General features: G+C 61.2%; 50 protein-coding genes (2 of these 50 cut by a window edge). 31 read left to right on the top strand and 19 right to left on the bottom strand.

The features are described 5' to 3' along the window. The 4 genes in view from ACE3SE_RS04980 to ACE3SE_RS04965 are tightly spaced (at most 11 nt apart) and all read left to right on the top strand, a layout consistent with a single transcriptional unit that may run on beyond the window. On the top strand, positions 1-357 hold the final stretch of the coding sequence (locus tag ACE3SE_RS04980; protein WP_374554119.1) for a PilW family protein. It extends 609 nt beyond the left edge of the window; 357 of the gene's 966 nt are visible here — the last part of the coding sequence; its start codon lies off the left edge, out of view; its stop codon occupies positions 355-357. Next, a complete protein-coding gene (locus ACE3SE_RS04975) occupies positions 339-878 on the top strand; it encodes a pilus assembly PilX family protein (protein WP_374554118.1) in 540 nt (179 codons plus the stop codon). Before ACE3SE_RS04980 ends, ACE3SE_RS04975 begins: the two co-directional genes overlap by 19 nt. An 11-nt stretch (positions 879-889) precedes the next feature. Next, a complete protein-coding gene (locus ACE3SE_RS04970; RefSeq protein ID WP_374554117.1) occupies positions 890-3,904 on the top strand; it encodes a pilus assembly protein in 3,015 nt (1,004 codons plus the stop codon). A gap of 7 nt (positions 3,905-3,911) precedes the next feature. Continuing rightward, entirely contained in the window at positions 3,912-4,310 is a 399-nt protein-coding gene (locus tag ACE3SE_RS04965) for a type IV pilin protein (protein ID WP_374554116.1), read from the top strand. 122 nt (positions 4,311-4,432) lie between these two features. On the opposite strand, the gene yiaY is transcribed toward ACE3SE_RS04965, so the two are convergent. After that, the gene (gene yiaY / locus ACE3SE_RS04960; protein WP_374554115.1) at positions 4,433-5,584 is read right to left on the bottom strand and encodes an L-threonine dehydrogenase; all 1,152 of its coding nucleotides are present in this window, start codon (positions 5,582-5,584) and stop codon (positions 4,433-4,435) included. A 641-nt stretch (positions 5,585-6,225) separates the two neighbouring features. On the opposite strand from yiaY, the gene gabT reads away from it, so the two are divergent. The 3 genes from gabT (at position 6,226) to ACE3SE_RS04945 (ending at position 10,158) form a co-directional block, all read left to right on the top strand. Next, complete coding sequence (gene gabT / locus ACE3SE_RS04955) at positions 6,226-7,491, top strand: 4-aminobutyrate--2-oxoglutarate transaminase (RefSeq protein ID WP_374554114.1); 1,266 nt, start codon at positions 6,226-6,228, stop codon at positions 7,489-7,491. Between the two features lie 211 nt (positions 7,492-7,702). Continuing rightward, on the top strand, positions 7,703-9,103 hold the full coding sequence (gene gabP, locus ACE3SE_RS04950; RefSeq protein WP_045847475.1) for a GABA permease: 1,401 nt from the start codon (positions 7,703-7,705) through the stop codon (positions 9,101-9,103). Positions 9,104-9,492: 389 nt separating this feature from the next. After that, the gene (locus ACE3SE_RS04945) at positions 9,493-10,158 is read left to right on the top strand and encodes an OmpA family protein (RefSeq protein ID WP_178972460.1); all 666 of its coding nucleotides are present in this window, start codon (positions 9,493-9,495) and stop codon (positions 10,156-10,158) included. Positions 10,159-10,237: 79 nt separating this feature from the next. Here ACE3SE_RS04945 and ACE3SE_RS04940 read toward each other — a convergent pair whose 3' ends face one another. Next, the gene (locus tag ACE3SE_RS04940; RefSeq protein ID WP_062787629.1) at positions 10,238-11,158 is read right to left on the bottom strand and encodes a LysR family transcriptional regulator; all 921 of its coding nucleotides are present in this window, start codon (positions 11,156-11,158) and stop codon (positions 10,238-10,240) included. A 3-nt stretch (positions 11,159-11,161) separates the two neighbouring features. Between ACE3SE_RS04940 and ACE3SE_RS04935 the strand changes: the two genes are divergently transcribed. Genes ACE3SE_RS04935 through ACE3SE_RS04920 form a run of 4 tightly spaced genes read left to right on the top strand, consistent with a single transcriptional unit; the run spans position 11,162 to position 14,797 of the window. Beyond that, a complete protein-coding gene (locus ACE3SE_RS04935; RefSeq protein WP_153013237.1) occupies positions 11,162-11,407 on the top strand; it encodes a hypothetical protein in 246 nt (81 codons plus the stop codon). 58 nt (positions 11,408-11,465) lie between these two features. Then, positions 11,466-12,869, top strand: coding sequence for an NAD(P)/FAD-dependent oxidoreductase (locus ACE3SE_RS04930; protein WP_374554113.1), 1,404 nt, complete (start codon positions 11,466-11,468; stop codon positions 12,867-12,869). A 38-nt stretch (positions 12,870-12,907) separates the two neighbouring features. Further along, positions 12,908-13,261 carry a cupin domain-containing protein gene (locus ACE3SE_RS04925; RefSeq protein WP_374554112.1) on the top strand — a complete coding sequence of 118 codons (354 nt, stop codon included), beginning with the start codon at positions 12,908-12,910 and terminating at the stop codon, positions 13,259-13,261. Positions 13,262-13,309: 48 nt separating this feature from the next. Beyond that, positions 13,310-14,797, top strand: coding sequence for an aldehyde dehydrogenase family protein (locus ACE3SE_RS04920; protein WP_374554111.1), 1,488 nt, complete (start codon positions 13,310-13,312; stop codon positions 14,795-14,797). A 60-nt stretch (positions 14,798-14,857) separates the two neighbouring features. Here the strand turns inward: ACE3SE_RS04920 and ACE3SE_RS04915 are convergent, their stop codons facing one another. Together ACE3SE_RS04915 and ACE3SE_RS04910 are read right to left on the bottom strand one after the other, a co-directional pair. Then, entirely contained in the window at positions 14,858-17,953 is a 3,096-nt protein-coding gene (locus ACE3SE_RS04915) for a hybrid sensor histidine kinase/response regulator (RefSeq protein WP_374554110.1), read from the bottom strand. 16 nt (positions 17,954-17,969) lie between these two features. Beyond that, positions 17,970-19,124, bottom strand: a complete 1,155-nt coding sequence (locus ACE3SE_RS04910) for an FIST signal transduction protein (RefSeq protein ID WP_374554109.1) — start codon at positions 19,122-19,124, stop codon at positions 17,970-17,972. 380 nt (positions 19,125-19,504) lie between these two features. Between ACE3SE_RS04910 and nikR the strand changes: the two genes are divergently transcribed. Then, positions 19,505-19,951, top strand: a complete 447-nt coding sequence (gene nikR / locus ACE3SE_RS04905; protein WP_045847464.1) for a nickel-responsive transcriptional regulator NikR — start codon at positions 19,505-19,507, stop codon at positions 19,949-19,951. Between the two features lie 16 nt (positions 19,952-19,967). Here nikR and ACE3SE_RS04900 read toward each other — a convergent pair whose 3' ends face one another. The 5 genes from ACE3SE_RS04900 to ACE3SE_RS04880 form a co-directional block, all read right to left on the bottom strand. After that, the gene (locus tag ACE3SE_RS04900; RefSeq protein ID WP_374554108.1) at positions 19,968-20,822 is read right to left on the bottom strand and encodes an energy-coupling factor ABC transporter ATP-binding protein; all 855 of its coding nucleotides are present in this window, start codon (positions 20,820-20,822) and stop codon (positions 19,968-19,970) included. Beyond that, on the bottom strand, positions 20,819-21,670 hold the full coding sequence (cbiQ, locus tag ACE3SE_RS04895) for a cobalt ECF transporter T component CbiQ (protein ID WP_374554107.1): 852 nt from the start codon (positions 21,668-21,670) through the stop codon (positions 20,819-20,821). The genes ACE3SE_RS04900 and cbiQ overlap by 4 nt, the downstream gene beginning before the upstream one ends. Further along, entirely contained in the window at positions 21,667-22,725 is a 1,059-nt protein-coding gene (cbiM, locus tag ACE3SE_RS04890) for a cobalt transporter CbiM (protein ID WP_374554106.1), read from the bottom strand. The genes cbiQ and cbiM overlap by 4 nt, the downstream gene beginning before the upstream one ends. A 266-nt stretch (positions 22,726-22,991) precedes the next feature. Then, entirely contained in the window at positions 22,992-23,993 is a 1,002-nt protein-coding gene (locus tag ACE3SE_RS04885) for a chorismate transformation enzyme, FkbO/Hyg5 family (RefSeq protein WP_374554105.1), read from the bottom strand. A 39-nt stretch (positions 23,994-24,032) separates the two neighbouring features. Further along, complete coding sequence (locus tag ACE3SE_RS04880; RefSeq protein WP_374554104.1) at positions 24,033-24,722, bottom strand: phosphatase PAP2 family protein; 690 nt, start codon at positions 24,720-24,722, stop codon at positions 24,033-24,035. A 243-nt stretch (positions 24,723-24,965) separates the two neighbouring features. Between ACE3SE_RS04880 and ACE3SE_RS04875 the strand changes: the two genes are divergently transcribed. The 13 genes from ACE3SE_RS04875 to fabG are packed head-to-tail and all read left to right on the top strand — an operon-like array spanning position 24,966 to position 36,122. After that, positions 24,966-25,256 (top strand): phosphopantetheine-binding protein, encoded by a 291-nt coding sequence (locus ACE3SE_RS04875; protein ID WP_045847462.1) that lies wholly within the window; start codon positions 24,966-24,968, stop codon positions 25,254-25,256. Further along, positions 25,253-25,909: a hypothetical protein gene (locus tag ACE3SE_RS04870; protein WP_374554103.1), complete on the top strand. Its 657-nt coding sequence runs from the start codon at positions 25,253-25,255 to the stop codon at positions 25,907-25,909. Before ACE3SE_RS04875 ends, ACE3SE_RS04870 begins: the two co-directional genes overlap by 4 nt. A 32-nt stretch (positions 25,910-25,941) precedes the next feature. Continuing rightward, entirely contained in the window at positions 25,942-27,288 is a 1,347-nt protein-coding gene (locus ACE3SE_RS04865; RefSeq protein WP_374554102.1) for an AMP-binding protein, read from the top strand. A 2-nt stretch (positions 27,289-27,290) separates the two neighbouring features. Beyond that, positions 27,291-27,590 (top strand): 3-hydroxyacyl-ACP dehydratase FabZ family protein, encoded by a 300-nt coding sequence (locus ACE3SE_RS04860; protein ID WP_374554101.1) that lies wholly within the window; start codon positions 27,291-27,293, stop codon positions 27,588-27,590. Then, positions 27,587-28,504, top strand: coding sequence for an LpxL/LpxP family acyltransferase (locus ACE3SE_RS04855; RefSeq protein WP_374554100.1), 918 nt, complete (start codon positions 27,587-27,589; stop codon positions 28,502-28,504). The genes ACE3SE_RS04860 and ACE3SE_RS04855 overlap by 4 nt, the downstream gene beginning before the upstream one ends. Further along, positions 28,494-29,099, top strand: a complete 606-nt coding sequence (locus ACE3SE_RS04850; protein ID WP_153013338.1) for a LolA-related protein — start codon at positions 28,494-28,496, stop codon at positions 29,097-29,099. Before ACE3SE_RS04855 ends, ACE3SE_RS04850 begins: the two co-directional genes overlap by 11 nt. Further along, the gene (locus tag ACE3SE_RS04845; protein ID WP_374554099.1) at positions 29,096-31,435 is read left to right on the top strand and encodes an MMPL family transporter; all 2,340 of its coding nucleotides are present in this window, start codon (positions 29,096-29,098) and stop codon (positions 31,433-31,435) included. The genes ACE3SE_RS04850 and ACE3SE_RS04845 overlap by 4 nt, the downstream gene beginning before the upstream one ends. Beyond that, a complete protein-coding gene (locus ACE3SE_RS04840) occupies positions 31,419-32,096 on the top strand; it encodes an alpha/beta fold hydrolase (protein ID WP_374554098.1) in 678 nt (225 codons plus the stop codon). Before ACE3SE_RS04845 ends, ACE3SE_RS04840 begins: the two co-directional genes overlap by 17 nt. Then, a complete protein-coding gene (locus ACE3SE_RS04835) occupies positions 32,093-32,920 on the top strand; it encodes a polysaccharide deacetylase family protein (protein WP_374554097.1) in 828 nt (275 codons plus the stop codon). Before ACE3SE_RS04840 ends, ACE3SE_RS04835 begins: the two co-directional genes overlap by 4 nt. 37 nt (positions 32,921-32,957) lie before the next feature. After that, on the top strand, positions 32,958-34,151 hold the full coding sequence (locus tag ACE3SE_RS04830; protein ID WP_374554096.1) for a beta-ketoacyl-[acyl-carrier-protein] synthase family protein: 1,194 nt from the start codon (positions 32,958-32,960) through the stop codon (positions 34,149-34,151). Further along, positions 34,148-34,942, top strand: coding sequence for a beta-ketoacyl synthase chain length factor (locus ACE3SE_RS04825; protein ID WP_374554095.1), 795 nt, complete (start codon positions 34,148-34,150; stop codon positions 34,940-34,942). Before ACE3SE_RS04830 ends, ACE3SE_RS04825 begins: the two co-directional genes overlap by 4 nt. Further along, on the top strand, positions 34,939-35,406 hold the full coding sequence (locus ACE3SE_RS04820) for a 3-hydroxylacyl-ACP dehydratase (protein WP_045847452.1): 468 nt from the start codon (positions 34,939-34,941) through the stop codon (positions 35,404-35,406). Before ACE3SE_RS04825 ends, ACE3SE_RS04820 begins: the two co-directional genes overlap by 4 nt. Continuing rightward, positions 35,403-36,122 carry a 3-oxoacyl-ACP reductase FabG gene (fabG, locus tag ACE3SE_RS04815; RefSeq protein WP_062789644.1) on the top strand — a complete coding sequence of 240 codons (720 nt, stop codon included), beginning with the start codon at positions 35,403-35,405 and terminating at the stop codon, positions 36,120-36,122. The genes ACE3SE_RS04820 and fabG overlap by 4 nt, the downstream gene beginning before the upstream one ends. A 25-nt stretch (positions 36,123-36,147) precedes the next feature. On the opposite strand, the gene ACE3SE_RS04810 is transcribed toward fabG, so the two are convergent. From ACE3SE_RS04810 to ACE3SE_RS04800, 3 genes are read right to left on the bottom strand one after another with little or no spacing between them, the layout of a single operon-like run. After that, entirely contained in the window at positions 36,148-36,651 is a 504-nt protein-coding gene (locus ACE3SE_RS04810) for a 3-hydroxyacyl-ACP dehydratase FabZ family protein (RefSeq protein WP_374554094.1), read from the bottom strand. After that, positions 36,648-37,904 (bottom strand): beta-ketoacyl-[acyl-carrier-protein] synthase family protein, encoded by a 1,257-nt coding sequence (locus ACE3SE_RS04805; protein ID WP_374554093.1) that lies wholly within the window; start codon positions 37,902-37,904, stop codon positions 36,648-36,650. Before ACE3SE_RS04805 ends, ACE3SE_RS04810 begins: the two co-directional genes overlap by 4 nt. Then, positions 37,905-38,183 carry an acyl carrier protein gene (locus ACE3SE_RS04800; RefSeq protein ID WP_062789648.1) on the bottom strand — a complete coding sequence of 93 codons (279 nt, stop codon included), beginning with the start codon at positions 38,181-38,183 and terminating at the stop codon, positions 37,905-37,907. Positions 38,184-38,444: 261 nt separating this feature from the next. Between ACE3SE_RS04800 and ACE3SE_RS04795 the strand changes: the two genes are divergently transcribed. The 3 genes from ACE3SE_RS04795 (at position 38,445) to ACE3SE_RS04785 (ending at position 41,002) form a co-directional block, all read left to right on the top strand. Continuing rightward, positions 38,445-39,200: a lysophospholipid acyltransferase family protein gene (locus ACE3SE_RS04795; RefSeq protein ID WP_374554092.1), complete on the top strand. Its 756-nt coding sequence runs from the start codon at positions 38,445-38,447 to the stop codon at positions 39,198-39,200. Between the two features lie 113 nt (positions 39,201-39,313). Beyond that, positions 39,314-40,078 (top strand): glycosyltransferase family 2 protein, encoded by a 765-nt coding sequence (locus ACE3SE_RS04790; RefSeq protein WP_374554091.1) that lies wholly within the window; start codon positions 39,314-39,316, stop codon positions 40,076-40,078. 33 nt (positions 40,079-40,111) lie between these two features. After that, positions 40,112-41,002, top strand: coding sequence for a class I SAM-dependent methyltransferase (locus ACE3SE_RS04785; protein WP_374554090.1), 891 nt, complete (start codon positions 40,112-40,114; stop codon positions 41,000-41,002). On the opposite strand, the gene ACE3SE_RS04780 is transcribed toward ACE3SE_RS04785, so the two are convergent. From ACE3SE_RS04780 to ACE3SE_RS04770, 3 genes are all read right to left on the bottom strand, one after another. Continuing rightward, complete coding sequence (locus ACE3SE_RS04780) at positions 40,989-41,642, bottom strand: oxygen-insensitive NAD(P)H-dependent nitroreductase NfsB (protein ID WP_045847445.1); 654 nt, start codon at positions 41,640-41,642, stop codon at positions 40,989-40,991. The genes ACE3SE_RS04785 and ACE3SE_RS04780 overlap by 14 nt on opposite strands. 156 nt (positions 41,643-41,798) lie before the next feature. Further along, positions 41,799-43,295 (bottom strand): sensor domain-containing phosphodiesterase, encoded by a 1,497-nt coding sequence (locus tag ACE3SE_RS04775; RefSeq protein WP_374554089.1) that lies wholly within the window; start codon positions 43,293-43,295, stop codon positions 41,799-41,801. Further along, complete coding sequence (locus ACE3SE_RS04770; protein ID WP_374554088.1) at positions 43,226-45,112, bottom strand: diguanylate cyclase domain-containing protein; 1,887 nt, start codon at positions 45,110-45,112, stop codon at positions 43,226-43,228. Before ACE3SE_RS04770 ends, ACE3SE_RS04775 begins: the two co-directional genes overlap by 70 nt. A gap of 275 nt (positions 45,113-45,387) precedes the next feature. Here ACE3SE_RS04770 and ACE3SE_RS04765 point away from each other — a divergent pair, with 275 nt between their 5' ends. Further along, positions 45,388-46,410, top strand: a complete 1,023-nt coding sequence (locus tag ACE3SE_RS04765) for an adenosine deaminase (RefSeq protein ID WP_062789675.1) — start codon at positions 45,388-45,390, stop codon at positions 46,408-46,410. Between the two features lie 82 nt (positions 46,411-46,492). On the opposite strand, the gene ACE3SE_RS04760 is transcribed toward ACE3SE_RS04765, so the two are convergent. Further along, positions 46,493-47,530, bottom strand: a complete 1,038-nt coding sequence (locus ACE3SE_RS04760) for an NAD(P)H-dependent flavin oxidoreductase (protein ID WP_374554087.1) — start codon at positions 47,528-47,530, stop codon at positions 46,493-46,495. A 222-nt stretch (positions 47,531-47,752) separates the two neighbouring features. On the opposite strand from ACE3SE_RS04760, the gene ACE3SE_RS04755 reads away from it, so the two are divergent. Beyond that, on the top strand, positions 47,753-50,893 hold the full coding sequence (locus ACE3SE_RS04755) for a putative bifunctional diguanylate cyclase/phosphodiesterase (RefSeq protein WP_374554086.1): 3,141 nt from the start codon (positions 47,753-47,755) through the stop codon (positions 50,891-50,893). Positions 50,894-50,908: 15 nt separating this feature from the next. On the opposite strand, the gene ACE3SE_RS04750 is transcribed toward ACE3SE_RS04755, so the two are convergent. From ACE3SE_RS04750 to ACE3SE_RS04740, 3 genes are all read right to left on the bottom strand, one after another. After that, positions 50,909-54,106 (bottom strand): bifunctional diguanylate cyclase/phosphodiesterase, encoded by a 3,198-nt coding sequence (locus tag ACE3SE_RS04750; protein WP_374554085.1) that lies wholly within the window; start codon positions 54,104-54,106, stop codon positions 50,909-50,911. A 163-nt stretch (positions 54,107-54,269) separates the two neighbouring features. Then, complete coding sequence (locus ACE3SE_RS04745; RefSeq protein ID WP_374554084.1) at positions 54,270-55,472, bottom strand: ammonium transporter; 1,203 nt, start codon at positions 55,470-55,472, stop codon at positions 54,270-54,272. 247 nt (positions 55,473-55,719) lie between these two features. Then, the gene (locus ACE3SE_RS04740) at positions 55,720-57,030 is read right to left on the bottom strand and encodes an NAD(P)/FAD-dependent oxidoreductase (protein WP_374554083.1); all 1,311 of its coding nucleotides are present in this window, start codon (positions 57,028-57,030) and stop codon (positions 55,720-55,722) included. A 194-nt stretch (positions 57,031-57,224) separates the two neighbouring features. On the opposite strand from ACE3SE_RS04740, the gene gcvA reads away from it, so the two are divergent. Then, positions 57,225-57,671: the beginning of a transcriptional regulator GcvA gene (gene gcvA / locus ACE3SE_RS04735; RefSeq protein ID WP_131358505.1), read on the top strand. 468 nt of this gene lie beyond the right edge of the window; the window shows 447 of its 915 coding nt (coding positions 1-447); the start codon lies at positions 57,225-57,227; its stop codon lies off the right edge, out of view.

Here is a 57,671-nt window from a genome sequence, read left to right as displayed (position 1 = left end):
GGTGCCGACATCATGGACCTGGTATCCCGTGCCTATTTCGTCAACAGCAGCGGGGCGCTGGTGATGACCGAGCTGGGGCAGGGCGGTACCTTGCTAGGGCCGAACGAACTGATCAGCAATGTCACCAACCTGCAATACGAATACGGCGAAATTACCGATAGCACCAATTGCCTGGTGACTTACCGCAGCCGCGCGTCGGTGGGCAACTGGCGCAATGTGTCATCGGTACGTATCACCATGACGGTACGCAGCCAGAACCAGGTACCGCTGGCCAGCGGCAACAGCTTTGGCTACCTGACCCAGACTTACCAGACCACTGCCGCCATCCGGGGGAAGCAATGCTATCGCGCCAGCTGAATTCCCGGCTGCCCCATGTCCAGCGCGGGGCCAGCCTGATCGTGTCGCTCATCCTGCTGGCAGTGATTGCCCTGCTGGTGGTGTATGGAGCACACCCCCTGCTGACCGAACAGAAGATTGCCAGCAACCAGAACGACCGCACGCTGGCATTCCAGCTGGCCGAACTGGGGCTGAAAGCTGGTGAGAGCTATGTGGCCACCAACAAGCCGGCAGCCAATTCCTTTGTGGCAGCCTGCACGGGCGGTCTTTGCCTGCCCAGCCAGTCGGCTGGTGGGACCAATGCCTGGGAGCGCAGCAATGTGTTTACTGGCACCTATGGCAACTCGTTGCAGTGCAGCACCTGCACCATTACCGGCGAGACCCTGCAAAAGCCGCGCTATACCATTGAATTGCTGGACAGCAATTACACCGATGCGGTGACCGGTACTTCGGGTGCATCGCTATATCGCATTACTTCTCGTGCCTGGGGCCGCAATCCCAATACCCAGGTTACCTTGCAAAGCTATTACGTCGTTTCCTGAGGCAGTTGCCCATGTCCCGTTCTGTTACTGTTTGCACGGCAGCTGTGCTTGCACTGTTTTCTGCCACGGTTTTTGCTGCAAATCCGTATCCGGCTGTGCCGCTCTATCTGAATCAGAAAACCGTACGGCCCAATATTGCACTGATGGTGGATGATTCGGGGAGTATGAATGATGCTCCCAATGGTAGTTCCGTCACCACTTCCAACCCATCCAAGATTACCATTGCCCGTAAAGTATTGACCAATTTGTTGAATAATAATTGGGATATGGCTTATTGGGGCTTGTTTCATTTTAATTATGGGCCATATGATTATTATTATAATGGCCGTTGGTATCTGGGTTATGTGCCCTTGCGAACCAGCCTGAAAATAAATGGATGGAGCGATCCCACGCTATCTACGTCCAGTTCTCAGCTTACTGATTTTGTGAATAATATCAATGGTAGTGGTTTGACTGATTATCTGGGTACGCCAAGTGCTGGGGCATTTTATAATATCATGCGCTCATTTGCCGGGCGGCCTGGTTGGAATGGCATGCCCAGCTATCAAACGCCACAGGACTATACCAATGCTTCGCCCATCAAATATGTTTGCCAAAAAAATTTTGTTATTTTTATATCGGACGGCTATCCCAATGATGAGGTAGTCAATGCTACCGAAAAGAATAAATCCGGAACATCCGTAGCGTTGAATAGTTATACCCCGGTCGGTGTTACGATGCCGACAGTATCTGCCAGTGTAGATCCGACCCTTATCCGTTATGCTGGCTTTTATTATCAGAACGGTATTGTGCCCAATGGCGTGACAAAGGATACCGAAGGGAATACCTATAGTGCAGCTACTGCACAACCGGTGGTGACTTACACTATTGGTTTTGGTTTGCCTGCGACGGATGATGGTCAAAAGGTATTGGCGGCCACCGCTACGGCAGGTGGTGGGCAAAGCTTCAATGCCAGTGATGAAGCCTCGCTGACCAACTCGCTAAAATCGGTGTTGAACAGTATTTCGTCTACTACAGCCACCAACGTGCCGGTGGTGGCCAGCAAGCCTACCAACCCCTCCGAAGCGATTCAGGCAACGTTTTATTCGGGTGACTGGTCTGGCCAGTTGCATGCCTACAGTGTCAGTAGCACGACGGGGCTTGCCAATCTGACTTCACCCATTCCGGTGCTGTTCAATTCTTCCAGTGCAACACGACTGGCCAATATTTTTACCAGCACCGGGGCCAGTGCCAGTGGTGCGCTGTACACCAGCGTTTCCAGTGACAGCAACCTGAACAGCTATCTTTCCGGTGGCTCGCCGTCTGGCTGGCGTAGCCGTAGCGGTGACAAGTCCACCCCGTCTACCCTGGGTGACATCATCGACTCCACGCCTACCCCATTCGGCACTACTGCAACTGCCGGTTTCGCGGTGGGAGCCAATGACGGCATGCTGCATGTGTTTGGCCGCACCACCAGCAATTACACCGAAGTTTTTTCCTATATTCCGCGTGCCGTTACGGCGGCCAATCTGGCCTTGCTCGGTTCCACGACCTATGGCGGTGCCCAACCCCACCTGTATTTTGTCAATGGCAACCTGACCTTCAACAATGTCAGTGGCGGGGATAACCAGTTTTCTACCTCGACCACCTCGGTGCTGACCGGCGGCATGGCGCAGGGCGGCCAGGGGCTGTTTGCGCTGGATATCAGCAATACCGTGGCCAATCCTTCGCTATTGACTGGTGGCAGTGTATTCGGTGCCGGCAATGTGTTGTGGGACCATGTACCGACAGATTCCGGCTTTACCAATCTGGGTTATACCTTTGCCAAGCCGGTGATTGCCCAAGTCTATTATGGCGGGAAAAAGAAATGGGCGATGATTACCGGCAATGGCTATGACTCCACCAATAAAGCCACCACCCTGATGGTGATTGACCTGAAAACCGGTGCCATGCTGTACGAGATTAATACCGGTACCGCCAGCAATGGCCTGTCATCCCCTGCGGTACTGGATGTGGATGGCGACAAGGTGGCGGATTATGTTTATGCGGGTGATCAGTCCGGTAATGTCTGGCGTTTCAAATTGCAAACCAGCAGTGATCAGACGACGTCGGTCAGCAATTTCTTTACCGCTCAGGCCAATCAGCCCATCGTGGCAGCGCCGGCCATTTATGCCATTCCGGGGGGGGGCTACATGGTATACGTCGGTACCGGCCGCATGATGTACGAAAACACCAGCTATAACGACCGCACCACGGTGTATCCGCAATCGCTGTACGGCATTTACGACGACCAGACCAAGACCAATCTGACTTACAGCAGCTCCACTTTTATTACCGATGGTGAAGTGGCTACCCTGAGTGGCACCGCCTCCATTGACGGTTCCACAACCTCCACTGCTTCCGGCAAGGTAGGTAGCAGTGTGGTGTTTCGCGAAACCACCACCATTAGCGATGCCGCCACTACCGGTGGTTTGTCAGTGGGGCCAAGTGGTAATCGCGCTGGCTGGGTGTTCAATATGAACAGCACAAATGGCGAGCGCATGATCTACCAGCCGGTGGTGGCATTGGGCAAGCTGTACTTCACCACCCAGGTGCTGAAAGGCAGCGCCCTGGTGTGCAGTAATGTGAACCAGCAAAGCGGTTGGGTGATGGCGCTGGACTTGATGACCGGCGGTGCGCCGTCGACACCTGCTTTCGACCTGAATGGCGATGGCAAGATCAATACCAGCACCACTTCGCCTGATGGTGATACGGTGAGTTTTACTGATAAAAAAACCAATATTCCGTCCGGCATCAATTACAACATCGGCATTCCATCGGCGCTGTCCATCGCCTTTACCGTTACCACGGTGAATCTGGGGGACTACACTTCAACCGATGGCGGCCAGCTGGGTAGCTATCCTTATCCGTCCTCCACCAATACCAATGAAGTACTCACTTTCTACGTGGGCGGGACGGGGGGCAGCAACGGCAATGTGGCGGCGGGCAAGCTGATTCCCAAAGCCACGTCGGTGGGACGGCGTATTGGCTGGCGTGAAATTTTCTGAGGTGGCTATGAACAAACAGCAGGGTTTTACCTTGATCGAACTGGTTATCGTGGTGGCGATTGTCGGCATACTGGCTGCCATTGCCTATCCGTCCTACACCCAGCATGTCATCAAGGGTAACCAGGCGGCCGCCAAGGCCAATCTGGTGGAGAATGCCCATTACATGTCGCGCTGGTATGCGGAGAAGGGTACTTACGCCTCGGCCACCCTGCCTTTGACCACCGCGCCCAGCAACGGCACCACGCTCTACAATATTGCCGCCAGCGGTACCACGGCGGATACCTTCTCACTGGTGGCCACGCCAGTGAACGGCATGTCGCAGGCCGGCACGGAAACCATTTCGGTCGATCAGGACGGCAATATCCTGTATTGCAGCCAGACCAACACCGGTAGCTGTCATCAGTAAACAGCCTTGTTATTGGCGCTATCAGCAGACGCCGCGTGCTACAAAGCAAAACCGCCAGTCCGTAAAGATTGGCGGTTTTTTATATGGCCGGGAGTGTTTACCCCGGCCAGCCCGGCAGGGGCTTACATCGCCCCTTCGAAAATGCTCTCGATTTCTGCCTGGCTTGCCTGACGCGGATTGGTCAGGCCGCAGGCATCTTTGAGGGCGTTACGTGCCAGCAGCGGAATGTCCTCCCGCTTGACCCCCAGTTCACTCAGCGAGGCCGGGATGCCGATGTCAGCGGCCAGCTTGCGGATGGCCACCAGGCAGGCCTTGGCGCCGGCTTCTGCCGTGAGTCCATTGGTGTTGACACCCATGGCGGCTGCGACGTCAGACAGACGGGCGGCCGATGTCTGCACATTGAACGCCTCCACATGCGGCAGCAGCAGGGCATTGCAGACGCCATGCGGCAGGTCGTACACCCCACCCAGCTGGTGTGCCATGGCATGGACATAGCCCAAGGACGCATTGTTGAACGCCATGCCGGCCAGAAACTCGGCATAGGCCATCTGTTCACGCGCTTCCAGGTTCTTGCCGTTTTCCACTGCGGTGCGCAGGTACTGGGAGATCAGCGATACCGCCTTGAGCGCGCAGGCATCGGTGATGGGTGTGGCGGCGGTGGAAACATAAGCCTCGATGGCGTGGGTGAGGGCATCCATGCCGGTGGCTGCGGTCAGGCCTTTGGGTTTGGCAATCATCAGGTCCGGGTCATTGACTGACAGGATGGGGGTGACGTTGCGGTCGACAATGGCCATTTTCACGTGGCGTGCTTCGTCGGTGATGATGCAAAAACGGGTCATCTCGCTGGCCGTACCTGCGGTGGTATTGATGGCCACCAGAGGCAGCTGCGGTTTATTCGAGCGGTCCACCCCTTCGTAATCGGCAATCTTGCCGCCATTGGTGGCCACCAGCGCAATGCCCTTGGCGCAGTCATGCGGCGAGCCGCCGCCCAGCGAGATGACAAAGTCACATTTCTTTTCCTGCAGCACGGCAAGGCCGGCTTCGACATTGCCAATGGTCGGGTTGGGCTTGGCCCCGGCAAAAATGGTGGCCTGGATATCCCGCTCGGCCAGCAAATCCCTGATACGGCCTGCGACGCCGATTTCATCCAGCACCTTGTCGGTGACGATCAGCGCATGGCGAAAGCCATAAGCCTGGATGGATTGAATGGCGTCTTTCAGGCAACCGGCACCCATGACGTTGACAGCAGGAATAAAGAAAGTCGTGGTGGTCACTGTGTTATCTCCTTGATTGACAGGCAGGTCTCTTGGCTGGACCGGCCCTGACTGCAGGCAAAAACAACGTGCATTGCATGACCGCTAGGTCACGGCTGCAGCCTATAGCGCGTTGGCCTGACTTCCCATTCGACTTTAGTTGCACGTCTTTCTACGCATTGTCAGCACCTTGATTTTGCGTTTTGACAGCATTTGTTCCGGCTGACTGGCAGGGCTGCTTCCTGTGCGCATGTCTGTTATGCCTCCTGCTGTGGATGGGTGAATTCATGCTGTGACTCAGCTTGCTATTGGCATTTAACTTCAGATAGAGACAGTTTCCAGAAAGAGCCTGCCAATGCCTGTATCTGGCTGAAATTGATGTTTTTTTGTCAAAAACAACGCATTTTTTTCATCACTCTCAATCAGAAATTTCATTTTTTATTCAATGGCTTGCCCTGTCATCACCGGTGACTGCCTGCCACTTTTGCGTGTTTAAAATAATATTCATTGTGGCGTTTTGTTAAACGCGTGATTAGAATTGGTGCGCCGAGATGCAATGGAAAATCCAGTTGATACAAGGATTTGACAGCTTTGGATACTGTAGACAGGTATCGACTGTTTAAAAAATTGCCACTCGTTTTGTCAATGACAGGAGAAACAGCATGAGCAACAAGGACCTGATGCAGCGCAAGGCGGATGCAACACCGCGTGGCGTGGGCGTCATGTGTACGTTCTTTGCCGACAAGGCCAAGAACGCCGAAGTATGGGATGTGGAAGGCAACCGTTATATCGACTTCGCCGGTGGTATCGGCGTACTGAATACCGGCCATCTGCATGCCAGGGTGCAGGCCGCCGTGGCCGAGCAACTGAACCGCTTCAGCCATACCTCGTATTCCATCATTCCCTACGAATCCTATGTCAGCGTGGCTGAAAAGCTGAACCAGCTGACACCGGGCAATTTCGCCAAGAAAACCGCCTTCTTCAGCACCGGCGCAGAAGCAGTCGAGAACGCCATCAAGGTGGCCCGCGCTGCCACTGGCCGTCCGGGTGTGATTGCCTTTGGCGGTGCCTTCCACGGCCGCACCATGCTGGGCATGGCGCTGACCGGCAAGGTGGCCCCGTACAAGATCGGTTTTGGCCCGTTCGTAGGCGAGATCTACCACGCCGCTTATCCGAATGCCATGCACGGTGTGTCGGTTGAGGATTCGCTGGCCAGCATCGAAAAGCTGTTCAAGTTCGATATCGAAGCCAAGCGCGTAGCCGCCATCATCTTCGAGCCGGTACAGGGCGAGGGTGGTTTCAATATCGCACCGACAGAGTGGGTGGTGGCACTGCGCCAGCTGTGTGATACCCACGGCATCGTGCTGATTGCCGACGAAGTGCAGGCCGGCTTTGCCCGTACCGGCAAGCTGTTTGCCATGGAGCACTACCCGGTTGCCCCTGACCTCACCACCATGGCCAAGTCGCTGGCCGGTGGCTTCCCGCTGTCCGCGCTGGTGGGCAAGGCCGAGCTGATGGATGTGTCGGCTCCCGGCGCGCTGGGCGGCACCTATGCCGGCAGCCCGCTGGGCCTGGCTGCGGCCAGTGCGGTGATTGATGTCATCCGCGAAGAAAACCTGCTGGAGCGTTCCAACAAGCTGGGCGATTTGCTGAAGGAAAAGCTGCACAGCCTGAAAAAGGACATTCCGCAGATTGCCGACGTGCGTGGCCTTGGTGCCATGGTGGCTGTTGAATTCAACCAGCCGGGCACGCACCAGCCAGATGCCGAATTCACCAAAAAGGTACAGACCAAGGCGCTGGAATCCGGCCTGATCCTGCTGACCTGCGGGGTGTACGGCAATGTGCTGCGTTTCCTGTTCCCGCTCACCATCGAAGACGAAATCTTCGCCGAAGCGCTGGCCAAGCTGGAAGCCGCGCTCAAGGCCTGATGCCGGATTGCCGCCTGGCTGGCCTGTGCGCCCGGCCTTGCGGCCCCGGTGTGCTGTAAGCACGGGCGTGCACCGCCGCTGCCTGCCGGTAGCGGCAGGGTGTCGCCTGTGTCCAAGAAGTAATGTGGGTCATTTCAAAAAACATAAAACAATAAAACGACATGACTGGCGGACCTGCCCACGCGGGCTGCCGGTTTTGGGAGAATCTTTCATGAGTGCTTCATCGCAAGGCTTGAGCCACGGGCTCAAGCAACGTCACGTCACCATGCTGTCCATTGCCGGTGTGATTGGTGCCGGCCTGTTTGTGGGTTCCGGCCACGCCATCGCCGAAGCCGGTCCGGCCGTGCTGCTGGCCTATGGCATGGCAGGCCTGCTGGTGGTGCTGGTCATGCGCATGCTGGGTGAAATGGCGGTTGCCTCGCCGGATACCGGCTCGTTTTCCACCTATGCCGACCGTGCCATCGGGCACTGGGCCGGTTACATCATCGGCTGGCTGTACTGGTGGTTCTGGGTACTGGTGATTCCACTGGAAGCCAATGCCGCTGCCACCATTCTGCATGCCTGGTTTGCCAGCGTGCCGATGTGGGCCTTTGCACTGGGCATCACCATCTTGCTGACCATCACCAACCTGTTCAGCGTGAAGAACTACGGCGAGTTCGAGTTCTGGTTCGCGCTGGTGAAAGTGGTGGCCATCGTGGCCTTCCTGGCCGTGGCCGGTGCTGCCATGTTCGGCCTGATTCCGGGCAGCCAGGTCAGCGGTACTGCACGCCTGTTCGACCAGGGCGGCTTCATGCCCAAGGGCTTTGGTGCGGTGCTGGGTGCCATGCTCACCACCATGTTTACCTTCCTGGGTACCGAGATTGTCACCATTGCTGCGGCTGAATCGGACAATCCGCAGCAGCAAATCACCAAGGCCACCAACTCGGTGGTATGGCGGATCAGCCTGTTCTACCTGGGTTCCATCTTCGTGGTGACCGCCCTGGTGGCCTGGAACGACCCGCAACTGGCCGCCCTGGGTTCCTACCAGCGCACCCTGCAGCTGATCGGCATTCCCAATGCCAAGGCCATTGTTGACGTGGTGGTACTGGTGTCGGTGGCCAGCTGCCTGAACTCCGCGCTGTATACCGCCTCGCGCATGCTGTACTCGCTGTCCAGCCGTGGTGATGCCATCAAGATGTTTGGCGACATCGCGCCCAACGGCACCCCGCAAAAAGCGGTACTGGGTTCCATGGTGGTGGGCTTCATGACCGTGATTGCCAACTACCTGATGCCCAAGGAAGTGTTCGACATCCTGCTGGCCACTTCCGGCACCATCGCCCTGCTGGTGTACCTGGTGATTGCCATTTCCCAGCTGCGCATGCGTCAGCGCATGGAAGCCAATGGCGAAACCCCGGCCTTCCGCATGTGGATGTTCCCGACCCTGACCTGGATCGTGATTGTCTTTATCTGTGCCGTGGTGGTGCTGATGGCCATCCGTCCGGAACACCAGGTAGAAGTCATCAGTACCGGCCTGTTGTCGCTGGCCCTGCTGGTGGTGGGCTGGGTGCGTTCGCGCATGTATGGCACACCGTGGATGGGTTCGCGTGAAGCCAAGGTGGCCACACAGTCCTGATCAGACAGGTTTTCCGATCAAATCCCTTCCTTTGCCCTGTTCGACCCAGAGCATTACTTCCACCCCCGTCAGGGGGTTTTTTTTTATGCAGCTTCTGGCCTGAGCAGACGTGTACTTTTGCTTACACAAGGCACACGTTTGCTTACACGGCTGGTTTGTCAGCGGTTCTATAATATGAATTAATGCAAACCGATGTGTCGCAGCCTGTTTCCGACCATCAGTGAACTTGTCTGCGCCCGCACTGCCTCAGGCAAATGCATGCGACATGCCGGATGGCACCTTGCCATGCATATCCAGCCTTACGACTGCAGACGGCAATCCACCGCCTGCGGCGCGGACCCAACCCTGCCGGTGCCGTGCATGGCACGCATCGCAATGAGGAGATCACGATGAAAAACCTGATGACCACCCTGGTGGCTGTTGCCATCGCCTCGGCCAGCCTCAGCGGCTGTGCCAACATGAACGAAACCCAGCAAACCACCGGCACCGGTGCCGCCGTGGGTGCTGGTGTTGGTGCCTTGCTGGGCGCGCTGACTGCCGGTGGGCATACCGGTCGCAGCGCAGTAACCGGTGCTGCCGTGGGTGCGGCATTGGGGGCTGGTGGTGGTTATCTGTGGTCGCAGCATATGCAAAAGCAGAAAGAGGCCATGGAAAAAGCCTCGCAGGGTACTGGTGTCAGCGTGAGCCAGACCGCCGACAACCAGCTCAAGCTGAATATTCCGAGCGATGTCTCGTTTGACTCCGGCCGTTACGACATCAAGCCGAATCTGCGTCCGGTGCTGGACCGCTTTGCCACCACCCTGCAGCAAAACCCGGTCACCACCGTGCGCATTGTCGGCCATACCGACAACACCGGCAGCGATGCCATCAATAATCCGCTGTCAGTCAATCGTGCCAGCGCCACCCGCGATTACCTGGTCAGCCACGGCGTGGCTGCCAGCCGTATCAGCATCGACGGCATGGGCTCGCGTCAGCCGATTGCCGACAACAGCACCCTGGCTGGCCGTGCCGCCAACCGCCGTGTGGAAATCTTTGTCGGCGAAGCCGGCAAGTAAGCACTGAGCGAGCGCATCGCGCAGTCAGCAAAAAGCCCCCGTAAGGGGGCTTTTGCATGTCGGCCGGGCCTGGCTGGTGTCAGCTGTTACGGCTTTGCTCCAGTGCTTGCAGAAAGTATTCCAGTACCAGATTGGGGCGTCGTCCCTTGCGCATGGCCACGTTCAGCGGAATGTCGTAACAGAATTGTTGCGGATGCAAGGGCCGCATCACCCCTTGCGCCACCCAGCCGGCGGCAAAGTGATCCGGCAAAAAGCCGATATAGCCGCCGGTGAGAATCAGAAAGGCAATGCCTTCCCGGTCGGACGCGGTGGCAGTGCAGTTAAGCGCGTGGTGTTGCGCCATGGCGTCCACGGTCAGCCGGTAGTTGGGGGCGATGGCTTCGGCGCTGTGCAGCTCGTCCTGGCTGATATCGCTATCGGCGCGGGCAAAGAAGGGGTGTTCGCGGCTGCAATACAGCAGCGAGTGTTCTTCGTACAGCGGCAGGTAGTCCAGCCCGGACAGCGGGTTGATCAGCGGCACCACGCCCACGTGCAGGTGGCCGTCCTGCACGCCCAGTTCGATTTCGCTGGGGGTGGTCATGGAAATATTGATGCGCACTCCCGGCCCGCGCGCACTCAAGGACTTGAGCGCATGCGTCAGGTGCATGTGCGACTGGGTGACCAGGTTGTTGATGATGCCGATGTTCAGCTCGCCGCGCAGCTGGTGGTGCAGCTGGTTCACCTCGGTGCGGAATTCCTCGATGGCCGACAGCATGGTTTGGCTGGCGTGCAGCACGGCCCGACCTTCGTCGGTGAGGGCAAAGCCGGCCCGACCGCGCTGGCACAGGCAAATACCCAACCGCTTTTCCAGATCGCCCATGTGCAGGCTGATGGCGGAGCGGCTGATGCCCAGCACGCTTTCCGCAGCGGAAAAGCTGCCGCATTCGACTACGGTCTTGAACAGGCGCAGCAGGCGGATATCAAAATCGCTGACCTGGCCCAGGGATTTTTTTTTGCTCATCAGTTGAGTATTTTTGAAACTGAAGATAAGAAATTCGGGATTTATCTCAACATATCACCTGGTTCAAGCTATGCCAAGCAACAAGCTGCCCATGTACCAACGGGTGCCGGATGGCTGTTGCATGGTGTGGGGCTGCGCAGTGCTACCGGGCTATCCGCCATGATGTCGGCTGCGCCTTGCTGCATCTTGCTGCGCGACTTGCGTGCCAACTGCCGACATCGCATGATCGACACCACGACTGCCGGTTAACGTTGCAGCGCGGTGCATCTCCCTGTGAACTGTCCCATGCCCAAGGAATATCTGTTTTATGCCGCAAATCGTGTTTGAACGTGAGGCACCGCAACAAGAGCTGATCGATGCCGCACTGGCCGGCAGCGTCAACCGCCCGTTCTGGGGAGATGATGTGGCGCACCTGCGCCGCAGTTTCCCTCCGCTGCAAGGCAAGGCCAGCGCAGATCTGGCCATTGTCGGCGGTGGTTTTCTCGGCCTGTGGACCGCCATACTGGCCAAGGAACGTAACCCGTCGCGCTCGGTCACCCTGCTGGAAGGCCGGCAGGTGGGCTGGGCTGCGTCCGGCCGCAACGGCGGCTTTTGTGAAGCCAGCATCACCCATGGCGAGGAAAACGGTGAGCAGCGCTGGCCGGAAGAAATGCCGCAGCTGGAGGCCCTGGGCCTGCAGAATCTGGATGAAATCGAAGCCACCATCCGCCGCTACGGCATCGACTGTGACTTCGAGCGCACCGGCGTGCTGGTGGTGGCAGTGGAACCCTACCAGGACGAACAACTGCGTGGCGAAGGCTATATGGATGCCGCGCAGATCCGCGCCGAACTCAATTCGCCCACCTTCCTGTCCGGCATCTGGGAAAAAGACAGCACGGCGATGATCCATCCCGGCAAGCTGGTGCTGGAACTGGCGCGGGTGGCGGTTGAGCTGGGTGTGCAGATTCACGAACAATCCGCCGTCACCGCGCTGCACAGCCGCGGCAGCCGGGTGCGGCTGGCGACGGCGCAGGGCGAGCTGGATGCCGCCCGCGTGGTGCTGGCCACCAATGCCTTTCCCTCGCTGCTCAAGCGTTACCGCTGGCACACCATCCCGGTGTACGACTATGTGCTGATGACCGAGCCGCTCACAGCGCAACAGCTGGCGTCCATCGGCTGGCACAACCGCCAGGGCATTGCCGACATGGCCAACCAGTTTCATTACTACCGCATCACCCGCGACAACCGCATCCTGTTTGGCGGCTACGATGCCATCTACAACTTTGGCGGCAAGGTGGATGATGTCTATGACGACCGCCCGGCTTCGTTCACCCGGCTGGCCAGTCACTTCTTTACTACCTTTCCGCAACTGGCCGGGCTGCGTTTCAGCCATCGCTGGGGCGGGGCCATCGATACGTCTACCCGCTTTTGTGCCTTTTTTGCGCTGGCGCGTGGCGGCAAGGTGGCCTATGCCGCCGGTTTTACCGGCCTGGGCGTAGGGGCCACCCGCTTTGCCGCCAATGTGCTGCTGGACAAGATAGAAGGGCTGGACACACCGCGAACCCGCTTGCGCATGGTGCGCGAAATACCGCCACCGTTTCCGCCAGAGCCGCTGACCTATGTCGCCGTGCAGGCCACGCGCTGGTCGCTGAACCGGGCCGACCACAACCATGGCAAGCGCAATCTGATGCTGCGCACCATGGATGCGCTGGGCCTGGGTTTCGATTCCTGAATCCGTTCGTCCTTTTCTGACCATCCAAGGAAGCAAGCATGTCCAATCCCTTTGCCCTGCTGGCCAATCTCAGCGTGGACGCCACGCGCATTGCGCTGGAATATCGCGAAGTCCCGGCCGATCAGGTCATGAGCGGCCCCGCCCGGGTGGGCACGGCCGAGCTGGGCCAGTTGCACGGTTGCAGCATCGGCGTGTGGGAAATGTCGCCCAGTGTCACCACCGATGTGGAAGTGGACGAATTCTTCATCGTGCTGTCGGGTCAAGCCAGCGTGCAGTTTGCCGATGGCCGCCCACCGCTGGAATTGCAGCCCGGCACCGTGGGCCATCTGGCTGCCGGCACCGCCACCACCTGGGTGGTGACACAAACACTGCGCAAGATCTACATCGCCTGAGCGGCACAGACCGCCCGGCACAACAATGGCAAGGCAGGAGGAAGAAACATGGAAGTGCGCAACAACTACATCAATGGCCGTTGGCAAGCCTCGGTCAGCGGCGCTACCCGCGAAGTCATCAACCCGTCCAATGGCGAAGTGATTGCCCTGGTCACCGACAGCGTGGCCGAGGACAGCAAGCAGGCGATTGCCGCCGCGCGCCATGCTTTTGACCATGACGGCAGCTGGCGGCGCATGGCCGGGCCCAAGCGCGCCGACATGCTGCTGCGTATTGCCGATGCCATTGCCGCCCGCGCCGACGAGCTGGCGGTGATGGACACGCTGGACAATGGCAAGCCGCTGCGCGAAGCGCGCTGCGATGTGGACGATGCGGTGGCCTGTTTCCGCTATTACGCCGGGCTGATCACCAAGCCGCAGGGCGGGGTGTATGAAGTCAGCGACGGCTTTGGCCCGATGCATGCTTATTCCATGCACGAGCCAGTGGGCGTGTGCGCGCTGATCACCCCGTGGAACTACCCCTTGCTGATGGCCACCTGGAAACTGGCGCCGGCGCTGGCGGCGGGCAACTGCGTGGTGTTCAAGCCCAGCGAAATCACCCCGCTGTCAGCGGTGGCCCTGTTTGAAATTTTCGATGCCGTCGGCCTGCCTCCGGGCACCGCCAACCTGGTGCTGGGCAGCGGCCCGGCCGCCGGGCAGGAGCTGGCCGCCAGCCATGATGTGGACATGATCACCTTCACCGGCAGCACCCGCACCGGGCAAACCATTGCCGCCGCGGCAGTGGGTAACCTGAAAAAAGTGGGGCTGGAACTGGGTGGCAAGTCGCCCAACATCATCTTTGCCGATGCCGATCTGGAAGGCGCGGTGGAGTGGGCGATGATAGGCGTGTTCTTCAACCAGGGCGAAGTATGCTCGGCCGGTTCGCGCATCCTGATTGAAGAAAGCATCAAGGACCGCTTTGTCGCCCGACTGGCCGAACGCGCCAATGCCATGACCATTGCTCCGGGCATGAAGGATGCCGACATGGGCGCGATTGTGTCCGCCGCGCAGCTGGAAAAGGTGCTGGGCCATATCGAGCGCGCCAAACAGCAAGGCGCAACACTGGTATGTGGCGGCGAGCGCTATGTCGAGGGCGAGTGCGCCAACGGTTACTTCGTGCGGCCTACCATCTTCGACAATTGCACCCGCGACATGGACATCGTGCGCGAGGAAGTATTCGGCCCGGTGGTGGCCATCCAGACTTTCACCTCGGAGGCCGAAGCCATCACCATGGCCAATGACACGCCCTACGGCCTGGCTGGCGGGGTGTTCACCAGCGATGGCGCACGTGCGCTGCGGGTGGTGAAGGAAGTCCGTGCGGGCGTCACCTGGATCAACTGCTACAACCCCACTTTCAACGAAGCGCCGTGGGGCGGCTACAAGATGAGCGGCTATGGCCGCGATCTGGGCGTCAACGGCCTGCTGGAATACCAGCAGGTGAAGCAGGTGAGCATCAATCTGCAACCGGGCCTGGTGGGCTGGTATCCGCAGCGCGGCTAAACCCCGCCACGATTGACCGAACAGGGCGCTGCCAGTGTGGCCGCGCCCTTTTTGTTTGCTTCAGCCTGTTGCCTGTCGCTGGCGCAGCGCGCTTTGCAAGGCCGGGAAGGCTTGCTCCAGCTGTTGCAACAAGACGGGAATCAGCGGACTGCCCAAGTCGCTGGACAGGATTTCCAGCTGGCCGGCGGCATTCACCATGGGGCTGGCACCAAACAGCGCGGCATTGCCCTTCAGGGTATGGGCCACCCGTTTCAGGCGGGTGCTGTCTCCATCGGCCAGCGCCTGATGCAGGCTGTGCATTTCACCTGGAAAACTGTTGAGGAAACTGTCCGCCACAATGTCGACGATTTCCGCATCCTGTCGGGCCAGTGCCGCCTGATAGTCAAACGGGAAGGGCGCTGCCCTGGTGTGGCGTTGCAGCAGCTGTTGCAGGTCGGCCGCGCGCACCGGCTTGCTCAGGTAGTCGTCCATGCCGGCGGCCAGACATTGCTCACGGTCGCCCTGCAAGGCATTGGCGGTCATGGCAATGATGGGCAGGTGGCTGCCGGGTGCTTCTTGCTGACGGTAGCGCCGGGTGGCTTCCAGCCCGCCCATCACCGGCATCTGCATGTCCATCAACACCAGGTCGAACTGTTCTTGGGCCAGGACTTCCAGTGCTTGCCGGCCATCTTCGGCCAGGGTGGCCTGATGGCCCCAGCGTTGCAGCAGATTGATTGCCAGCTGCTGGTTGACCACATTGTCCTCCACCACCAGCACCCGCAAGGGCTGGCTGTCGTATTTCAGTTTGGCCGGAGGCATGCTGGTGGAGTCACTGCTGGGGGCCTCGCCCAGTGCCTGCAAGATGGTTTCCTGCAGTTCGGACTGCAACACCGGCTTGGCAATGTGGCAGCAGATGCCGGCTTGCTGATACAGCCTGCTGTCCTGTGTGCTGGCCGAGGACAGCATGATGAGCCGCGGTGCCGCTTGTAGGCCCAGTGCCTGGATGTGGCGGGCGGTGGTCAGCCCGTCCATGTCCGGCATCATGCCGTCCAGCAAGACAAAGCGGTAGGACTTGCCCGGCTGTTGCAACAGGGCCAGCGCATGGGCACCGCTGTCGGCTGTATCGACACTCACTCCCCAGTGCGCCAGGGTTTCTTGCAGGATGTCGCGGTTGATGCGGTTGTCGTCCACCACCAGTGCATGACTGCCGCGCAGCGCGTCCGGGTTCAAGGGGACCGGCAGTTGCGCTGCGGCCACGCGGGTAAAACGGATGGTGAAGTGGAAGGTGCTGCCATGTCCGGGGCGGCTTTCCAGCCACATCTGGCCATGCATCATGTCCACCAGCCGTTTGCAGATGGACAGTCCCAGACCGGTGCCGCCGTATTTGCGTGTGGTGGAACTGTCGGCCTGGACAAAGGCTTCAAAAATGCTTTCCTGCTGTTCGCGGGCAATCCCGATGCCGCTGTCGCTGACCGAAAACTTGACCACCACTTGTTCGCCTTCCTGTTCCAGCAAGGAGGCGCGCAGCAAAACTTCGCCGTGCTGGGTGAACTTGATGGCATTGGACAACAGGTTGAGCAGGATTTGCCGCAGCCGGCCCGCATCGCCCAGCAATACCGGCGGAATGTCCGGGGCCATGCGGCAGGCCAATTCCAGGCCTTTTTGTTCGGCATGCATGGCCATGTTCCTGACCGTACTGGCCAGCATGCTTTCCAGCCCGAAGGCGGTCTGGTCAATCACCATCTTGCCCGCTTCCAGCTTGGAAAAATCCAGGATGTCGTTGATGACGGTGAGCAACGCTTCGGTGGAGGATTTCACCACATCCAGGTATTCACGCTGCTCCCGGTTCAGCTCGGTATCCAGCGCCAGTTCGGTCATGCCCAGAATGCCGTTCATCGGCGTGCGGATTTCATGGCTCATATTGGCCAGGAATTCGCTCTTGGCGCGGTTGGCGGCCTCGGCCACTTCGCGGGCCTGACGCGATTCCCGTGCCAGCAGTTTGAGTTCGGTAATGTCGGCAATGGTGCCGATCAGCCCGGCAATGCTGCCATCGGGCCGGGTGAGGGTGGCCTTGTGGATGATGCCGTAACGTACCGTGCCATCCTGGTGCTGCAGGGTGGTTTCATAGCTTTGGCGCGACACTTCGTTCAGCAGCTCGCGGTCGCGCTGCTGGTGGTAGCTGGCCAGCTCCGCATCCAGCAGGTGTTCCGAGGTTTTGCCCAGGAAGTCTTCCCGCCGGATACCAAACAGTTCGGCAAAGGCGCGGTTCATCAGCTGATAGCGCAGGTCCGGCCCTTTGACATACACCGGCATCGGCATGGCTTCCACCAGTTCCTCGACAAAGTGCAGTTGCTCTTGCAGGCGCACGGTGGCCTGATGCCGGGCGGTGATGTCGGTACGGATGGCGACAAATTGCTCGGGCTCCCCATGCTCGTCGGCAAAGGGCACGATGGTGGCGGCCACCCAGTACAGGCTGCCATCCTTGGCGCGGTTGCGGATTTCTCCGGTCCACACTTTGCCGGCGCGAATGGTGCGCCACATTTCGGCAAAGAAGGCCGGTGAGTGCAGGCCGGAATTCACCAGATTATGGTTGCGCCCGATCAGCTCTTCCCGCTGGTAGCCACTGATCTCACAGAATTTGTCATTGGCATAGCTGATATTGCCGTAGCGGTCGGTAATGCTGACGATGGCGTGCTGGTCCAGCGCAAACTTCTGGTTCTCCAGTGCCTGCCGGGCCTGGCGGATGGCCTGCTGGCCATGCTGGCGGTAGGCCACCAGTGCGGAGACGACATTGATCAGCCCTTCCAGATCGTCCTCTGGCTGTGCGCTGTCTGGCTGGCCGGTTTCCTTGCGCAGCAGGCGAATGGTGTCTTGCAGGCGGGCAATGGCCTGCTCGCGCTTGCCCAGTTCCGCCTGCAGGCGCTGGTTGGCCTCGCCCAGCTCGGCCGAGCTCAGTTCCAGGCTGCGGCTGCGCAGGCTGATGTCGCGGTCTTGCTGGCTGTAGCTGTCGCCCACTCTTTGCAGCAAGCCGGTAAAGCCGCGCAGGGCGGTGGCGATGGTCGGGTCGGTGTCTGCCAGCCCGGCCAGCCGCTCAAAGCCGTCCAGCACCTGTTGCAGGCTGGTTTCATCGGCAATGCCCATGGTGCGCCTGAGCTGGCGTAGCAGTGTGTTTTGCATGCCTGTCCTGCTGATTTCAATCTGTTTGCGCGATTTCACGCAGGGTGGTGATGGTCATGGTCTGGTTGTGCAGCCGGCTGGGCTGCCCCACGGCAAAGGGGCTGATTTCGCCATTGGAATAAAAACCGGCCAGCACCATCTGGCTGCCCAGTACGTCGGCCACGGCTTCCACTTCTTCATCCACCCGGTCGCCCATCACCAGCTTGCGTCCCACACAGGATACCAGCAGCGCCAGGCTGTCTTGATGGCCTGCTCCGCTGAGGCGGGCGGCACTGGCAGACTGCTCCGCCCCGCGCACCAGGCTGTCGGTACCGGCATGCATCAGTTTCAGCTGGCTGCCGCTGGCCAGTTCACCGGCCAGGGTCAGGCTGCCATCCTGTTCGTTCATGCCCAGAATGGTGCGAATCACGCCCTGGTCTTCGCCGCTGCGTCCCAGCATGGCAAACGGAAACAGCAAGCCGCTGCCGGGCAGGCCGCTGGCGTATTCACCCAGATAGCGCTTGTACACTTCCAGCGCGGGTGCGCCATCCAGTTCGTACAGAATGTTCTGCTGGCAGCGACTGACCTGCCGTGCCGGGCCAAACGTGGTCCAGCCACCGCAGGAGCCATGTCCCACTTGCAACTGTCGTCCGTACAGGCCGACGGCCACCAGCTGGTGATCGCTCCAGCCGGACTGATGCAGGGTGAAGGTCTCGCAGAAACGGCCATTATCGGCAGCCATGCCGCCCACCACCGGAACGGTATCGCCCAGTACCTGTTGCAGGCCATCCAGCAGGGCGGTGCCGTTGATATGGGTGCCGGGTGCCAGCAGCAAAAGCAGTTGCAAGTCATCCGCCTGCAAGGCCGTGGCCAGCCGTTGGCCTGCTGCCAGTGAATCCTGCATGTCGTCTAGCAGGGTGGTGGCACTGGCCACGCGGGTGTGGTCAAAGTGGATGGCCGTCAGTACGGCGCTGCCTTCTTCCACGCCCTGGCTGGCAATCTCGCCTGCGGTCGAACAGCCCAGCACCACACAGCCGGGCAAGGCCGCTGCCAGGCTGGAGAGCAAGGCTCCCCCGTCAAAATAGTCGGGCGCGGCAAACACCAGCAGCAGCTGTGGTGCCAGCGTTTGCAGGGCGGCAAGCTGGTTGGGTACTGGCTGGTCATGATGGAAGCTAAGCTGCCGTATCTGCATGATGTGCTCTTGGCTGGGAGTTGGCCTGTCTTTGATTCTGGGCCATGGACGGGCAATGGCAAGGTGGATGTATCGTGATGGACTATCGCAGCATTTGCGCCAAGCCGACATGACAATTGTCATGTCGGGCTTGGTAAAGCTCAGCGAGCCTTCGTAAAGACGGCGAGGCTCCCTTTCAGGGAAAGGGCGGGGGGATTGGGATTCGATGGACAGGCTGCGGAATCAATCACTGGGTCGAAAGGCCCGGCTTGGCCGGGTCCGGTAGAATCGCACCAAATCACTTTGTCAGCAGCCTGAGATGACAATTGTCATGTCTGGCCTGGTAAACCCCAAACCGCCTTGGTCTGCTATGCTGCGACACGGATTTTGTGGAGACAGGCATGCAAAGACTCACCATTTCGCTGAGCGACGAGCTGGCACAGGCATTTGACGAATGGATGACCCGGCGCGGTTACAGCAGCCGGTCCGAGGCGGTGCGCGACATGCTGCGCCGCGAGCTGGGCGAGGACAATCTGGCCAGCGAGCAGGGCGGCCCCTGCGTGGCGGTGCTCAGCTATGTGTTTGATCATCACGAGCGGCAACTGTCCGCCCGGCTGACCGGCTTGCAGCACGACCACCACGACCTGGCGGTGGCTACCATGCACGCCCACATCAGTCATGAAGACTGTATCGAAACGGTAATCCTGCGCGGCGACAGTGGCGAGGTGGAAAGCTTTGCCCGTTCGGTGATTGCCGAAACCGGGGTGCGCCACGGCCAGGTGCAGCTGATTCCGGTCAAGCCTTCAGCCAGCACGGGCCTGGGCTATCGCAAGAAATCCGGCCGCTGATCCAGTTCTTGCCTTGCTAAGAGCGACCCATGCCGAAGCGGCGGTAACGGCCAGCGTTGGTGCCATGGTCGTGCCGGTGGCCATGCTGGTGCGGATGGCTGTGCACCTGCCCGTCGGCATGGCGGTGAGGGTGGGCATGCAGCAAATGGGTGCGTGCCAGCAGGGCGTGGTCGGACAGGATGTCGGCCGGGCTGCCCTGTGCCGCCACCTGGCCGTCGGCCAGCACGATGACGTGGTCGGCAATGTCGGCCACGCTGTCCAGATCGTGGGTGGCGGTGATGATGGTGCGCCCCTGTCCCTGGCTTTCCTGCAGAAAACGGATGACTTCGCTCTGGCTGGCCGGGTCCAGCGCGGCGGTGGGTTCGTCCAGCAGCAGTACTTCGGGTTGCATGATCAGCACCGAGGCCAGCGCCACCCGTTTGCGCTCGCCACCGGATAGCCGGTGTGGTGCGCGCTGTTGCAGATGGCTGATGCCAAACTGCTGCAAGCTGGCGTCAATCGCGCTGCGGATTTGCGCTTCCGGCCAGCCCAGTTGCAGCGGGCCGAAGGCCAGTTCGTCAAACACCGTGGGGTTGAACAGTTGCACGTCCGGGTTCTGGAACACCAGACCCACCCGGCGGCGAAACGCATAATGGCTGGCTTCATCCGCCAGCGCCGCCTCGCTCAGCACCTCACCAAAGGCACGCAGCTCGCCTGCCGTGGCGAAATACAGCCCGTCCAGCAGACGCAGCAAGGTGGATTTGCCCGAGCCATTGGCCCCCAGCAGTGCCACCCGGCTACCAGCGGCAATCTCCAGTGACACCGCATGTAAGGCAGCATGCTGCTGATAGTGATAACTCACCCTGTCCAGGGCAAAAACCGGTGTGCTCATGCGTGATTCCAGACAATGACCAGGGGCAGCGCCAAGGCCAGCAGCAGCGCGCACCAGTCGCGCTTGCGGGTGTGAAAATTGTGCAGCAGGTAAACCTCGCCCCGATAGCCGCGTGACACCATGGCCATGTGCACCTCGCTACTGAGCTGCAAGGCCTTGCCCAGCAGCACGCCGCTGGTGCTGGCCACCAGCTGGCGGGCCATGCGGCCCGATGGCGGAGCCAGCAGGCGGCTGCGGCGCGCTTCGAACATCTGGCTGGCGGTTTGCAACAGCACAAACACATAGCGATGCGTCATGCCCAGCAAGGCCACCAGCAGCACCGGCACGCCCAGGCTGCGCATGGCCTTGAGCACATGCATCCACGGCGTGGTCAGCATCAGCAGCAGGGCAAAGCTGGCCGAAACTTCGGCCCGGCCCAGCAAAAAGGCGGCGCTGGACAGCCCTTGCCGGGTGATGTGCCAGTGCAGCAGCGGCAGGGTGAGCAACCGTTCACCCGGCACCATGAAGATGGCAGGCAGGGCCAGCATGCCGCTGAACAGCAGCACGCTCAGCCATGCCTGGCGGTACAAGCGGGATAGTGAGATTTGAGAAGCCAGCGCCAGCACTACCGCCAGCACAAACAGCAGTAGCAGCGTGGTGAGCTGGCTTGTCAGCAGGGTGGCGGCCAGCACCGCCAGCAAGGACAGCAGCTTGATGCGCGGGTCCAGTTGTTGCAGCAGGCCGGGTGTGGCGCTGATGGCTTCGGCATCCAGCGCATGCTCCATCACCTGCTGCAAGCCATGCACCATGCGCTCGGCAATATTGCCGTGATGGCGGTGCTTGCCGGCCAGAAACGATTGTTCACTCACTGCGGCAGGCCACGCTTGCCGCCCAGCCGGGCCAGCAGCAACAGGCACAGCAGGATCAACCCGGCACCAAACACGGCGGACAGCACATAGCCAAAAGCCGGGCTGTGAATGAAGGCCGGGGCATAGTCGGGGAAGGGGGCGGACCACAAACCGGCTAGTCTGGACAGGCCCTCCGGAGCGCTATCCGGCAAGGCATGCAGGCCGGATGCCCGGATGATTTCCTGACGGGCCGCCGGGTTGGCAAAGTCTTCCGCACCCCATTCCCCCCAGGCGGTTCCGGCTGCCAGCAGGCCCAGCGGCGACAAAATCATCAGCCCGGCCAGGCCATACCACAGCTGACGCACGCTGCTGCCCTGACGGCTGCCTGCCGAGGTGATGTCGGCAGAACCGGCCAGCAAGGCCGGATGAGCGCGTTGCAGATAAGCCACCAGACCGGCACTGAGCAGCATTTCCGCCAGCCCGGCAAAACTCAGGTGGCCAATCATCATGGCCGGAATGGCCACCGACAGCGGATAAGGTGCGTACAGCGGGGTGCCGCTGGCGTTGTGAAACAGCATGGGTTGCACGCCGAATTCGATGGCGGCCAGCAGGGCGGAAGCATTGATGGCGAGATAACCGGCCACCCCGGCTGCCACCACGCGGCGGCGCGAGGCCAGCGGCGCACCGGCAGCCAGCAGGCGATAACTGCCCCAGGCCACCAGCGAACCGACGATGGCCATGTTCAGGCTGTTGGCACCAAAGCTGCTGATGCCGCCATCACCAAAAAACAGCGCCTGAATCAGCAAGGCCAGCGAGATGGCAATGATGGACGCCCACGGCCCCAGCACGATGCTGACAATGCCCATGCCCACCGCATGGCCGCTGGTGCCGCCGGGCAGGGGCAGGTTGAACATCATGATGACAAAGCTGAAGGCGGAGAACACGGCAAACAATGGCACCAGCCGGGTGTGCAGCAGGCGTTTGGCACGCTGGTAGGCCAGTAGCCAGAACGGCAGGGCAATGGCCAGGGTCACGGCGCAGGTGGACGGGCTGAGATAACCATCTGGAATGTGCATGCGCTTGCCTTTCTTGGGCCTGTCACCGGAAAACATGGTGCAGGCTGTGTATGAATATTTTTGAAAATGTATGAAATCTTAGCAAGACTCATGCCATCTGTCATGACGCTGTCAGTGCTGCCGGGCGGGGCGTGCAGCGTGCAGCTGCGGGCTGTAAAGCGGTTGGCGGTGAGGGCTGGCGATGCAGGTGAGGGTGGAAAGCGGCTATGCAGTGCTGCACCAAAGCGAGCACTACCTGACCGTTCTGGTGCATGCCGGGGTGGCTTTCAGCCAGCGCCTTGGGCTTCTATTTCCACCAGCAGGTCGGCACGGCAGATGTCCGCCTGCACATACACCACGCGGCTGTCTTCGCCCAGCTGTGCCAGTACCGCCGCACGCACGGCGGGATAGTCGGCGGCATGGCGGACATACACCCGGTAGTCCAGCCCGGCAAGGGTGAAGGGCTGACGTGGCTGCTGACGGTTGGCCTGTTCCAGCAGGATGGCGATATTGGCAAAGGTTTCCGCGGTTTGTGCGGCCACATCACCTACATGCACGGTAAGGTGGCCAATGATGCTGGCGGTGCCGGAAATGAACAGCCATTGCTCGCCAGGCTGACCGGCCAGCGCGGCGCGGCTGAAGGTGGGGCTCACCGGGCCGTATTGCTGCGGGTAGGCAAAGGCGCTGACTTGGCGCGGGTTCTCGATGGGCAAGGCAGGGCTGTCTGCTGCCAGAAAGGCAATGCTGACCGGGCCATCTGCCGTCCCCAGCGCACAGGCGGCCGGACTGCCATGCACCGGACGCCGGCTGCCGGCAAAAGCCTGATGGCGGCCGATATTGAACTGGCGGTAGCGCTCCATGCCGTGCTCCTCGACATTGATGCGCGGAATGTAATTCCACACCCGCCACAGGTGCGGGCAGTGCTGTGCGTCCAGCAGGGCAAACAGCTGGCGGTAGGCGCTCTCGGCCAGTGTCTGCAAGGCGGTGGCTCCGTCCTGCATGGCAAACTGCCCTTCATCCAGTGTGATGACGCCAAACAGCAGGCCGCCTGCACGACGGTAATGAATGTCGTGGAAGCGGCCATCCTGCGCTGGCAGGCTGGTATGCCAGACTTCCTGCATGCCCGCCGTAGCCGGGCCCAGCACCGGCATCCGCACGGACTGCAAGGGCCAGTCCGGCTGCTGATCATCCCGGCCCAGCCGGCACATGCCCAGAATCTGTGCAGGAGCGATAGCCACCGGGCCAAGCGGGTGGGGGGAGGTGTAGTGCAAACGGGTATTGGGGTACATGCTGCCAGCTGCGGTAAGGGGAGTTGTCGACAAAAGGGTTTAACGGCCAGACGGCGCGCCACGATCCAGCTGCATGGCATGCGCACGCAAGCGTACCAGCCATGCACTGCCAAGGCCCAGCAGGGTACCTGCCAGCACATCCAGTGCCACATGCTGCTTTACCGCCAGGGTGGAGTAGGCAATGGCCACACACCACAGCAGGTTCAGTCCTTGCAGCACACGGCCCCAGTGCAGCACCTTCAGGCGCCAGTGCAGCCAGACACCGGAAAATACCGCAGTTGCCACATGCAGCGACGGGAAGGCATTACCTGCCGTATCCACGTTTTTCAGAAAGGCCACACCGGGATATTGCTGCCAGTCGATGTCTGGCGGGGCAATGGCATTGGGCCAGAAATAAAACACCAGCAGTCCGCTGAGGCAGGGCAGCGCCACTTTGTAGCCGTAACGGATGATTTCACGGTGTGACAGCATCAACACCGGTGGCAGCGACACATAAACCCACAGCGACAGGTAAACCGGCAAGGCCCAGGGCTGAAACGGCAGCCAGCGGTCCAGAGCACTGGCTGGCACGATATGGACTGCGCCAGCCGGGTGATGCAGCAGGTAAACATAGGCGACAAAAAACAGCAGGGTAAAACCCATGGTGCCGAACATCTTGAACCAGAAGCGGGTGAAAACCGTCGCCAGAAATCCGTCCTCGCCTTGGCGATAAAGAATGCCCTTGTTCAAATCAGCTCCTTGACACATATGCAATAGTCTGTCTGCCGCCGTGTGGCAAGCAAGTGGGCATATTGTTATACTCGCGCTTCATTTTTTTGCTGCTGTAGTCCTTGCCGTCCAAAAGGTAACAGCATGCCTCAATCGCCAGGCGCTAGGTGATAGCGCGTGACGACCGGCGATGATACCGAAACACTGTGACATTGGCGATTGCGGGCAACTTGTTTATTAATACCGATACGATTATTGCAAATCATGGAACAACACTCTTCTGAATCGAATACACCAGACCTGGCGCTGGAAAGCGAAATTGCCGGTCTGATTGTTTCCGCGCTGAATCTTGACATTACCCCGGCGGAAATTGTTCCTGATGCGCCGCTGTATGGTGATGAACTGGGAATCGACTCCATTGATATCCTGGAAATCGCGCTGGTCATGTCCAAGCAGTATGGCGTGCAAATGAAAGCCGACAACGAAGACAACTCCACCATTTTTGCCTCCTTGCGCAAACTGGCGGCTTATATTCGCGAGCATCGCAGCAAATGACCCGGCTGTGGCGCAGCATGCGCCTGGCTGTACTGGCGCTGGCCGGCCTGTTTTATGTGGTGATGGATTATCTGGCGTCCTCCTCCCGTCAGCCGCCGCTGTATGCGGTGGTGGTAGGGGCGGCACCGCTGACCCTGGGCCTGCTGACGGCGGGCTGGAATTCACGCTTCCGCTGGCCGGTCATGCTACTGGCAGCTGCCGTGCTGCTGGCCATTGCGCTCAATGTTGACCAGTTGCTGACCCATGCCGCGTGGTTCTACCTGTTGCAGCACGCCGGCATCATGTGCGGCCTTGGCTTCATGTTCGGCAGTACCCTGGGCAGTCACGAGAATGCCCTGTGTTCACGTATCGCCCGCATCGCCGTTGCCGGATCGCTGGATGCAGCTTACTTCCGCTACACCTGGAAAGTGACGCTGGCCTGGACGCTGTATTTTGCCTTGTCCGCCTTGCTGTCGCTGGGCCTGTTTGCACTGGCACCCCTGTCGTGGTGGGCGTTTTATGCCGCCGTGTGCACCCCGCTGTCGCTGGGCCTGATGTTTGGCGGCGAATACCTGGTGCGCCGGCTGGCCTTGCCGGACAGCCCCTCGTTCAGCATCGCCCACACCATACAGTCATACCGAAAGTACACGCAGGGCCGTGACACCAGCCAGTAGGCTGCCGCAGCGGCTCCCTTGCCATCGAATCCATGAATCTGATACCGCTTCTTCCTGCTGCTGACCCCGCTGCCGATTTTGCCCATGTGCACGGCCAGGTGATCAACCGTGGCACCTTCCAAGCCCAGGTGCTCACCCTTGCTGCCGCCTTGCCCGCTCACCCGCGGGTGCTGAACATGTGTAACGACCGTTACTGGTTTGCCGTGGCACTGTTTGCGGCGATTGCCCGCAATATGCTGACCATCCTGCCCAATTCGGCGGCACCCGAGCATCTGGCAGCGGTAGCCAGCGAACAAGCCGAGCTGCTGGTATTGGGCGATCAGCCAGACAACCCGGTGCCCGGCCTGCCTTACATGCAAATCGACACGCTGGCGGCACGCAAGGAACTGGCGGCGGCCCCCACGCCGCAGATTCCGTACGACCAGCAGGTTGCCTGCCTGTATACCTCGGGCTCCACCGGCACGCCCATGCCGCATTTCAAGACATTTGGCCGTCTGCGGCTGGCCATTCTGGCCGGTGCCGAACGGGTGTGGGGTGTGGCTGGCCAGCCTTGTTCGGTGGTGGGCACGGTGCCCATCCGTCACATGTACGGGCTGGAATCCAGCGTGCTGCTGCCCATTCTGGCCGGTGGCCGCCTGTCCGGGCGCATTCCGTTTTTCCCCGCCGACATTGCCGATGCGCTGGCCGGGATGCCCGCGCCGCGTCTGCTGGTGATCACGCCATTTCATCTGCGCAAATTGCTGGATGCCAATATCGCGCTGCCGCCGATTGCCGCCATCCTGTCGGCCACCGCGCCCTTGTCTGTCGAGCTGGCAGCCCAAACCCGGCAGCAGCTTGGCTGCCCGGTGCTGGAAATCTACGGCTCCACCGAAACCGGTCAGGTAGCCACGCGGGAAACCGATATCGACAGCACCTGGCATACCTTGCAGGGGATTGCACTGGAGCAGCGTGACGGCGAGCTGTGGGCAGTGGGCGAGGTGTACCAGACCCCGCAAATGCTCAATGACACGGTAGAACTGTTCAGCCCGCAGCATTTCCGGCTGCTGGACCGCAAGGCCAATATGATCAATGTGGCGGGCAAGCGCAGTTCCTTGTCCTTCCTCAATGCCGTGCTTACCGGCCTGCCGGGAGTGGTGGATGGGGTGTACTGTGTGCCGGAACGCGGCAGTGACGAGGTAGTCGAACGTCTGGCCGTGTTCGTGGTGGCACCGGATCTGGACCGTACCGCCATTCTGGCCGGCCTGCGCCAGCATCTGGATTCGGTGTTCCTGCCGCGCCAGATCGTGTTTGTCGATGCCCTGCCGCGTGACGGCAATGGCAAGATCCTGGCCCGTACCCTGCAGGAACTGATTGCCCGTCATCTTTCCGGAAAGCACTGAGCATGCAGACCCTTCCCCTGGTGATAGCCGCCGATCATCCGGCCTATGCAGGTCACTTTCCCGGCCAGCCGGTCTTGCCCGGCGTGGTGTTGCTGGACCATGCGCAACTGGCCATCGAACAGGCTGCCGGAGTGCCACTGGCCGGACTGGCCCAGGCCAAGTTCCATCGTCCGGTAGCGCCGGGCGACAGCTTGCAGCTGGCCTGGCGACAGGATGCAGCCAGCGTGGCCTTTGTCATCTCGCGCGGTGATGAAAAAGTGGCGGACGGCAAATTCGTGCTGGCAGCGGAGCCTGCCGCGTGAGCCAGCAGACCGATGCACCGGCCAGCCCGCAGTGGATGCGGCAGCAGGAGCGCGGCAGCCGCTTCTGGTTGCGCATCATGTCGGCGCTGTCCTGCTGGCTGGGCAGGCCTTGCTCCCGGCTGGTGCTGTACGGTATTGCGATGTATTTCGTGTTGTTCGGCGGCAAGGCGGTACAGGCCTCGCGGCGCTATCTGGCCCGCAGCCTGGGCCGTCCGGCGCGCTGGCGCGATGTATATCGCCATGTGCTGAGTTTTGCCAGCACCATCCACGACCGGGTTTATCTGCTGCGCGACCGGTTTGATGTGTTCGAGATCGACCTGTCCGGTGCCGAAGCCCTGCACCGGCATCAGGAAGGCGGGCAGGGGCTGTTGCTGTTTGGCGCGCATCTGGGCAGCTTTGAAGTGCTGCGCGCCATGGCGCGTTTTCGTCCCGACATGCAGGTGAGCATGGCGATGTATCCGGAAAACGCCCGCCAGATCAACCAGGCCTTGCATGCCATCAACCCGGCGCTGGCGCCGGACATCATTCCGCTGGGCACCATGGACGCCATGCTCAAGGTGCATGCCCGGCTGGAAGAGGGCGCACTGGTGGGCATTCTGGCCGACCGTGCCGCCGGGCCGGACGAATACCTCAGCCGCATGCTGCTGGGCGCACCCGCCCGTTTTCCCAGCGGCCCGCTGCGCATGGCTGCCATGCTCAAGCAGCCGGTGTATTTCATGGCGGGCATTTACCTGGGTGGCAACCACTACCGGGTGCATTTTGAATTGCTGGAAGACTTTTCTACCGTGGGTCGGTCCCGGCGTGAGGCGGCCATGCAGTCGCTGCTGGACAAATACGTTGCGGCACTGGAACGTCATTGCCGGGCCTATCCGTACAACTGGTTCAATTTTTACGATTTCTGGGATGAAAGCTAGACCGATCATGCGTGTATCCATCATCAGCAAGACCCTGGCCGGATTGTTTGTGGTCCTCTCTGCAGGCAGCCTGCAGGCCGCCGATTTCTCCCTGGCCGACCTGATGCAGCAACTGGGGCAAAAGAAGTCCGGCACCGCCACCTTTGTCGAGAAAAAATACATCGCCATGCTCAAGCAGCCGCTGGAGTCCTCTGGCGAGCTGGCTTTCACCGCACCGGACCGGCTGGAAAAGCGCACGCTCAAGCCCAAGGCGGAGGCCGTGCTGCTGGAAGGCAACAAGCTGACGCTGGAGCGCAGCGATGGCCGCAAGATGAGCGTGAATCTGTCCGACCGACCAGAAGTATCGGCCTTTGTCGAAAGCATCCGCGCCACCCTCTCGGGTGACCGCAGCGCGCTGGAACGCTATTACACCCCGTCGCTGTCCGGTGGCAGCGACGAATGGCAGCTCAAGCTGACACCGCTGCAAGCACGCATGCAAAAGGTAATCAGCCAGATCCGCATAGCCGGTAGCCGCGCCCAGGTGAAGACCATCGAATTTCTGCAGGCCGATGGCGACCGTTCGGAAATGACCATTACCGGCACCAGCGCCAAATGAAAACCAGATTGTTCAAGCCGGTCATCCTGATCTGGCTGGCGGCCATGCTGGCCTCGGTGCTGGTGATCAGCCAGACCCGTTTTGTCGCTGACCTGTCCGCCTTCATGCCCAAACTACCCAGTGCGCGCCAGCAGATGCTGATCGACCAGCTGCGCGACGGTGCCATTGCCCGGCTGGTGCTGGTGGGGATTGAAGGTGCGGACGAGGCCGAACGCGGCCGCCTGTCGCGCCTGCTGGTGGGCAAGCTGTCCGGCAATCCGCGCTTTACCGCGGTGCAGAACGGCGACCGCCAGACCCAGCAGCGCGACCAGCAGTATTTCTTCGACAACCGCTACCTGCTGAGCCCGGCCGTCACGCCGCAGCGCTTTACCGCAGCCGGCATGCATGACGCCATTCAGGACACCTTGCTGGCGATGTCCGGCGATGCCGGGCTGATCGTCAAGAAAATCCTGCCGCGTGACCCGACCGGTGAAACCCTGCAAATCCTCGAGCAGTTCATGGGCGAAAGCCAGCCCAGCACCAGTAACGACATCTGGGTGTCGCGCGACGGCAAACGCGCGGTATTGCTGCTGCAACTGGCCGAGTCCGGCCTGAATACCGACGCGCAGGCGGCGGCGCTGGAAGATGTGAAACAGGCTTTTGCCAGCCTGCCCGCCCGCCATGCCGATACCCGCCTGGTGATGAGTGGCACCAGCGTCATTTCGGTAGCCTCGCGCAACATCATCCAGGGCGAGGTGGAACGGCTGGCCACCCTGGGCACCTTGCTGGTGGTGGCCTTGCTGCTGCTGGTCTACCGCTCGCTGCCGCTATTGCTGCTGGGGTTGATTCCGGTGGTGTCCGGCGCGCTGGTGGGCATTGCCAGCGTCAGTCTGGGCTTTGGCCATGTGCATGGCCTGACGCTGGGCTTTGGCACCACGCTGATCGGCGAGGCGGTGGATTACTCCATCTATTTGTTTATCCAGCGTGCCGGGGGCGGTAACCCCTCGCACTTCTGGCGCACCATCCGCCTGGGGGTGCTGACCTCCATCACCGGCTTTGCCGCGCTGATGTGTTCCAGCTTCCCCGGCCTGTCGCAACTGGGCCTGTATTCCATCAGCGGGCTGGTGACGGCCGCACTGGTGACGCGCTATGTGTTGCCGCTGCTGATGCCGGCACGGCTGAACCTGCGCGACCTGAGCAAGCCCGGCCTGCTGCTGCAAAAAGTACTGGATGGCCTGACCCGCCTGCGCTGGCTGCTGGCGGTAGCCATGCTGGCGGCGGTGGCGGTGCTGGCTTTGCATCATCAGGACATCTGGAACCGCCAGCTCAATGCACTGAGTTCCACCTCACCCGCGCAGAACAAGCTGGATGCCGAACTGCGGGCTGATCTGGGCGGCAATGACATGCGCTATGTGGCCAGCTTCAGCGCGCCGGATCAGGAAAGCGCCCTGCAACTGGCCGAGCGCACGCGCCGGGTATTGCAGCAATTGAACCGGCAGAACGTGATTGGCGGCTTCCACACCCCGGACGAACTGCTGCCAAGTATCGCCACCCAGCGCGCGCGGCAGGCTGCCTTGCCGCCAGCGGGTACGGCCGCACCACGACTGGCCGAGGCGCTGCAAGGCCTGCCGGTGGATGCCGCACAGCTGCAAGGGTTTGTCAGCGATGTGACCCGTGCGCAGCAGCAAGCGCTGCTCAGCCGTGCCAGCCTGCATGGCAGCGCGGCCAGCGTGCTGCTGGATTCCATGCTGATCAAGCGGCCTGGCAGTTATCTGGTGCTGATGCCGTTGCGCCCGGCCAGTGGTGAAAACATCGCGCTGGACAAGGTGCGTGCGGCACTGGCTGCCCAGCAGCTGGGACAGGTGACGGTGATCGACCTGCTGGAAGAAACCACCGCCATTTTCGATAGCTACACCCACGAAGCCTTGTTGTTCTCCTCGCTGGGCAGTCTGGCCATCCTGCTGCTCTTGGGTGTGACCTGCGGCTGGCTGCAAGCGGCGCGCGTCACCATTCCGCTGGGCTGCGCGGTGCTGTGTACCGTGGCCATCCTTGATGCCTGCGGCATTCAGCTGACCATTCTGCATCTGGTGGGCCTGCTGCTGGTGGTGGCCATCGGCTCCAATTACGCACTGTTTTTTGCCAACAAGCAGCAACTGGGCAGTGCGGCCGAGCAACGCCAGGTGGAAGTGTCGCTGGTGGTGGCCAATCTGGCCACCGTCACCAGCTTTGGCTTGCTGGGCAGCTCCAGCGTGCCGGTGCTGTCCTATATCGGCAGCACGGTGGCCATTGGCGCGCTGCTGGCGTTGGTGTTTGCCGCCATGATGGCAAGGATGACCCCGCGTGCGTTGTCTGACTGATAGCTGGCGCGCCGGACAGCGCGCCGAGAACTTGCTGGTGCTGTTGCCGCCGGCCAAGGCCAGCCTGGAAGACATGCTGGCGCAGGGCATGGTGGCGGCAGTGCGCGCGCGCGGCCTGCCGCTGGACATCGTGCTGGCCGATGTGGGCTACCAGCAGGTGCTGGCCGGTACCGTGGCCCAGAGCCTGCATCAGGCGGTGTTGCAGCCTGCGCTGGGGCAAGGCTACCGCAACATCTGGCTGGCCGGGATTTCTCTGGGTGCCTTCAATGCCCTGCACTATGCGGCGGTGTATGCTGAACACCTGAGCGGCATCTTCTTGCTGGCTCCCTATCCCGGTACTGCCGACATCCTGCAGGAAATCCGCCAAGCTGGCGGGCCGCAGGCCTGGGCGGATGCTGCGCCCGGTTTGCAGGACGAACGACGCTGGTGGCACTGGCTGGCCCAGCAGGAAGAAGCCACGCGCTGCCCGGTGTGGCTGAGCCTGGCCGACGACGACCGTTTTGCTGCCGGACAACAATTGCTGGCCAGCCTGCTGCCAGCGGCGCAGGTACACCGCATGGCGGGCGATCACAGCTGGCCGGTGTGGCAGCAGCAATGGCGGTACTGGCTGGAACATGGCCCGCTGGCGCAATACGTGCCGGGGCAGAAGGACGAGACATGAACACGCTGGTGTTTTCCCCATTCATCAAACTGTGCCTGGCGCTGCATCTGCTGGCCGTGCTGTTGCTGTGCTGGCAACCGGCGTGGTGGCCCGGCCTGCTGGGCTTGCTGGTGCTGTTGCACGGGCTGATTGCGCTGCTGGGCCTGCTGCCGCGCAGCACGCTGCTGGGGCCGAACCTGACCCGTCTGCCGCAATCCGCCATCCGCCGTGGCGAAGTGGCCATCACCATTGATGACGGGCCGGACCCGGACGTCACCCCGGCGGTGCTGGACATCCTGCGGCAGTATCAGGTGAAAGCCACTTTCTTCTGCATCGGCGAGCGGGCAGCGCATTATCCGGAGCTGGTGCGTCAGGCCGCGCAGGAAGGCCATGCGGTGGAAAACCATGGCCAGCGGCATCGCAAGCACACATCGTTATTCGGGCTTTCGGGCTGGCGGCGCGAAGTGGGGGAGGGGCAAGCCACCCTGCAGGCCATCACCGGCCGTGCGCCGCAGTTTTTCCGCCCGATTGCCGGTTTGCGCAATCCGCTGCTGGAGCCGGTATTGCAGCGCCTGGGGGTGTTTCTTGCGAGCTGGACGCGCCGTGGCTATGATACGCGCGTCCGGGACCCGGCGCTGGTATACGCCAGACTGACCCGCCAACTGGCCGCAGGCGATATACTGCTGCTGCACGATGGCAATGCCGCCCGCATGGCAGACGGTACGCCGGTCATCTTGCAGGTGCTGCCGCGCCTGCTGGAAGAACTGTCCCGCCGCCAGCTACAGGCCGTGACGCTGCCACAAGCCTGTTCACCCGCACCGGCTGCGGCCAAGCGCGCAAGCTGAGCCCGTTTTCCAATCCAAGCTGATTCATCGGTTGTCTATGCAAGCTCTCAGACTTAGCGCCTATACCCTCACCACTGCCCTGGGCCGTGGGGTGGAACCACATCTGGCCGCACTGCGCGAACAGCGCGGCGGCATTGTCAAAAAACGCTGGGAAACGGTGGAGTTTGATGTCTGTATCGGTGAAGTGGCCGGTGTGGACGACATCACCCTGCCTGCCGGACTGGCCGCCTACGACTGCCGCAACAACCGCCTGGCCTTGCTTGGCTTGCAGCAGGATGGTTTTGCCGCACAAGTAGAAGCCGCCAAGGCCCGCCATGGCGCAGGCCGCATCGGCGTGTTTCTGGGGTCCAGCACCTCCGGCATTCTCAATTCCGAGCTGGCCTATCGCGAGCGCGACCCGGCTACTGGCAGCCTGCCTGCCTGGCTGCATTACCGCGAAACCCACAATGCCTATTCGGTGGCGGATTTCGTGCGCAAGCATTTTGCCTTGAGCGGCCCGGCCTGTGTGGTGTCCACCGCCTGTTCTTCCAGCGCCAAGGTGTTTGGCACGGCGCAGCGCATGCTGGCTGCCGGGCTGATCGATGCTGCCATTGTCGGTGGCGTGGACAGCCTGTGCCTGACTACCATTTACGGTTTTTCCTCGCTGCAACTGGTGTCGGGTGAACCCTGTCGCCCGTTTGATGCTGCGCGCGATGGCATCTCCATTGGCGAAGGCGCGGCGTATGTGCTGCTGGAGCGTGCTGATGGTGCTGGTGAGGGCGAAATCCTGCTCACCGGCGTGGGTGAAAGCAGCGATGCCTACCATATGTCCTCGCCCCACCCGGAAGGGCTGGGTGCGCGCATGGCCATGCAGCAAGCCTTGCAGATGGCCGGTTTGCAGCCGGACGACATTGGCTACATCAATCTGCACGGCACCGCCACGCCCAGCAACGATGCCGCCGAAGGCGCGGCCGTGCTGACGCTGTTTGGCCAAGGCACGCCGTGCAGCTCCACCAAGGGCCATACCGGCCATACGCTGGGCGCGGCTGGTGGCATCGAAGCCATTTTCTGTGTGCTGGCACTGCGCGAGGGCCTGCTGCCCGGCGGCGTTGGCACCAGCACGCTGGATCCGGCCTTGCCGGTCAATTACCTGCTGCACAATCAGCAGCAGCCCTTGCAGCATGTACTGAACAATTCTTTCGGTTTTGGCGGCAGTAATTGCAGTCTGGTTTTTTCGCGGGTGACGGCATGAGCACAGCAACAATCTATCTGGATGGCCTGAGCGTACTGGGCCCGGGCATGGCGGACTGGAACGCCGCCGCGGCCTGTCTGCGCGGCGAGCAGCCATTTGCCGTGGCAGACGTCAGCCTGCCACCGGTCACCGCCTTGCCTGCTACCGAACGGCGACGCGTGGGCGCTGCCGTCAAGCTGGCCATGGCCACCGGCTTTGCCGCCGTCGAAGCAGCCGGGGCCGATGCAGCCTTGCTGGCCAATGTGTTCTGCTCCACCGGTGGCGACTGCGATAACTGTCACAACCTGCTGGAAGTGCTGGCCTCCGACCAGCGGCTGGTTTCCCCCACCCGTTTTCACAACTCGGTACACAATGCGCCGGCCGGTTACTGGGGCATTGCCACCGGCTGCACCGCGGCTTCCACCAGCCTGTGCGCTTACGATGCCACCTTCGCCGCCGGTTTGCTGGAAACGGTAACCCAGGTGCAGGCCGACGGCGGCAGCGGCCTGTTGGTGGCCTTTGATACCGCCTATCCGCAACCCCTGTATGCACAGCGTCCCATTCCCTACCCGATGGGTGTGGGCATGGTGTTGAGTGCGCGCCGCAGCGATCGCAGCAGCGCCGCCTTGCAGCTGTCGCTGTGCAATGAAGCTGCCAGCACCATGGCCGATGCCACGCTGGAACAGCTGCGGCAAACCATTCCGGCAGCGCGCAGCCTGCCCTTGCTGCAATTGCTGGCACAGGGTGGCGCAGGCCGGGTAGTACTGGATTATCTGGATGACTGCCGTCTGGCCGTCACGGTGCAAGCATGATGGACCGTCAGGCCATTGCCGCACGCATTCCACACCAGGGCAGCATGTGTCTGCTGGACAGCGTGGAGCGTTGGGATGCGGAACACATCGTCTGCCTGACCCGCAGCCATCTGCTGGCGGACAACCCCTTGCGCGCAGCCGGACGGCTGGGTGTGGCCAATGCCATCGAATATGCCGCGCAGGCCATGGCACTGCATGGCAGCCTGCTGGCTGGCGATGCCGCCCCGCCGCGTGCCGGTTATCTCACCAGCGTGCGCGAAGCCAGCTGGCATTGCCAGCGGCTGGATGAAGAGGCCGATGCCTTGCAAGTGCAGGCCGAACGCTTGTCTGGCAACGACATTACCGCCATGTACCGTTTTGCCGTGTCATCCGGCGGGCGTCTGCTGGCCAGTGGCCGGCTGGGCGTGGTGCTCAATGCTGCCGCCCTGGCTCCGCTTTCCACTTCTTCCCGGGAGTCGTCATGAAACGCGCCCTCATCACCGGTGGCAGTGGTGCCATCGGTGCTGCCATCTGCCAGCGTCTGGCAGCCGATGGTTTTCACGTCATCATTCACGCCAACAGCAATCTGGCAGCGGCACAAGCGCTGGGCCAGTCGCTGCGCGAACAAGGCTACAGTGCCGAGGCAGTACAGTTTGACGTGGCGGATGCCGCCGCCAGCGCGGCAGTGCTGGAGCGTATTCTGGAACAAGGCCCGGTCCAGGTGCTGGTAAACAATGCCGGCATTCACGACGACGCGGTGTTTCCCGGCATGCAGCCGGCGCAGTGGCACCGGGTGATCGACGTTTCGCTGCACGGTTTTTTCAATGTCACCCAGCCCTTGACCATGCCGATGATACGCACCCGCTGGGGGCGCATCATCAATATCACCTCGGTGGCGGGCCTTGCCGGCAATCGCGGTCAGACCAACTATGCCGCCGCCAAGAGCGCGCTGCATGGGGCCACCCGCTCGCTGTCGCTGGAGCTGGCCAGCCGTGGCATCACTGTCAATGCGGTGGCGCCGGGCATCATCGCCTCGGACATGAGCAAGGATGTGTTCGACAAGGAAATGGTGGCACAGCTGGTGCCGATGAAGCGGGTAGGGCAGCCAGAGGAAGTGGCCAGCCTGGTGGCGTTTCTGGCGTCGGAACAGGCGGCTTATATCAGCGGCCAGGTGATTTCCATTAACGGCGGCATGCTGTAAGGCTGTGCAGGCAGGCTGACCGGCTTTATGCCTTGTCAGCCTCCAGCTGGACGACCAGCTGCGCACGCGGTGCGTAAGCCAGCGCGATTTCCAGCTTGGCCACGTCGGCATCTGCCACTTTCACCTGGGCATTCACCTGCACCAGCAAAGGTGCCACCTGACGGCACTGGATGAAGAAATCCACCGCACAGTCCGGCTGTACCGGCTGCTTGAACCAGCAGTTGCGTACTGCGGCCAGCACGCCAATGGAATCTTCCGGCAGGGTTTTCACATAAGGATCGCCCGCCAGCAGTCCGGCACCGGCAAACTGCGCCATGGATTCGATCAGCATCACTCCCGGCACCAGCGGCAGGCCGGGGAAGTGGCCCGCTATCACTGCATTGTCACGCGGCCAGCATGCCGTGCCATGAAACTGGTGCGGCCCTTCAATACACAGCTGCTCGCATACGAAAATGGCACCACGGTGTGGCAGGATGGCGGCAATGTCCTCCCGCGCCAGCAGCATGGGGTAGTGATAGTCAGCACTCATGCTGCATACCGTTTGGCCACCAGCGAGACATTGCTGCCACCGAAGGCAAAAGAGTTGGACATGATGGCATTCACCGTGCAGCCGTGACGGGCATGCAGCGGGATGAAATCCAGATCGCACTGCGGGTCCGGTGTTTCCAGCGTGGCGGTGGGCGGCAGCGAACCACTGTTCATCGCCATCACTGCCAGGGCGAATTCCAGAATGCCGCTGGCACCGATCAGGTGGCCGTGCATGGACTTGGTGGAGCTGATGGCAAGCGCGCTGTCTTCACTGCCACCAAACACCGTGCGGATGGACTCGGTTTCCACCACATCGCCGGTTTGCGTCGCCGTGCCATGGGCATTCAGGTACTGGATATCGCTGGCTTGCAGCCCGGCATCGGCCAGCGCCTGTTGCATGGCATACACCTGTTCTGCGCTGGAAGGCGCAGTCAGATGGGCAGCATCGCTGCTGCAACCATAGCCGCACACTTCGCCCAGCCCGGCCTGTTGTCGCGCGCTGGCATGGGCGGCACTTTCCAGCACCATGGCCGCCGCGCCTTCGCCCAGCACAAAGCCGCTGCGGTCCAGCGAAAACGGGCGGCAACTGCGCGCCGGGTCGGCGGCATGCGGTTTGGCCATCACGCGCAAGGCATTCCAGGCCAGGATGGAACCCGGTGTCAGCATGGCTTCGCAACCTACTACCACCGCAGCATCCAGATAGCCGTCACGAATGGCGCGGAAGGCTTCGCCAATGGCGGCAGCGGAGGAGGCGCAGGCAATGGAGTAGGTATTGCTGGGGCCCTTGAAACCATGGCTCATGGAAATGGCCGCGGCTGCGGCGTTGGCCATCATCCTGGGTACGGACAGCGGGTGCACCATGGCCGGATTGCGCTTGCCATTGCTGTTGACTGCCGCCTGAAAGCGGTCGTACAGCCCGTCCAGCGTGTGAGCCCCGCCAAAGCCGATGCCGACAAACACGCCTATGCGGCGGCTGTTTTCCGGCTGGGCCGGAAAGCCGGCCTGTTGCAGCGCTTCGCCTGCGGCAACCAGGGCAAACTGGCTGGCACGGTCCAGCCCGGCATGTTTGCTGTCCAGCAGGGGCAGCGGTTCGCTCGCGGCCGGGGCCAGCAGGATGTCGGGCAGCCATTTGGCAATACTGGCCGGCGCGCTGCCAATGGCACAGTGGCCTTCCAGCGCACGGGCAAAACTGGTGGGAAGGTCTGCCCCCAGCGGGCTGATGGCTCCCATGCCGGTAATCAGGACCTGTGCCACTTATTGCCCCGCTTCCAGGCTCAGGTCGGGCATTTCGCCGTTATTGTGGGCGCGGATGGCAGCTTCGATATCGGCCAGCATTTCGGCAAAACCCATTTTCGGGTAGCGGGTGGGGTCGGGCAATTGAAAACCGCAGCGATCTTCGATTTCAAACAGCATCTCGACCATATCGAGCGAATCCAGGCCCAGGGCAGACATTTGCAGGTTCGGATCATCAAACAATGCAGCGTCTTTGCCTTTGGTATTGATCAGATAGTTTTTGATGATTTCTTCTAGCATAAGCATTCAATCCCGAGCGTTGCATGCAGCAAGGAGGCCAGATTATATAGTAAAATCATGACCCCGGTTTGACTTGGCTCGGCTTGCCTGCGGGTGATTTCAAGCATGTCCTATCCATCGGCATTGAATACCCGGTTGTATTACTGTCCGGTATGTTGCACTTCCCCGGCCCATCCTGGCCGGGTGATATGGCTGCCGGGAATGGCCAATTCGCTCGCGCATTAAATGCGGCGGGCAGTCAACGAGAAGTGAAGTGTAATAATGTGGTATCGCTGTGTGCGCATGGGCCAGATCCTGCTGTTTTATCTGATGCTGTGCTGGCTGGGGTCAATGCTGTTATTGGGCAATCTGGCAGTGCTGCCATTGCTGCTGACACCGCGCGCCTTGCGCGAACCGCTGGTGCAGCGTGCCATCAGCCTGATTTGCCGCTGTTTTCTGGCCGGTGCAGAGGCCAGTGGCCTGATGCAGCTGGATTTGCGCGCGCTGGACCGGCTCGGCGGCTGTCGGCGTACCGTGCTGATTGCCAATCATCCCAGCATGATCGACGCATTTCTCATTTTTTCCCGCCTGCCGCATGTGGTGTGCCTGATGAAGGCCAGCATCAGTTCCAATCTGTTTCTGGGGGCGGGGGCTTATCTGGCGGGTTTTATTTCAAACCGTCATCCGGAGTTGATGTTTCGTGCCGCCATTCACGCCGTACGCGATGGCAAGGTATTGATGATATTTCCGGAAGGCACGCGTACCACGCGCCAGCCGGTGAATGAGATGGGTGAAGCAGTCGCGCTGATTGCCAAAAGAGCACAAGCTCCATTACAAACCATTCTGATTAGCACTAATTCGCCTTATTTGAGCAAAGGCTGGAAAATATGGCGACCTCCGGAGTTTCCCTTGATATATCGGGCAATTCCGGGTGCGCATTTCGAAGCATCAGCCAGTCGTGATGAAATGACGCAGTGTATTCAGGACTATTACCAGCGCACGCTAGAGCGCTCGATTGACCCGCAACTGCATTTGTAAAACAGCGGCCGGTTTTCCACGCGGGATTGACCATGCCGACTGTCATCGGCTAATGTCCTTTCCCGTTTCCACAGCATCGCCGCATTGCGGTGTCCAATCATTTTCTGCCTGCCATGCCTACACCTTCTTCCACCCATGTGGTTCTGATTCCCAGTTATAACCCCGGCCCGAAGGTGTATGACACGGTGCGCGCGGCGCGTCAGCAATGGTCGCCGGTGTGGGTGATCGTGGATGGCAGCGACGATGGCTCGGCCGAAGGCTTGCAGCGCATGGCTGCTGAAGACGACGGCCTGCAGGTGTTCGTGCTGCCGCAAAACAGTGGCAAGGGTGCCGCCGTGCTGCATGGGCTGGATCAGGCCAGCCGCCTGGGGTTCACCCACGTGCTGTGCATGGATTCGGACGGCCAGCACCCGGTGGCGCAGATTCCGCTGTTCATGGCTACCTCGCAACAACAGCCACAAGCCATGGTACTGGGCTTGCCGGTTTTCGATGCCAGTGCGCCCAGCCTGCGGGTGAAGGGGCGCAAGATTTCCAACTGGTGGGCCAATCTGGAAACCCTGTGGACGGGAATAGGCGATTCGCTGTTCGGTTTTCGCGTGTATCCGGTGGCGCCCTTGCGCCGCATCATGCAGCGCCAGCGCTGGATGCGCCGTTTCGACTTCGACCCGGAAGCGGTGGTACGCCTGTGCTGGGCCGGGGTTCCGCCGCTTAACCTGCCATCGCCGGTCAAATACTTTCAGGCTGACGAGGGCGGGGTGTCGCACTTCAATTACTGGTGCGATAACCGCCTGCTGACCTGGATGCACATCCGCCTGATGTTCGGTTTTGTACTGCGCCTGCCGCTGTTGTTGTACCGGCGTGCCGTGCAGCCGCGCTGAACGGCAACAATTCTCTGAAAACCGGTTGATTTCATGTCTGCACCCGCCATGATTTTCCATCTGCTGCTGGAGCAACTGGCGCGTCATCCGCTGCCGCGTATTCCGGAAGCGGCGGCGGTGATGGAGGACCCGCAGCAGGTGGCAGCCTTTGCCGACAGCGGCAAGGATCAGGGCATTCTCAACTATATCTACCTGTTTCATGCCTTGATGTCGGCACCGCTGATAGCGCCGGGTGATGTGGTGCTTGACCTGGCGTGTGGCCCGGCCAACCAGCTGTTGCGCCACGCCCGCCTGCATCCGGATGCGCATTTTGTCGGCATGGATGCTTCGATGCGCATGCTGGAGCTGGCAGAGCAGAACCTGCGCGAGGCTGGTGTGCACAATGTCAGCCTGCAACAGGGCGACATGACCCGGCTGGATGGCATGGCTGCTGCCAGCACGGACGTGGTGCTGTGCTCCATGTCGCTGCATCATCTGATGGACAACACGGCCTTGCAGCACTGCATGCAGCAGATGGCGCGCATCCTGCGCCCGCTGGGTGGCGTATATCTGGCCGATTTTGGCCGCCTCAAACGCCGTGCCACGCAGCGCTTCTTTGCTTATGACCGCATGGACTTGCAGTCGCCTGCCTTCACGGCTGATTTTCTGAATTCCCTGCAAGCTGCGTTCAGCCTGACGGAATTGCAGCAGGCAGCTGCCATGCTGGCCAATGCTCCGGCCTGCTTCCACACGGCGCTGGCCCCTTTCATGGTGGTGCTGCGCAGTGCGCCACGCCGCGTGGTCGACCCCGGCCTGCAACAGCGTGTGCAGCTTGCTTATCAGCAACTGGAGCCGGGGGAGCGCCGCGACCTGCACAATCTGCTGCGCTGGTTCCGTCCGGGTGGCCTGCGGCTGCCGGACGGCCTGGTGCTTACAGACGGGTGATGACGCTGTCGGCCGGCAGGCGCGACTTGGGCAGGGTGGCGTTGAAGTCGCTGTCGCTGCGATAGCCCAGTGCCACGATGACGGCGCTGGTGAAACCCTTGGCGCGCAGGCCCAGTTCTTCATCCAGCACTTTCTGGTCGAAGCCTTCGATCGGGCAGGCATCAATCTGCATGGCGGCCGCGCCCAGCAACAGGGTGCCTACCGCCAGATAAACCTGCTTTTCCATCCAGTGGTGGGCATCACGCAACTCGAAACGGTGCATGTTGACGAAGTGCGAACGGCCACGGTGCTGGCCGGCACGCGCGTCGGCATTGGCAAAGCGGCCGTCGGCCTCTTCCTGGTTCAGCAAGCCTTCCAGATAGTTTTCGTCGATGCTGGCACGGCTGCAGAACACCACGACGTGCGAAGCGTTGAGCACCTTGGCTTCGTTGAAGGCATAAGCACCGCTGGTGGCTTTGGCCACGCGGGCCTTGCCTTCGGCACTGCCGGCAATGAAGAAGTGCCAGGGCTGGGAGTTGGTGGATGACGGGCTGAAGCGCAACAGGGTTTCGATGTGCGCCACTTGTTCGGCACTCAGCTGGCGGCTGGGATCGAAAGCCTTGGTGGTGTAGCGGGTCTGGACCAGGTCGGCAATGTTCATGCTGGATTCCTCGGTGTGGTTTCAACAGCAGCCATTATTGCCAAAGCGCCTGCGGCAATGAAGTCGGGCTGGCGGGAAGCAGTTTATGTTTTTTTTTGAAAATGAAACCGCTTTCCCGGCGATTACCACGGCCATGCCATACACGCTGGGCGGACTTCAGCTTTCCAGCATCATCTGCGTTACCAGCCAGTCGGTCAGCTGCTGGCTGGCCGTGGCATCGTGTTGTGCCGCATGGCAGGCGGCATGCCAGGCCAGTGCTTGCGCATCCGCTTGCGGCTGGCGCAGCAGGAAGTGCTGCAAGGGGCAGTCCTGCAATGCACGTTTGTCGTGGGCGTGGGAGGGCTGGGTATACAGCCAGTGCTGGGCCAGCGCTCCCAGATAGCTAGTGATTTCGCCGCTGTCCCTGGGCAGGCGGAAGTGGCGCTGCCAGTGAATGAAATCGGCTTGCGCCATCGGCCGGGCCAGGCTGTAACCCTGTCCGATGCTGGCACCCAGAATGCGCGAGGCCTCTTGCATGCCGCGGTCTTCCAGGCCTTCCACCACCACTTGCCGGTCCAGGTCCTGCCCCAGTTGCAGGATGGCGCGCATCAGGGCCAGGCTGGTCAGCGGTGTCTTGCGCAGGTTAAGCGTCAGGCTCTGGTCGATCTTGATGGTGTCAAACGGCAGGGTGCTCAGGCGTTGCAGGCTGCTGTAGCCCGAGCCCAGGTCATCCATGGCCAGCTTGATGCCGGTCTGGCGCAGCCGTTCAATGGCCCGGTCCTGCGCCAGTGGTGCGGTGTCGCCGGTCTCAAGTAACTCCAGGCTGAGGCGGTGCGGGGCAATACCGTGCCGTTGCAGGGCTTCGGCCACCCATTGCGGACAGTCCTCGTCCTGCAAGGTGCTGGGCGCGATATTCAGCGAGATGTCGATCTGCATGCCCTGGCGGTCCAGTTCGGAGAGCTGGCCCAGTGCCTTGTCCAGCCCCAGCCGGAACAGGTGATCAAGGTCGGCATCGCCCAACAGCGGCAGGAAAACACCGGGGCTGACCACCTGGCCGTCTTCCTTGACCAGCCGGGCCAGTGCTTCCGCTTTCAGCACCCGGCCGCTGTTGAGTTCTACCAGCGGTTGCAGATACATGGTGAGGCCACCGGCAAACAGCCGCTCGCGCAGCGCCACCGCCAGATTCTGCCGGATGGCGGCGGCCGGTTTGGTACAGGCCGCCAGAATCAGCTCCCAGCGGTGCTGCAAGCCCTGGGCAAATTGCAGCATGCTGGCCGACTCGAACTGGTTGGGATAAGCCCCGAACAGGCTGATGACCGCCACGGTCAGCCCTTCGGCATTGCGCACCGGAATGCTCATGGTGGCGCGTATCTGTACTGCGCTGGCCTGCTGGTGCCACAGGGTATAGCGCTTGTCCTTGCCGTAGGAGGCCGAAGTGCAGATGCGCCCGCTGCGCCATGCCACCGCGGTCAGGCCCTGGCCACGTTCGGAAGTGGGGTCGACCACGGCTTCCGAGCCCGGCATTTGCAGGCGGCCAGCCACCAGCTCGCCCAGCGGCCCCCGGCTGTTTTCCGGTACGAACACGCCATTGGACATCAGCCGCATCAGCAGCACGGCCTGCATGCCGGGCAGGCTGCCCAGCTGTTCCAGCTCGCTGTTGACTGCATCGCCCACAAGGTGCCCTGGTGTGGCATGGGCAGTGCAATGCTGTCCAGATAACGGGCATGCACCAGTGCCGAGGCTTCCAGCTGGGCATGCAACTGGTCTTGCAGGCGACGGTCGATGATTTCCAGCAGGCGGTAGCGCTGGCGGATGGGCAGCAGGGTCTGGTTCAGCTGTTCGCTGAAGGTGCGGCGAAACAGTTCCACGCTCTGCACCAGCATGATGGGCGTGACCCCCACCAGGCTGTGGGTATGGCCCAGGCGGCGGCTGTCCTGGATGATTTTTTCCGCGCTGTTGTCCGGCGACAGCACCTGCAGCATGAAATTGCGGTGCGCTGACTCCAGGTTTTGCAGTTCTTCATCTCCCAGGCTGGAAAGTACTGCATGGATGGAGAACGCGGCATTTTCCTGGGCATAAAACTGCTGCACATAACGGTCGGCAGCAGACTGGATCAGCCGGGCGGATTTGCGCAGCAGCTGGGCCGCTTCGCGGCCATACACTTCGAAATGGCTGCTTTCTTCTGCCGGGTAGCCGCTTTCCTCACCCACCATATGCCACCAGCGTGGCCGGGTGGATTTGTGCTGCTTGGCCTGGTACATGGCGGCATCGGCCTGCCGCATCAGCGCGTCCGGCTCGATGCCATCGTGCGGAAACAAGGACAGGCCCACCGTCATGCCTACTTCGGCTTCAATATGGTTGCCCAGCAGGAAGGGCGATTCCACCGCCCGGTGCAATCGCTGCATCGCGGTTTCCAGCTGGGTGAGGGTGCCTTCTTCGGGCAGGTCTTCCATCACGATCACGAATTCGTCCCCGCCCAGGCGTGCGACAAAGTCGGTCTTGCGCAGCAGGCCTTGCAGGCGGCGGGCCAGTTCCTGCAGCAGATAGTCGCCAGCCTGATGCCCCCAGGTGTCGTTGACCGGCTTGAAGTCGTCCAGGTCCAGCATGCATACCGCCACCAGTTTGTCGTGGCGCTGGGCGCGGGCCAGGGCGGCGGCCAGGTGATGGGTCAGCGAGAAGCGGTTGGGCAGGCCGGTCAGCCAGTCGTTGTTGGCCGCGTTGACGATCAGCGCCTCGCTGTTCTTGCGCTCGGTGATGTCCTGGTTGGTGCCAATGGCACGCAGTGCCACCCCGGCGTCGTTACGGGCCACCACCTTGCCGGTGCAGCGTATCCAGGTCCAGCCATTTTGCGCATTGCGCACGCGGAATTCCTGCTGGAAGCGACTGTTCTGCCCTTTGAGCACTTCCATCGAGGCGTGATAAATACGCGGGTAGTCGTCCGGGTGCACGGCTTCGAGCATGCTGCTGGCGCGCATGCTTTGGGCGGTGGCAGGGTAGCCCAGCATGCGGCCCCAGCGGGCATCCATGATGGCGGTATCCTGCAGGATATCCATGTCCCACAGCGACAGTTGCGAGGCATCCAGCGCCAGTGACAGTTGTTCGTTTGCCTGTTGCAAGGCCAGTTCGGTGGCCTTGCGGTCGGCAATGTCGGTGTAGCTCAGTACATAGCCTTCAGCCAGACCATGGTCATTGCGCAGCACACTGCAATGCAACATCACCGTGATGGTGCTGCCATCCTGCCGCATGCGCCGCACCTCACCCTGGAAGGGGCGTACCAGCAGTTGCTGGCAATTGCCGGCGCGACCTGCCGGGCCGTCGCGGGCATCCGGCGGGACAATCAGGTCTATGCTCTGTCCCAGCACCTTCTGCACCTCATGGCCAAACAGGCTGCAAAATGCCGGGTTGACATAGCGGATGGTGCGTTCGGTATCCAGAATGGCAAACGCCTGTGAGCTTTGTTGCAGTACTTGCTGGAAATTGAGTTCGGTCATGGTCGGGTCCGGCAGCCAGCGGCAAAAGGCGCAGGCCGGGTGGCAGGGCAGTCCTGTGCGCGTGTCCTGTGCCGATTTTACTCCAAACCACGTGCCCTGCCTTGCCCGCTGCCTGGAAATGGGCAAGCCGCTGTTGCTTCCCTGCCTGTCCGGCGCTTGCCAGTGACAAAACGGGCTTCTGTCGCTGGCTGGCAATCGGTATCATGCTGCTTTTGCTCGACATGAAGCGACAGGCACTGGCTGCCGTGTCGCACGGGCCATTGTCAGGAAATACCATGACTCAACCTCATCAGGCGCTGATTGCCGCCTTGCCCAAGGCCGAGCTGCATTTGCACATCGAAGGCAGCCTGGAACCGGAAATGATGTTCCGGCTGGCCGAGCGTAACGGCATCAAGCTGCCTTATCCCACGGTGGAAGCAGTCCGCGCCGCCTACGATTTTGACAATCTGCAATCCTTTCTCGACCTCTACTATGCCGGGGCTGGTGTCTTGCAGACCGAGCAGGATTTTTATGACCTGACCTGGGCCTATCTCTTGCGCTGCCGGGACGATCATGTGGTCCATACGGAAATATTTTTCGATCCGCAAACCCATACCGAACGCGGCATCGCCTTTGGCACCGTATATCAGGGCATTCGTCGGGCGCTGGATGATGCCCGTGCACAGCTGGATATCAGTTCACGGCTGATCATGTCTTTTCTGCGCCATTTGAGCGAAGAAGACGGCTTTGCCGTGCTGGAGCAGGCGCGTCCGTATCTGGCGGGCATTGATGGCTTTGGTCTGGATTCCAGCGAGGTGGGGCACCCGCCGGCCAAGTTTGCCCGGCTGTTTGCCGCCTGCCACCAGCTGGGCCTGCCCTGCGTGGCGCATGCCGGTGAGGAAGGGCCGCCTGCCTATGTGTGGGAGGCGCTGGACCTGCTGAAAGTCTGCCGTATCGACCATGGTGTGCGTGCGCTGGAAGATGCTGCCCTGGTGGCGCGTCTGGCTGCCGAGCGCATGCCGCTGACGGTTTGTCCGTATTCCAACATCAAGCTGCGCGTGTTCGACCAGCTGCAAGACCACAACCTGCGCCAGCTGTTGCAGGCGGGCTTGTGTGCCACGGTGAATTCGGACGACCCGGCCTATTTTGGCGGCTATGTGCAGGAGAACTACCTGGGCTGTGCCCGTGCCTTGCAACTGAGCAAGGCGGAAATCGTCCAGCTGTGCCAGAACGGCTTTGAAGCCAGCTGGTTGTCACCGGAAGAAAAGGCGCACTGGATGGCCGAATGCCAGCGCATTGCCGACGGTTTTGCCGACTGACCCACCCGTAGGATGTTGCCATCGTCGTTTCCACAGCCCCGCCTGGCGGGGCTGTTGCTTTATCAGGCTGGTGGCTTGGGTTTCAGGCCAGTCCGGCGGCCAGTTCCCGTGTCAGCTGTGCTGCCGGAATGGCACGGCAGCCACTGGCATTCTGTCCGCACCACAGCGGGGTGAAGTCGTCCCGTCCCAGTGCTTCGGCCGCCGCACGCAAGGGGGCGATGGCTGCCGTAGCCAGCGGGAAGGCCGGCACACCGGCAGGGCGCGGGCCAAGCGCCTGCATCACCCGGCCCACGATGCCGCGTGCCGGCCTGCCGGTAAACAAGGTGGTCAGTGCCGTGTGTTCGCGGCGTGTGCTGGCCAGCGCCGTACGGTGCAAGGGCGTGGTGTCGGCTTCATCACACAGCAGATAGGCCGTTCCCACCTGTACGCCGGCAGCGCCCAGGCGCATGGCGGCGGCTACGCCATTGGCATCGGCAATGCCACCGGCGGCAATCACCGGCACCTCCACCGCTGCGACAATCTGTGGCAACAGGGCAAGGCTGCCAAGCTGACTGTCCAGATCCATGTCGAGGAACATGCCGCGATGCCCGCCTGCTTCCAGTCCCTGGGCAATGATGGCATCGGCACCATGGGCTGCCAGCCAGCGTGCTTCGGCCACCGTGGTGGCGGAGGACAATACCTTGCAGCCTGCGGCCTTGACCTGTGCCAGCAAGGGCGCGGCTGGCAGGCCGAAGTGAAAACTCACCACCGCCGGGCGATAGCGGCTGACGATATCTGCCATCTCCTGATTAAAAGGGGTGCGGCCAGCGCCGCTGCCGGACGGGGGCGTGATGGCCATTTCCTGATAATAGGGCGCTAGTGCCGCCTGCCAGTCAGCCTGTTGCTGCGGGTCTTCCGCGGGTGGCTGATGGCAGAAGAAGTTGAGATTGTAGGGCCGCCTGCCCAGCGCTCGCATGGCTTCCAGCTCCTGCAGCAAGGCACTGGCCGAGAGCATGGCGGCAGGCAGCGAGCCCAGAGCTCCGGCCTGGCAGACGGCCATGGCGAGGCGACTGCCCTGTACACCGGCCATCGGCGCCTGAATGAGAGAGTGGGAAATGTTCAGCCATTGCGCCAGTTGCATGTGTGGTCTCTGTTCGGTGAAAGTTGTCAGCTTAAGTGCTTTGGCTGGTGTCCTGGTGTGGTGCTGCGTGATGTGTAGCGCGGCTGCTACCGCTCGCGGATTTCTGCGGTTTCTGTCTGGAATTGCCCTGTCATTCTGGCTGATTTACGCCATAATCCAGACAAAATGCCCGCCCATATTGCCTTCAGGGCCATACAGAAGATAACAAAGGGCTGACCTGCCATGCTGACTGTCAAGAGCAAGCTGCTGCTGCTCTCTCGCTATTTCTGGTTGATCCTGCTGGTATTCCTGGCTTTTGTGGCCAGCTTTGTGCTGTATGTGCGGGCAGAAAAGGCCATCGACCACGCCAATGATCTGCGCGAAACATCCATTCTGCTGGCCAGTGAGTTACGCCAGTCCTCGGACGACCTTACCCGCATGGTGCGCAGCTATGTGGTGACCGGTAATGTGCTGTATCAGCAGCATTATCGGGAAATCCTCGCCATTCGCGATGGCAAGGTGCCACGGCCAGTGGATTACCAGAACATCTACTGGGATCTGGTTTTGGGTGATGACCGTCGCCCGCAAACGGCAGTTGCCACGCCTTCCTTGCTGCAGCGCATGCAGGATGCCGGTTTTACCCCTGCCGAGCTGGCCCTCCTGGCCAGGGCGAAGGCCAATTCCGATGCGCTGACCAGCACCGAATGGGCGGCGATGAAACTGGTGGCAGACAATCCGCCGCTGGATTCACCACAGCGCCAGCACGCCATCCGCATGCTGCATGATGAAGCCTATCACCGTGCCAAGGCCAGCATCATGGAGCCGATTGCGCGCTTCAACCAGCTCTCCTTGCAGCGCACCGAACAGGCCATCCACGATGCCGAACGCTATGCCTGGCAGCTGCGTATCGTGTTCATCACCTTCGGCTTGTTGCTGTTGCCGCTGTTCTGGGGGCTGCGGCGCAATCTGCAGGGAATACTGGGAGCCAGTGTCGGCCAGTTGCATGCCAGCATTGCCCGCCTGGGGCGTGGGGATTTCTCGGAGACCATTGTGCTGGAACCCGAGCAGGAGGATAGCGTGATGGGCTGGCTGGCCCAGACCCGTCTGAAACTCAGCATGATGGCACAGGCGCAGCAGGCGGCCGATGCCCGCAACCAGCGGCTCACCGGCCTGTACAACGCCCTGAGTCAGTGCAATCAGGCCATTGTGCGCAGCCGTAGCGAGCGCGAGTTGTTCGAACAGATATGCCAGGCAGCGGTTGAACACGGTGGCATGAAGATGGTGTGGGTCGGCCTGCTGGACGAAACCGGGCAATGCATCCGTCCCCTGTGTGCCTGGGGGCAGGGCACCGACTACCTGAGCGATTTGGTGTTGTCCACCGATCCGGCCAACCCGCACAGCCAGGGCCCCACCGGTCAGGCGGTACTGAGTGGTCAGGCACAATGGCTGGCCGACTTCATGCACAACCCGGCTACCGCCCCCTGGCATGCCCGTGCCGCCCGTTACGGCTGGGGTGCTTCCGCTGCCTTGCCGCTGCATTGCAAGGGGCGTGTGGTCGGCGCCTTGACGCTGTACAGTGCCGAGGCCAATGCCTTTGATGCCGATGCGCGCAAGCTGATAGAAGAAATGGTGATGGACCTGGACTACGCGCTGGACAGCTTCCAGCGCGAACAGCAACGCCAGCAGGCAGAAGCCGCCTTGCAGCAAAGCGAGCAGCGTTTGCGCACCATTATTGAAACCGAGCCCGAATGCATCAAGGTACTGGACCGCGATGGCCGGCTGCTGGAAATCAACCGCGCCGGCATGGCCATGCTGCAGGCCGACAGGGTGGAGCAGGTGCGCCACTATGGCGTGCTGCATTTCGTATTGCCGGACTATCACGCCGACTTTTTGCAGCTGCACCAGCAAGTGATGAACGGGCAAAGCGGCACGCTGGAATTTGAAATAACCGGCTTGCAGGGGCAGCGCCGCTGGCTGGAAACCCATGCTGCACCAATGCGGGACGAGCAGGGTGAAATCAGCATGCTGTTGGCCATCACGCGCGACATCACCCTGCGCAAGCAGAACGAGCAGCATATCCGTTATCTGGCGCACTACGATGTGCTGACCGGCCTGCCCAACCGGGTGAAGCTGGAAGAGGAAGCCGAGCGGATGCTGGCCGGCCTGAGTGCCAGCGACGATGTGCTGACCCTGATGTTCATGGACCTGGACCACTTCAAGGACATCAACGATTCGCTGGGCCACAGCGTGGGGGACGCCCTGCTGGTCCAGCTGGCGGCAAGGTTGCGTCAGGCCGCGCCGCACAATGCCTTGCTGTCGCGTCTGGGTGGTGACGAATTCGTCCTGCTATTGCCCGGCATGACGGCCGATGCGGCGGGCGATCTGGCCGAAACCGTGCTGGGTGACGTTGCCCGCAGCTATCGGGTGGCACCGTATGATCTGAATATCTCCGCCTCCATCGGCCTGGCCCTGTATCCGCAGGACGGGCAGGATCTGGAAACCCTGTCCCGCCGTGCCGATGCCGCCATGTATCAGGCCAAAAAGGCCGGTCGCAGCTGCTACCGCTTTTATACCGCAGCCCTGCAGGCCAAAACCGCACGTCACCTGCAACTGGTCAATGCCTTGCGGGTGGCGCTGGAGCAGCAGCAGTTCACCATTCACTACCAGCCGCAGATTTCCATGACCGATGGCCAGCTGCTGGGGGCCGAGGCCCTGCTGCGCTGGCATCATCCCGAGCTGGGCCATGTGTCGCCGGGCGAGTTCATCCCGGTAGCGGAAGACTGCGGCCTGATTCTGCCCCTGGGCGAATTGGTGTTGCGCCAGGCTGTGCGGCAGGCCCGCCAGTGGCGCGATCAGGGGTTGCAGCTGGGCATGGCGGTCAATCTGTCGGCGGTGCAGTTCCGCCAGCCGGACCTGCCCACACTGGTGGCCCGCATCCTGCAGGAAGAGGGTTTGCCCGCCGATTGCCTGGAGCTGGAACTGACCGAAGGCGTGGCCATGTACGACCCACAGCAGGCGGTGGCGGTGATGAACGCCCTGCATGAAAAGGGCGTACGCATGTCGATAGACGATTTCGGCACGGGGTATTCTTCGCTCAACCTGCTCAAGCAGTTCCGCGTTTACAAGCTGAAAATCGACCAGACCTTTGTGCGGGATATCGTCACCGACCCGGAAGACCGGGCGATTGTGGCGGCCATCATCGACATGGCGGCCAATCTGGGCTTGCTGACCATTGCCGAAGGGGTGGAAACCGCCGAGCAGTACGCCCTGCTGCGCGAACAGGGTTGTCAGGAGATGCAGGGCTATCTGTTCAGCCGGCCCTTGCCGGCTGCCGATTTCTTCGCGCTGGCCAGCCAGACGCCGCGGCCCTTGCTGACGGTGTGAGTCAAGACCACTAACTTACACCATGGCAAGTGGCTTGCAGGGCTGCTCATGCTGCAGCCAGTGATGCAGTGCGCTTGCCGGCAGGGCAGGGCTGAACAGGTAACCCTGCTGTGCCTGGCAACCCTGTTGCAACATGAAGTGGTACTGGCTGTCCTGTTCCACGCCCTCGGCAATCACGGTCAGCCCCAGGCTGTGCCCCAGTGCAATCACGGCCTTGCAGATGGCGGCATCGTTGGGGTTGTCCAGCACGTCGCGCACAAAGCTGCGGTCGATCTTGATCTGATCCAGCGGCAGGGTTTTCAGATAGGACAATGACGAATACCCGGTACCGAAGTCATCCAGCGCAAAGGTCACGCCCAGGGAACGCAGCTGGTTCATCTTGCTGGCTGCGTCATCCAGCTTCATCAGCAGCAGGCTTTCGGTGATTTCCAGCTTCAGCAAGGCCGGGTTGGCGCCGGTGTTGCTCAGCAACTGGCTGACCCGTTCGACAAAATCAGACTGGTGGAACTGGCGGGCACTCACATTGACGGCAATGCTCAGCGCAGACAAATGCGGCTGTCCGGCCCATTGCGCCAGCTGCTGGCAGGCCTGCTGCAACACCCAGTGGTCAATGGCCAGAATCAGGTTGCTCTGTTCGGCCAGCGTGATGAAGCTACCGGGCAGCATCAGGCCGTGCTGCGGATTGTGCCAGCGCAGCAGCGCTTCCACGCTGCGGCAGGGCTGCTGATGGTGGATCTGCGGCTGGAAGTAAAGCTCGAACTGGCCGTGTTCCAGTGCCTGATGCAGTTCGGCTTCCAGCCGGGTGCGGTTGTTGATTTCCGCCTGCATCAAGGGGTCGAAGAAGCGCAGGGTATTGCGGCCGGCAGCCTTGGCCTGGTACATGGCCAGGTCGGCTTCTTTCAGGATGTCCTCGCTACAGGCATGTTCGCGCGCAAACAAGGCAATCCCCAGACTGGAGCTGCTGCGGTAGGCATGGCCATTCAGGCTGTAGGGCTGGTGCAGGGAAAGCAGGATTTTGCGGCCCACGGTTTCCGCTTCGCGCAGCGCCTGTTCGCGCTCCTCGCCCAGGTTCTCCAGCATCACGATGAATTCATCCCCGCCCAGTCTGGCCACGGTGTCACCAATGCGCAGGCCCTCCAGCAGGCGGGCGGCCACCTGTTGCAGCAGGATGTCACCCATATCGTGGCCCATGGTGTCGTTCAGCGACTTGAAGTTGTCCAGGTCCAGGAACAGCAGCGCACCATACTGTTGTTTGCGCCTTGCGTTTTCCAGTGCGTGTTGCAGGCGCTCCAGCAGCAGGCGGCGGTTGGGCAGGTGGGTGAGCGGGTCGTAAAAGGCCAGCGTCTGGATCTTGTCTGCCGCCGCCTTGCGTTCGGTAATGTCCTGGAAGATGGCGACGAAATGGCTGGTGGCACCCTGTCCGTCCACCACGGCGGTGATGGTGAGCCATTCCGGGTAGATGTCCCCGTTTTTGCGTGCATTCCAGATTTCACCCTGCCACACGCCCTCTTCCTGCAGGGCTTGCCACAGTTGCTGGTAAAAAGCCGGAGGATGACGGTGCGAGCTGAGTACTGCCGGGGTTTTGCCCACCACGTCCTCGCTGCTGTAGCCGGTGATTTTGCAGAAGGAGGGGTTGACCCGCAGGATGATGCCCTGGCTGTCGGTCACCATGATGCCTTCCTGGGTCTGGAAGCTGGTGGCGGCAATGCGCAGTTCATCTTCCATGGCCTTGTGCTGGGTGATGTCCATCACAAAACCGTGCCACAGCACCACATCGCCTTCCGCCTCCGGCATTGCATCCACCAGCAGCCATTTGATGCTGCCGTCCGGCATGCAGATGCGGTATTCAATGCGCCATTGTGTCAGCGTGCGGGCCGAATCCTGCAAGGCCGCCATGAAATGCGCGTAGTCGTCGGGGTGTACCATTTCACGAATCGGGTCGGCACACTGGCGCACCGCTTCCGGAGGGATGCCGTAGATGTCGTAAAACGCTTCACTGGCAAACGGGAAGCAACCGTGGCCATCGGCAAACAGCCGGTACTGGAACACCACACCGGGAATCCGCGAGACGATCTTGCGCAGCAGGCGGTTGGCAGCGTGCTCGGCTGCCTGTTCTTCTTCGCGCTGTATCCGGCTTAGCAGGCTGTTGAACGATGTGGCCAGCAAGCCCACTTCATCCTGATGACAGACCGGCAAGGCCTGCTTGGGCAGTTCGCCATCGCCCATCCGGTTGAGCAGCCGGGTGGCTTCGGTCAGCGGCAGTAACTGGCGGCGCAGCCACCACCAGCTGATGCCGCCGGCCAGCAAGGTGAGGCACAAGGCCATGCCGAACAACTGCTGTTGCAAGGTGCGGATGGGGGCAAAGGCTTCTGCCGCAGGGAGGACCGACTGCATCAGCCAGCCGGTGGATTTGATTTTCACGCTGGAGGACAGCTCCAGCACGCCGCGTGAGCTGACCGCAATGCCGGAACCCTCGTAGCCGTTGATATAGCGGTCATACACCGGGTTGATGCCTGGCGGCGGGCCGGACTTGAGCAGGCGCTCCTTGTCGGACGACATGATGTAGCGCCGGTTGGTCGGTGCGGTAATGAAGAAATTGCCGGTGGCACCATAGCGTGCGTCGCTGATGGCATCCAGGAAGTTGGGTCGTGCCAGATTGGTCACACCCATGATCATGCCGATCATCTTGCCGTGGCTGTCCAGCATGGGTTCCAGCATCGAGACCACCGGCTGGCCGGTGAACTGGCCGTAAATCGGTTCGGTGATGTAATGACCGCCATGCTGCAAGGCCTGACGGAAAAAGGTGTTCTGCTGGTAGGTGCGGCCAAGTCGGCCCAGGTTTTCCGGAATGCTGGCCTGTACCTTTCCCTGCAGGTCCATCACCACGATGCCCCAGTTGAACATCATCAGCAAAATGGGGCGACGTTCCAGCTCGGGCTGGATGGCGGCAGTGGTGAGTGGCTTGTCCTTGAACTGAACGGTGAGGGAGTGCAGCGCCTGAATGCGCTCGTTGACCGAGCGGTCCACCTCGTGTGCGGCCAGCGAGACGGCCGAAAGCTGCTGGGCCGAAATGGTATTTTCCATCTGCTGGCGCAGGGTGTGGCTGATCAGCAAGGTAGCCAGCCAGAGCGTCAGCACCAGTGCCAGCAACATGCCGAGGGTAAGGCGGGTACGCAGGGTACGCCTGCCATTCAGGGAAAAAGAAGGACTCATGTTTCTGCGTGCAATCCACGATTCTTGCTGACTGTCAGCATAGCGGAGGCATCGTACGCTGTGTGTCTTCTTATCGGACAAAACCGGCCAAAGTCTGAGGATGATCAAGATTATGACAAGCGGGCCGGACCTGAACTACAGGCCAGGCCCGCCCGGAGAGGACTTACCAGGTGGTTTCGCGGTCTGGCGTGGCGCTGATCTGGTGGATGGTCAGGTCGGCACCGTTGAATTCTTCTTCTTCATCCAGGCGGATGCCTACGGATTTACGCAGCAGCGCATACACCACATAGCCACCGCCAAAACCGACGGCAATGCCTGCCACGGTACCCAGCAGCTGCGACAGCAGGCTGACGCCGCCCAGACCGCCCAGCGCGCTCTGGCCGAAAATTCCGGCGGCAATGCCACCCCAGGCACCACAGATGCCATGCAGCGGCCATACCCCCAGCACGTCGTCAATCTTCCAGCGGTTCTGGGTCTGGGTGAACAGCCAGACAAACATGCCACCGGCCACCAGGCCCACCACCAGCGCACCCAGCGGATGCATGATGTCAGAGCCTGCACACACCGCCACCAGCCCGGCCAGCGGGCCGTTGTGAATGAAGCCCGGGTCGTTCTTGCCGGCCCACATGGCACTGAGCGTGCCGCCCACCATGGCCATCAGCGAGTTGATGGCCACCAGGCCGGAAATACCATCCAGACGTTGCGCGCTCATCACATTGAAGCCGAACCAGCCGACAATCAGGATCCATGCGCCCAGCGCCAGAAACGGAATGGAAGAGGGCGGATGCGCGGAGATGCGGCCTTCCTTGCTGTAGCGGCCACGGCGCGCACCCAGATTCAGCACGGCAGCCAGGCCAATCCAGCCACCTACCGCATGCACCACCACCGAACCGGCAAAGTCATGGAAGGGCTGGCCAAAGCTGTGGCTCAGCCAGTCTTGCACGCCATAGTGGTTGTTCCAGGCAATGCCCTCGAAAAAGGGATACACCAGTCCCACCAGCAAAAAGGTGGCGGCCGACTGCGGGTGGAACTTGGCACGTTCGGCAATGCCGCCGGACACAATGGCCGGAATGGCAGCGGCAAAGGTCAGCAGGAAGAAGAACTTCACCAGCTCATAACCATGGTGATCGGCGATATGGCGGGCATCACCTAGGAAGTTGACCCCGTAGGCCACGGTGTAACCGACAAAGAAGTAGGCAATGGCGGAGACGGCAAAGTCGGTCAGAATCTTCACCAGGGCATTCACCTGGTTTTTCTTGCGCACGGTGCCCAGTTCCAGAAAGGCAAAACCGGCGTGCATGGCCAGAATCATGATGGCCCCGAGGAGCAGGAACAGTACGTCTGATGGCGCGTTGGCAGTTGGCATGGCGAGTCCCGTTGTTATCGGCTGTTGTGGGACTGTGTAAAGCAAGGCGAATGCCAGCTGGCGCCGGTTTGCACCAATTTGGTCATGGCATGCACGAAAATGGCGGAAACCGGCGCTTTATTGGTGAATGACGGTCAGGATTCTTTCGGCGCAAAAACGGTGCATATGCACCAAAGTGGTGTATTTGTGCGTGTTTGTGCAACGCTTTGGTGCGCCGTGCCCGGCGCGTCAGCCTGCGTGCATCGCGCTAATGCAGCTTGACCAATGGCTGCGTGCGTCGTTGCAGCAAGCGGGCCGCAGCAGTGAGCACGGTGGGCAGCCAGCCAAACAGGGTGAGCTGGTGGCGGTGGTACAAGGACAAATACATCAGCCGGGCAAACTGGCCGTGCACAAACAGGCTGCGGCGCGACAGGCTGCTCATCAGGCTGCCTACCGTGCTGTAGCGGCCCAGCGAAATCAGCGAACCCAGGTCGCGATAGCGGAAGTCCTGCAGCGGCTTGCCAGCCAGCTGGCAGCGGATGTTGTGATACAGCAGCTCGGCCTGCTGACTGGCTGCCTGCGCCCGTGGTGGTACCCAGCCGCTGCCATCGGGGCAGGCGGCGCAATCGCCCAGCGCGTAGATCTTGTCATCCAGCGTGGTTTGCAGCGTGGGGCGTACCAGCAACTGATTGAGCCGGTTGCTGGCCAGACCATCCAGCCCGGCCAGCATGGCCGGTGCCTGTACCCCGGCCGCCCATACCACCAGTTCCGACGCAATGTTACGGCCACTGGCGGTGTGGACGGCATTGGCGTCGACGGCGCTGACCCTGTCACCGGTCAGCACCTCCACTTGCAGATTCTCCAGCTGACGGTGTGCCCGGGCGACCACCGAGTCCGGCAGTGCCGGCAGGATGCGTGGCCCGGCTTCGATCAGGGTCAGCCGGATGTCGCGGTCCGGATTGATGTTTTCCCGCCCATGCGCCACCAGTTCGCGCGTGGTGTTGCGCAGTTCGGCCGCCAGTTCCACCCCGGTGGCCCCGGCACCGATGATGGTGACGTGCAATTGCCCGGCGCGCAGCGGCCCGTTTTGCAAACTGGCGCGAATGCAGGCATTGACCAGTTGCTGATGAAAACGGCTGGCCTCTGCCGGGGTGTTCAGGCAGATGGCGTGTTCGGCCACGCCGGGGGTGGCAAAGTCGTTGGTGGTGCTGCCGATTGCCATCACCAGAATGTCGTAGGGCAGGGTACGCGCCGGAATCAGCGGGCGGCCCTGTTCATCTGCAGTGGCGGCCAGTTGTATGGTCTGTTGCTGACGGTTCAGCCCGGTCATGCGACCCAGGCAAAAGCGGAAGCCGTCACGTTTGGCCTGCGCCAGGTAATCCAGTGCCTCGCGGTGCGGGTTCATGCTGCCGGCGGCAATTTCATGCAGTAGCGGTTTCCAGATATGGCTGCGGGAAGCATCCACCAGCGTGATGTCCAGTTGGGCCGAACGCCGTGCCAGCCGCCCCAGACGGCTGGCCAGCACCAGACCACCGGCGCCACCACCGACAATCACGATTCTTTTCTTGTGCAAAGACATGCAGGCTCCTGATGCCTGCTGGCCGTATCCTTCCATTCATGCACCAACTTTCATGCATCAAGTAAGGTGGCGGGTGAATGGTCACGACAAGCAGTGCCGGGTTAAATACAATCACTGCCAGCTACTTTGCCTGTGTCGCTGTGGCGCTCGCAAACGATATAAATTCCACACATTGTGAGTGAATGGAAGAATGTATGCGTAAACGTTTACCCGGTATCGAGGCCTTGCAGGCGCTGGAGAGTGCGGCGCGCCACCAGAGTTTCACCCGTGCGGCAGAAGAGCTGTCGCTCACCCAGAGTGCCGTGTGCAAGCAGATTGCCCAGCTGGAAGACATGCTGGGCGTGGCCCTGTTTCATCGCATCAAGCGCCGGATCAGCCTGACCGAAGCCGGCCGCGCCTATGCGCGAGGGGTACGTGACTGTCTGGAGCGGCTGGAGCGCCATACCCTGGCCTTGATGGCGCATCAGGGGGCGGAGGGAGTGATCGAGCTGGCGGCTGTACCCACCTTTGCCACCCGCTGGCTGATTCCGCGGCTGCCACTGTTCAATCAGGCGCATCCGCATATCACCGTCAACATCACCACCCGTTCCGACCCTTTCATCTTCACCGATACCGGTTTTGACGCCTGCATCCACTTTGGC

The sequence above is a fragment of the Aquitalea pelogenes genome (assembly GCF_041914625.1).
Taxonomy (GTDB): Bacteria; Pseudomonadota; Gammaproteobacteria; order Burkholderiales; family Chromobacteriaceae; genus Aquitalea; species Aquitalea pelogenes.
This window is presented reverse-complemented; position numbering and strand designations above follow the sequence as displayed.

Coding starts and splice junctions, on each gene's coding strand:
- ACE3SE_RS04920 (WP_374554111.1), top strand. CDS start 13,310: ATGGAAGTGCGCAACAACTACATCAATGGCCGTTGGCAAGCCTCGGTC.
- ACE3SE_RS04740 (WP_374554083.1), bottom strand. CDS start 57,030: ATGTCTTTGCACAAGAAAAGAATCGTGATTGTCGGTGGTGGCGCCGGT.
- ACE3SE_RS04825 (WP_374554095.1), top strand. CDS start 34,148: ATGAGCACAGCAACAATCTATCTGGATGGCCTGAGCGTACTGGGCCCG.
- ACE3SE_RS04760 (WP_374554087.1), bottom strand. CDS start 47,530: ATGCAACTGGCGCAATGGCTGAACATTTCCCACTCTCTCATTCAGGCG.
- ACE3SE_RS04970 (WP_374554117.1), top strand. CDS start 890: ATGTCCCGTTCTGTTACTGTTTGCACGGCAGCTGTGCTTGCACTGTTT.
- ACE3SE_RS04790 (WP_374554091.1), top strand. CDS start 39,314: ATGCCTACACCTTCTTCCACCCATGTGGTTCTGATTCCCAGTTATAAC.
- ACE3SE_RS04865 (WP_374554102.1), top strand. CDS start 25,942: ATGAATCTGATACCGCTTCTTCCTGCTGCTGACCCCGCTGCCGATTTT.
- ACE3SE_RS04800 (WP_062789648.1), bottom strand. CDS start 38,183: ATGCTAGAAGAAATCATCAAAAACTATCTGATCAATACCAAAGGCAAA.
- ACE3SE_RS04830 (WP_374554096.1), top strand. CDS start 32,958: ATGCAAGCTCTCAGACTTAGCGCCTATACCCTCACCACTGCCCTGGGC.
- ACE3SE_RS04795 (WP_374554092.1), top strand. CDS start 38,445: ATGTGGTATCGCTGTGTGCGCATGGGCCAGATCCTGCTGTTTTATCTG.
- ACE3SE_RS04975 (WP_374554118.1), top strand. CDS start 339: ATGCTATCGCGCCAGCTGAATTCCCGGCTGCCCCATGTCCAGCGCGGG.
- ACE3SE_RS04940 (WP_062787629.1), bottom strand. CDS start 11,158: ATGAGCAAAAAAAAATCCCTGGGCCAGGTCAGCGATTTTGATATCCGC.
- ACE3SE_RS04945 (WP_178972460.1), top strand. CDS start 9,493: ATGAAAAACCTGATGACCACCCTGGTGGCTGTTGCCATCGCCTCGGCC.
- ACE3SE_RS04925 (WP_374554112.1), top strand. CDS start 12,908: ATGTCCAATCCCTTTGCCCTGCTGGCCAATCTCAGCGTGGACGCCACG.
- ACE3SE_RS04745 (WP_374554084.1), bottom strand. CDS start 55,472: ATGCCAACTGCCAACGCGCCATCAGACGTACTGTTCCTGCTCCTCGGG.
- ACE3SE_RS04870 (WP_374554103.1), top strand. CDS start 25,253: ATGACCCGGCTGTGGCGCAGCATGCGCCTGGCTGTACTGGCGCTGGCC.
- ACE3SE_RS04915 (WP_374554110.1), bottom strand. CDS start 17,953: ATGCAAAACACACTGCTACGCCAGCTCAGGCGCACCATGGGCATTGCC.
- ACE3SE_RS04810 (WP_374554094.1), bottom strand. CDS start 36,651: ATGAGTGCTGACTATCACTACCCCATGCTGCTGGCGCGGGAGGACATT.
- cbiM (WP_374554106.1), bottom strand. CDS start 22,725: ATGCACATTCCAGATGGTTATCTCAGCCCGTCCACCTGCGCCGTGACC.
- gabT (WP_374554114.1), top strand. CDS start 6,226: ATGAGCAACAAGGACCTGATGCAGCGCAAGGCGGATGCAACACCGCGT.
- ACE3SE_RS04750 (WP_374554085.1), bottom strand. CDS start 54,106: ATGAGTCCTTCTTTTTCCCTGAATGGCAGGCGTACCCTGCGTACCCGC.
- ACE3SE_RS04910 (WP_374554109.1), bottom strand. CDS start 19,124: ATGCAGATACGGCAGCTTAGCTTCCATCATGACCAGCCAGTACCCAAC.
- ACE3SE_RS04770 (WP_374554088.1), bottom strand. CDS start 45,112: ATGACCGAACTCAATTTCCAGCAAGTACTGCAACAAAGCTCACAGGCG.
- gabP (WP_045847475.1), top strand. CDS start 7,703: ATGAGTGCTTCATCGCAAGGCTTGAGCCACGGGCTCAAGCAACGTCAC.
- ACE3SE_RS04820 (WP_045847452.1), top strand. CDS start 34,939: ATGATGGACCGTCAGGCCATTGCCGCACGCATTCCACACCAGGGCAGC.
- ACE3SE_RS04875 (WP_045847462.1), top strand. CDS start 24,966: ATGGAACAACACTCTTCTGAATCGAATACACCAGACCTGGCGCTGGAA.
- ACE3SE_RS04860 (WP_374554101.1), top strand. CDS start 27,291: ATGCAGACCCTTCCCCTGGTGATAGCCGCCGATCATCCGGCCTATGCA.
- ACE3SE_RS04850 (WP_153013338.1), top strand. CDS start 28,494: ATGAAAGCTAGACCGATCATGCGTGTATCCATCATCAGCAAGACCCTG.
- ACE3SE_RS04785 (WP_374554090.1), top strand. CDS start 40,112: ATGTCTGCACCCGCCATGATTTTCCATCTGCTGCTGGAGCAACTGGCG.
- ACE3SE_RS04900 (WP_374554108.1), bottom strand. CDS start 20,822: ATGAGCACACCGGTTTTTGCCCTGGACAGGGTGAGTTATCACTATCAG.
- ACE3SE_RS04930 (WP_374554113.1), top strand. CDS start 11,466: ATGCCGCAAATCGTGTTTGAACGTGAGGCACCGCAACAAGAGCTGATC.
- ACE3SE_RS04755 (WP_374554086.1), top strand. CDS start 47,753: ATGCTGACTGTCAAGAGCAAGCTGCTGCTGCTCTCTCGCTATTTCTGG.
- ACE3SE_RS04780 (WP_045847445.1), bottom strand. CDS start 41,642: ATGAACATTGCCGACCTGGTCCAGACCCGCTACACCACCAAGGCTTTC.
- nikR (WP_045847464.1), top strand. CDS start 19,505: ATGCAAAGACTCACCATTTCGCTGAGCGACGAGCTGGCACAGGCATTT.
- ACE3SE_RS04835 (WP_374554097.1), top strand. CDS start 32,093: ATGAACACGCTGGTGTTTTCCCCATTCATCAAACTGTGCCTGGCGCTG.
- ACE3SE_RS04845 (WP_374554099.1), top strand. CDS start 29,096: ATGAAAACCAGATTGTTCAAGCCGGTCATCCTGATCTGGCTGGCGGCC.
- ACE3SE_RS04765 (WP_062789675.1), top strand. CDS start 45,388: ATGACTCAACCTCATCAGGCGCTGATTGCCGCCTTGCCCAAGGCCGAG.
- fabG (WP_062789644.1), top strand. CDS start 35,403: ATGAAACGCGCCCTCATCACCGGTGGCAGTGGTGCCATCGGTGCTGCC.
- ACE3SE_RS04965 (WP_374554116.1), top strand. CDS start 3,912: ATGAACAAACAGCAGGGTTTTACCTTGATCGAACTGGTTATCGTGGTG.
- ACE3SE_RS04885 (WP_374554105.1), bottom strand. CDS start 23,993: ATGTACCCCAATACCCGTTTGCACTACACCTCCCCCCACCCGCTTGGC.